This window comes from Methylobacterium mesophilicum, assembly GCF_036441335.1.
In the GTDB taxonomy this organism is placed as follows: domain Bacteria; phylum Pseudomonadota; class Alphaproteobacteria; order Rhizobiales; family Beijerinckiaceae; genus Methylobacterium; species Methylobacterium mesophilicum_B.
Genome location: NZ_MLBW01000003.1, coordinates 1 through 55,859 on the forward strand (window position 1 = coordinate 1; position 55,859 = coordinate 55,859).

Annotated in this window: 52 protein-coding genes, 1 tRNA gene and 6 pseudogenes; 32 read left to right on the top strand and 27 right to left on the bottom strand. The window is 69.7% G+C overall.

Annotated features, from left to right (window positions below; genetic code table 11):
• A partial coding sequence (gene ribD / locus MMR14E_RS01870; protein WP_331312574.1) for a bifunctional diaminohydroxyphosphoribosylaminopyrimidine deaminase/5-amino-6-(5-phosphoribosylamino)uracil reductase RibD occupies positions 1-920 on the top strand: 920 nt, incomplete at its 5' end.
• Between the two features lie 3 nt (positions 921-923).
• The gene (locus tag MMR14E_RS01875; protein ID WP_331312575.1) at positions 924-1,547 is read left to right on the top strand and encodes a riboflavin synthase; all 624 of its coding nucleotides are present in this window, start codon (positions 924-926) and stop codon (positions 1,545-1,547) included.
• 28 nt (positions 1,548-1,575) lie between these two features.
• Here MMR14E_RS01875 and MMR14E_RS01880 read toward each other — a convergent pair whose 3' ends face one another.
• The 12 genes and pseudogenes from MMR14E_RS01880 to MMR14E_RS01935 form a co-directional block, all read right to left on the bottom strand.
• The gene (locus tag MMR14E_RS01880; protein WP_331312576.1) at positions 1,576-2,004 is read right to left on the bottom strand and encodes a PaaI family thioesterase; all 429 of its coding nucleotides are present in this window, start codon (positions 2,002-2,004) and stop codon (positions 1,576-1,578) included.
• Between the two features lie 222 nt (positions 2,005-2,226).
• Positions 2,227-3,804, bottom strand: a complete 1,578-nt coding sequence (locus MMR14E_RS01885) for a SpoVR family protein (protein ID WP_331312577.1) — start codon at positions 3,802-3,804, stop codon at positions 2,227-2,229.
• A 133-nt stretch (positions 3,805-3,937) separates the two neighbouring features.
• Positions 3,938-5,239 (bottom strand): YeaH/YhbH family protein, encoded by a 1,302-nt coding sequence (locus tag MMR14E_RS01890; protein ID WP_331312578.1) that lies wholly within the window; start codon positions 5,237-5,239, stop codon positions 3,938-3,940.
• A 193-nt stretch (positions 5,240-5,432) separates the two neighbouring features.
• A complete protein-coding gene (locus tag MMR14E_RS01895; protein WP_010681919.1) occupies positions 5,433-7,385 on the bottom strand; it encodes a PrkA family serine protein kinase in 1,953 nt (650 codons plus the stop codon).
• Positions 7,386-7,603: 218 nt separating this feature from the next.
• Positions 7,604-8,047: an Ig-like domain-containing protein gene (locus MMR14E_RS01900; protein ID WP_331312579.1), complete on the bottom strand. Its 444-nt coding sequence runs from the start codon at positions 8,045-8,047 to the stop codon at positions 7,604-7,606.
• A gap of 120 nt (positions 8,048-8,167) precedes the next feature.
• On the bottom strand, positions 8,168-8,587 hold the full coding sequence (locus MMR14E_RS01905; RefSeq protein ID WP_273560351.1) for a hypothetical protein: 420 nt from the start codon (positions 8,585-8,587) through the stop codon (positions 8,168-8,170).
• 332 nt (positions 8,588-8,919) lie between these two features.
• Positions 8,920-9,256 (bottom strand): annotated as a pseudogene (locus tag MMR14E_RS01910) (MerR family transcriptional regulator); the annotation flags it as partial.
• A gap of 132 nt (positions 9,257-9,388) precedes the next feature.
• Positions 9,389-9,709, bottom strand: coding sequence for an integration host factor subunit alpha (locus MMR14E_RS01915; RefSeq protein WP_020093876.1), 321 nt, complete (start codon positions 9,707-9,709; stop codon positions 9,389-9,391).
• A gap of 166 nt (positions 9,710-9,875) precedes the next feature.
• A complete protein-coding gene (locus tag MMR14E_RS01920) occupies positions 9,876-10,883 on the bottom strand; it encodes a beta-ketoacyl-ACP synthase III (RefSeq protein ID WP_331312580.1) in 1,008 nt (335 codons plus the stop codon).
• 100 nt (positions 10,884-10,983) lie between these two features.
• Complete coding sequence (gene plsX / locus MMR14E_RS01925) at positions 10,984-12,018, bottom strand: phosphate acyltransferase PlsX (protein WP_043348438.1); 1,035 nt, start codon at positions 12,016-12,018, stop codon at positions 10,984-10,986.
• A 144-nt stretch (positions 12,019-12,162) separates the two neighbouring features.
• The gene (locus MMR14E_RS01930; RefSeq protein WP_331312581.1) at positions 12,163-12,693 is read right to left on the bottom strand and encodes a DUF177 domain-containing protein; all 531 of its coding nucleotides are present in this window, start codon (positions 12,691-12,693) and stop codon (positions 12,163-12,165) included.
• Positions 12,690-13,259 (bottom strand): ubiquinol-cytochrome C chaperone family protein, encoded by a 570-nt coding sequence (locus tag MMR14E_RS01935; protein WP_331312582.1) that lies wholly within the window; start codon positions 13,257-13,259, stop codon positions 12,690-12,692. The genes MMR14E_RS01930 and MMR14E_RS01935 overlap by 4 nt, the downstream gene beginning before the upstream one ends.
• A 155-nt stretch (positions 13,260-13,414) precedes the next feature.
• On the opposite strand from MMR14E_RS01935, the gene MMR14E_RS01940 reads away from it, so the two are divergent.
• Positions 13,415-13,912 (top strand): outer membrane protein assembly factor BamE, encoded by a 498-nt coding sequence (locus MMR14E_RS01940; protein ID WP_020093881.1) that lies wholly within the window; start codon positions 13,415-13,417, stop codon positions 13,910-13,912.
• On the opposite strand, the gene MMR14E_RS01945 is transcribed toward MMR14E_RS01940, so the two are convergent.
• The 4 genes from MMR14E_RS01945 to MMR14E_RS01960 all read right to left on the bottom strand — a co-directional run bounded on the left by MMR14E_RS01945 (position 13,849) and on the right by MMR14E_RS01960 (position 20,056).
• A complete protein-coding gene (locus MMR14E_RS01945; RefSeq protein WP_331312583.1) occupies positions 13,849-14,559 on the bottom strand; it encodes an HAD hydrolase-like protein in 711 nt (236 codons plus the stop codon). The genes MMR14E_RS01940 and MMR14E_RS01945 overlap by 64 nt on opposite strands.
• 22 nt (positions 14,560-14,581) lie before the next feature.
• Complete coding sequence (locus MMR14E_RS01950) at positions 14,582-16,495, bottom strand: PAS domain S-box protein (RefSeq protein WP_331312584.1); 1,914 nt, start codon at positions 16,493-16,495, stop codon at positions 14,582-14,584.
• 131 nt (positions 16,496-16,626) lie between these two features.
• Positions 16,627-17,718, bottom strand: coding sequence for an alkene reductase (locus tag MMR14E_RS01955; RefSeq protein ID WP_331312585.1), 1,092 nt, complete (start codon positions 17,716-17,718; stop codon positions 16,627-16,629).
• 193 nt (positions 17,719-17,911) lie between these two features.
• The gene (locus MMR14E_RS01960; protein WP_331312586.1) at positions 17,912-20,056 is read right to left on the bottom strand and encodes a sodium-translocating pyrophosphatase; all 2,145 of its coding nucleotides are present in this window, start codon (positions 20,054-20,056) and stop codon (positions 17,912-17,914) included.
• A 517-nt stretch (positions 20,057-20,573) separates the two neighbouring features.
• Between MMR14E_RS01960 and MMR14E_RS01965 the strand changes: the two genes are divergently transcribed.
• A complete protein-coding gene (locus MMR14E_RS01965; protein ID WP_331312587.1) occupies positions 20,574-20,945 on the top strand; it encodes a hypothetical protein in 372 nt (123 codons plus the stop codon).
• On the opposite strand, the pseudogene MMR14E_RS29135 reads toward MMR14E_RS01965, so the two are convergent.
• The 5 genes and pseudogenes from MMR14E_RS29135 to MMR14E_RS02000 all read right to left on the bottom strand — a co-directional run bounded on the left by MMR14E_RS29135 (position 20,865) and on the right by MMR14E_RS02000 (position 23,772).
• A pseudogene (locus MMR14E_RS29135) lies at positions 20,865-21,742 on the bottom strand (thiamine-phosphate kinase). The gene MMR14E_RS01965 and the pseudogene MMR14E_RS29135 overlap by 81 nt on opposite strands.
• A 3-nt stretch (positions 21,743-21,745) precedes the next feature.
• Positions 21,746-22,336, bottom strand: a complete 591-nt coding sequence (nusB, locus tag MMR14E_RS01985) for a transcription antitermination factor NusB (protein WP_331312589.1) — start codon at positions 22,334-22,336, stop codon at positions 21,746-21,748.
• 11 nt (positions 22,337-22,347) lie between these two features.
• The gene (gene ribH / locus MMR14E_RS01990; protein WP_273560364.1) at positions 22,348-22,842 is read right to left on the bottom strand and encodes a 6,7-dimethyl-8-ribityllumazine synthase; all 495 of its coding nucleotides are present in this window, start codon (positions 22,840-22,842) and stop codon (positions 22,348-22,350) included.
• Between the two features lie 143 nt (positions 22,843-22,985).
• Entirely contained in the window at positions 22,986-23,159 is a 174-nt protein-coding gene (locus MMR14E_RS01995; protein ID WP_331312590.1) for a hypothetical protein, read from the bottom strand.
• A gap of 25 nt (positions 23,160-23,184) precedes the next feature.
• The gene (locus MMR14E_RS02000) at positions 23,185-23,772 is read right to left on the bottom strand and encodes a carboxymuconolactone decarboxylase family protein (protein WP_331312591.1); all 588 of its coding nucleotides are present in this window, start codon (positions 23,770-23,772) and stop codon (positions 23,185-23,187) included.
• Between the two features lie 187 nt (positions 23,773-23,959).
• On the opposite strand from MMR14E_RS02000, the gene MMR14E_RS02005 reads away from it, so the two are divergent.
• From MMR14E_RS02005 to dxs, 12 genes and pseudogenes are all read left to right on the top strand, one after another.
• Positions 23,960-24,682 (top strand): SDR family NAD(P)-dependent oxidoreductase, encoded by a 723-nt coding sequence (locus MMR14E_RS02005; RefSeq protein WP_041372745.1) that lies wholly within the window; start codon positions 23,960-23,962, stop codon positions 24,680-24,682.
• Positions 24,683-24,699: 17 nt separating this feature from the next.
• Positions 24,700-25,050, top strand: a complete 351-nt coding sequence (locus MMR14E_RS02010) for a hypothetical protein (protein WP_331312592.1) — start codon at positions 24,700-24,702, stop codon at positions 25,048-25,050.
• Entirely contained in the window at positions 25,047-25,571 is a 525-nt protein-coding gene (locus MMR14E_RS02015; protein WP_331312593.1) for an NUDIX hydrolase, read from the top strand. Before MMR14E_RS02010 ends, MMR14E_RS02015 begins: the two co-directional genes overlap by 4 nt.
• Complete coding sequence (locus tag MMR14E_RS02020) at positions 25,568-26,038, top strand: TIGR02301 family protein (RefSeq protein ID WP_331312594.1); 471 nt, start codon at positions 25,568-25,570, stop codon at positions 26,036-26,038. The genes MMR14E_RS02015 and MMR14E_RS02020 overlap by 4 nt, the downstream gene beginning before the upstream one ends.
• 159 nt (positions 26,039-26,197) lie before the next feature.
• Positions 26,198-26,452 carry a hypothetical protein gene (locus tag MMR14E_RS02025; RefSeq protein WP_012320917.1) on the top strand — a complete coding sequence of 85 codons (255 nt, stop codon included), beginning with the start codon at positions 26,198-26,200 and terminating at the stop codon, positions 26,450-26,452.
• Between the two features lie 113 nt (positions 26,453-26,565).
• A pseudogene (locus MMR14E_RS02030) lies at positions 26,566-26,925 on the top strand (YgfZ/GcvT domain-containing protein); the annotation flags it as partial.
• 97 nt (positions 26,926-27,022) lie between these two features.
• A complete protein-coding gene (locus MMR14E_RS02035; protein ID WP_331312595.1) occupies positions 27,023-27,637 on the top strand; it encodes a DNA-3-methyladenine glycosylase I in 615 nt (204 codons plus the stop codon).
• Positions 27,634-28,224, top strand: coding sequence for an HD family hydrolase (locus tag MMR14E_RS02040; protein ID WP_331312596.1), 591 nt, complete (start codon positions 27,634-27,636; stop codon positions 28,222-28,224). Before MMR14E_RS02035 ends, MMR14E_RS02040 begins: the two co-directional genes overlap by 4 nt.
• 50 nt (positions 28,225-28,274) lie before the next feature.
• The gene (locus tag MMR14E_RS02045; protein WP_331312597.1) at positions 28,275-28,787 is read left to right on the top strand and encodes a tyrosine phosphatase family protein; all 513 of its coding nucleotides are present in this window, start codon (positions 28,275-28,277) and stop codon (positions 28,785-28,787) included.
• Between the two features lie 137 nt (positions 28,788-28,924).
• Positions 28,925-29,185: an exodeoxyribonuclease VII small subunit gene (locus MMR14E_RS02050; RefSeq protein ID WP_012320922.1), complete on the top strand. Its 261-nt coding sequence runs from the start codon at positions 28,925-28,927 to the stop codon at positions 29,183-29,185.
• 43 nt (positions 29,186-29,228) lie between these two features.
• A complete protein-coding gene (locus MMR14E_RS02055) occupies positions 29,229-29,816 on the top strand; it encodes a 1-deoxy-D-xylulose-5-phosphate synthase N-terminal domain-containing protein (RefSeq protein ID WP_331312598.1) in 588 nt (195 codons plus the stop codon).
• Entirely contained in the window at positions 29,789-31,693 is a 1,905-nt protein-coding gene (gene dxs, locus MMR14E_RS02060) for a 1-deoxy-D-xylulose-5-phosphate synthase (protein ID WP_331312599.1), read from the top strand. The genes MMR14E_RS02055 and dxs overlap by 28 nt, the downstream gene beginning before the upstream one ends.
• A gap of 296 nt (positions 31,694-31,989) precedes the next feature.
• Here the strand turns inward: dxs and MMR14E_RS02065 are convergent, their stop codons facing one another.
• The 3 genes and pseudogenes from MMR14E_RS02065 to MMR14E_RS02075 all read right to left on the bottom strand — a co-directional run.
• Positions 31,990-33,081 (bottom strand): tartrate dehydrogenase, encoded by a 1,092-nt coding sequence (locus tag MMR14E_RS02065; RefSeq protein ID WP_331312600.1) that lies wholly within the window; start codon positions 33,079-33,081, stop codon positions 31,990-31,992.
• A gap of 96 nt (positions 33,082-33,177) precedes the next feature.
• Positions 33,178-34,872 carry a chloride channel protein gene (locus tag MMR14E_RS02070; protein ID WP_331312601.1) on the bottom strand — a complete coding sequence of 565 codons (1,695 nt, stop codon included), beginning with the start codon at positions 34,870-34,872 and terminating at the stop codon, positions 33,178-33,180.
• A gap of 80 nt (positions 34,873-34,952) precedes the next feature.
• Positions 34,953-35,102: pseudogene (locus MMR14E_RS02075) on the bottom strand (polyhydroxyalkanoate depolymerase); the annotation flags it as partial.
• A 231-nt stretch (positions 35,103-35,333) separates the two neighbouring features.
• Between MMR14E_RS02075 and MMR14E_RS02080 the strand changes: the two are divergent.
• From MMR14E_RS02080 to MMR14E_RS02130, 11 genes are all read left to right on the top strand, one after another.
• Positions 35,334-35,410: transfer RNA gene (locus tag MMR14E_RS02080), tRNA-His, on the top strand.
• Between the two features lie 257 nt (positions 35,411-35,667).
• A complete protein-coding gene (locus MMR14E_RS02085) occupies positions 35,668-36,000 on the top strand; it encodes a hypothetical protein (RefSeq protein ID WP_331312602.1) in 333 nt (110 codons plus the stop codon).
• A gap of 151 nt (positions 36,001-36,151) precedes the next feature.
• Positions 36,152-36,718, top strand: a complete 567-nt coding sequence (gene hpt, locus MMR14E_RS02090) for a hypoxanthine phosphoribosyltransferase (RefSeq protein ID WP_331312603.1) — start codon at positions 36,152-36,154, stop codon at positions 36,716-36,718.
• 163 nt (positions 36,719-36,881) lie between these two features.
• Positions 36,882-37,247 carry a response regulator gene (locus tag MMR14E_RS02095; protein WP_007567202.1) on the top strand — a complete coding sequence of 122 codons (366 nt, stop codon included), beginning with the start codon at positions 36,882-36,884 and terminating at the stop codon, positions 37,245-37,247.
• A 104-nt stretch (positions 37,248-37,351) separates the two neighbouring features.
• Positions 37,352-37,681, top strand: a complete 330-nt coding sequence (locus tag MMR14E_RS02100) for a hypothetical protein (protein ID WP_331312604.1) — start codon at positions 37,352-37,354, stop codon at positions 37,679-37,681.
• A gap of 75 nt (positions 37,682-37,756) precedes the next feature.
• Positions 37,757-38,134: a hypothetical protein gene (locus tag MMR14E_RS02105; protein WP_331312605.1), complete on the top strand. Its 378-nt coding sequence runs from the start codon at positions 37,757-37,759 to the stop codon at positions 38,132-38,134.
• A gap of 374 nt (positions 38,135-38,508) precedes the next feature.
• Complete coding sequence (locus MMR14E_RS02110) at positions 38,509-40,731, top strand: Hint domain-containing protein (RefSeq protein ID WP_331312606.1); 2,223 nt, start codon at positions 38,509-38,511, stop codon at positions 40,729-40,731.
• Positions 40,670-40,984 (top strand): hypothetical protein, encoded by a 315-nt coding sequence (locus MMR14E_RS02115; protein ID WP_331312607.1) that lies wholly within the window; start codon positions 40,670-40,672, stop codon positions 40,982-40,984. Before MMR14E_RS02110 ends, MMR14E_RS02115 begins: the two co-directional genes overlap by 62 nt.
• A 30-nt stretch (positions 40,985-41,014) precedes the next feature.
• A complete protein-coding gene (locus tag MMR14E_RS02120) occupies positions 41,015-43,327 on the top strand; it encodes a baseplate megatron protein TIM-barrel domain-containing protein (protein ID WP_331312608.1) in 2,313 nt (770 codons plus the stop codon).
• Positions 43,324-43,935, top strand: a complete 612-nt coding sequence (locus tag MMR14E_RS02125) for a DUF2460 domain-containing protein (protein WP_331312609.1) — start codon at positions 43,324-43,326, stop codon at positions 43,933-43,935. The genes MMR14E_RS02120 and MMR14E_RS02125 overlap by 4 nt, the downstream gene beginning before the upstream one ends.
• Positions 43,932-44,798, top strand: a complete 867-nt coding sequence (locus MMR14E_RS02130; RefSeq protein WP_331312610.1) for a DUF2163 domain-containing protein — start codon at positions 43,932-43,934, stop codon at positions 44,796-44,798. The genes MMR14E_RS02125 and MMR14E_RS02130 overlap by 4 nt, the downstream gene beginning before the upstream one ends.
• 95 nt (positions 44,799-44,893) lie before the next feature.
• On the opposite strand, the gene MMR14E_RS02135 is transcribed toward MMR14E_RS02130, so the two are convergent.
• The 3 genes and pseudogenes from MMR14E_RS02135 to MMR14E_RS02145 all read right to left on the bottom strand — a co-directional run bounded on the left by MMR14E_RS02135 (position 44,894) and on the right by MMR14E_RS02145 (position 50,418).
• Entirely contained in the window at positions 44,894-47,056 is a 2,163-nt protein-coding gene (locus tag MMR14E_RS02135; protein WP_331312611.1) for an ABC transporter ATP-binding protein/permease, read from the bottom strand.
• Positions 47,057-47,731: 675 nt separating this feature from the next.
• Positions 47,732-48,396 (bottom strand): annotated as a pseudogene (locus MMR14E_RS02140) (transposase); the annotation flags it as partial.
• Between the two features lie 87 nt (positions 48,397-48,483).
• The gene (locus tag MMR14E_RS02145) at positions 48,484-50,418 is read right to left on the bottom strand and encodes an adenylate/guanylate cyclase domain-containing protein (RefSeq protein ID WP_331312612.1); all 1,935 of its coding nucleotides are present in this window, start codon (positions 50,416-50,418) and stop codon (positions 48,484-48,486) included.
• 1,131 nt (positions 50,419-51,549) lie between these two features.
• Between MMR14E_RS02145 and MMR14E_RS02150 the strand changes: the two genes are divergently transcribed.
• The 5 genes and pseudogenes from MMR14E_RS02150 to MMR14E_RS02170 form a co-directional block, all read left to right on the top strand.
• A complete protein-coding gene (locus tag MMR14E_RS02150) occupies positions 51,550-52,026 on the top strand; it encodes a hypothetical protein (protein ID WP_331312613.1) in 477 nt (158 codons plus the stop codon).
• Positions 52,027-52,033: 7 nt separating this feature from the next.
• A complete protein-coding gene (locus MMR14E_RS02155) occupies positions 52,034-54,154 on the top strand; it encodes a phage tail protein (RefSeq protein ID WP_331312614.1) in 2,121 nt (706 codons plus the stop codon).
• Positions 54,151-54,957 carry a hypothetical protein gene (locus MMR14E_RS02160; RefSeq protein ID WP_331312615.1) on the top strand — a complete coding sequence of 269 codons (807 nt, stop codon included), beginning with the start codon at positions 54,151-54,153 and terminating at the stop codon, positions 54,955-54,957. Before MMR14E_RS02155 ends, MMR14E_RS02160 begins: the two co-directional genes overlap by 4 nt.
• Positions 54,933-55,514, top strand: coding sequence for a hypothetical protein (locus MMR14E_RS02165; RefSeq protein WP_331312616.1), 582 nt, complete (start codon positions 54,933-54,935; stop codon positions 55,512-55,514). Before MMR14E_RS02160 ends, MMR14E_RS02165 begins: the two co-directional genes overlap by 25 nt.
• Positions 55,515-55,573: 59 nt before the next feature.
• Positions 55,574-55,681, top strand: a pseudogene (locus MMR14E_RS02170) (glycoside hydrolase family protein); the annotation flags it as partial.
• Positions 55,682-55,859: the final 178 nt, after the last annotated feature.

A 55,859-nucleotide genomic window follows, 5' to 3' on the forward strand; every position in this document is an offset into this window, starting at 1 on the left:
AGGCCGCCCGCGGCGCGACCCTCTACGTCACTCTGGAGCCCTGCTCCCATCACGGCCGCACGCCGCCCTGCACCGACGCGATCCTGGCCGCCGGGATCGCCCGGGTGGTCAGCGCCCTGGAGGATCCCGACCCGCGTGTGGCGGGGCGCGGCCACGACCTCCTGCGGCGGGGCGGCGTCGCGGTCGAGACCGGCCTGATGCGGGACGAGGCGGCGCGCGACCATGTCGGCCACGTCACCCGGGTGACGCGCGGACGCCCGGCCCTGCACCTCAAGCTCGCCCGCACCCGCGACGGCTTCTGCGCCGCCGCCGGGCCGGAGCGCCTGCGGATCACCGGGCCGGTGGCGGACGGGGCGGTCCACCTCTGGCGGGCGCACGCCGACGCGATCCTGATCGGCATCGGCACCGCCCGGGCCGACGACCCGTCGCTGACCGTGCGGCTGCCGGGCCTGGGCGCGCGCTCGCCCCTGCGGGTCGTGCTCGACACGCATCTGCGGCTCTCCCCGGCGAGCGTGCTCGCCCGGACCGCCCGCGACACGCCGACCCTGGTGCTCACGTCCCGCTCGGCCCCGGCTCACGCGCGGCGGGCCCTGGAGGCCCTCGGCGTCGAGGTCGCGACCGTGCCGGCGGACGCGGCCGGCGGGATCGATCTCCCGGCGGCCCTGGCGCATCTCGGCGAGCGCGGCCTGACGCGCCTGTGCAGCGAGGGCGGCCCCCGCCTTGCGGAGGCGCTCGCCCGGGCCGATCTGATCGATGCCTGCACGCTGGTCACCGGACCGGCGGAGCTGGGGCCGGCGGGCGGCCTGCCGGCCGTGGGGCCGGCCCTGGCGGAGGCCCTGGCGGGCGATCGGTTCCGGGAGGCCGAGCGGCTGCGGCTCGGGCCGGACGCGGCCGTGACCTACGAACGCAACAGGACGTAAGCGATGTTCACGGGCTTGGTCAGCGCCATCGGCACGGTCGTCTCGGTCTCGGGCGCGGGCGACCTGCGCCGGATCGCGATCCGCGCCGCCTACGACCCGGCCACGATCGCGATCGGCGCCTCGATCGCCTGCGCGGGCCCGTGCCTCACGGCCGTGTCGGTGGAGCCGGCGGAGAACGGCTGCGTCTTCGCGGTGGACGCCGCCGCCGAGACGCTGGCGCGCACCACGGTGGGCGCCTGGGTCGCGGGCACGCGGATCAACCTCGAGCGCTCCCTGAAGATCGGCGACGAGCTGGGCGGCCACCTGGTCACCGGCCACGTCGACGGCCTCGCCGAGATCGTGGAGCGCGCGCGTGTCACGGCCGATGCCTGGGGCGCCAGCGAGCGCTTCACCCTCCGGGCGCCGTCGAACTTGGCCAAGTTCATCGCCGAGAAGGGCTCGGTCTGCCTCGACGGCACCTCGCTCACCGTGAATGCGGTCGAGGACGACCTGTTCTCGGTGCTGCTGATCCCGCACACGCTCCAGGTCACCACCTGGGGGGAGCGGCGGCAGGGGGACCGGCTCAACCTGGAGGTCGACCTGATCGCCCGCTACGCCGCACGGCTCGCCGAGGCGCGGGCCGGCTGAGGCCGGCCCCCGTCCTTGCTGCGGCGCGTCAGCGCGGCGGGATCGAGTAGGTGCCGGTGGCGTGGCAGACGAGGTCGGGGTTGCCCGCGGCGGTGATCGACACCTCGCCGACAGCGAGGCGCCGGCCGAGCTTGAGCAGCCGGCATTCGGCCACGAGATCCCCGGTGGCGGGCCTCCGCAGGAAGTTGAAGGTGAGGCTCGTCGTCACCGCGAGCGCCACCGGACCGATATTGGCCAGGATCGCCGCGTAGAGGGCGTAGTCGGCGAGCGCCATCATGGCCGGCCCCGAGACGGTGGCGCCGGGCCGGAGGAAGCGCTCGTGGGCCTCCAGCCGCATCCGCGCCGCGAGCGGTCCCACGGCCTCGAGGTGGTAGGCCCGCCCGCCCGCCTGCATCTGCGGGAACTCGCGGTCGAGGAAGTCGCTGGTCTCGGCGAGGGTGAGGATCGTGGCGGTCATCGCCCCATGCAGCACGGGAGTACCGCCGAGGCAATCACGAGGCTCTCCGAAGCGCCGCCCTCATCGAGAGAGACCGCTCGAGCCGCCGGTGTCGTCTTCGCGAGCGGAGCGACGCCATCCAGTCGGCGCTACACACACGGATGTCGCGCAACCCTGGGTCACATCGCTGCGCTCGTGACGAGGGAGGGCTGCCTCCATCGGAATGCTCGACCGGACGCCCCGTCAGAAGAAGATCGGCCGCGCGCTGGCGGTGATCTCGCCCAGCACCGTGCCGGTGGCGGGCTCGATCTCCTTGAGCACCACGTCGTAGCCCCAGAGGTCGGCGAGGTGCTGCAGCACGCGCTTGGCGTCGTCCTTCTGCAGGGTGATCTTGTTGATCGCCTTGTGGTGCAGGATCAGGCGCCGGTCGCCCTCCAGGTCCACGTCCACCACCTCGATGTCGGGATCGAGCCACGCCACGTCGTACTGACGCGCGAAGGAGCGGCGCAGCTTGCGGTAGCCGCGCTCGTCGTGGATCGCCTCCACCCGCAGTTCCGGCTCCTCCGGATCGTCGACCACGTGGAACAGGCGCAGGTCGCGCATCAGCTTGGGCGACAGGAACTGCTGGATGAAGCTCTCGTCCCGGTAATTCTCCCAGCAGTCGCGCAGGACCGCCATGGCGTCGCCGACCCCGGCGATGTCGGGGAACCATACCCGGTCCTCCTCGGTCGGCTGCTCGGCGATGCGGGCGATGTCCTGCATCATGGCGAAGCCGATCGCGTAGGGATTGTGGCCGCCGTAGGAGCGGTCGTCGTAGTTCGGCTGTCGGATGACGTTGGTGTGGGACTGCAGGAACTCGAGATAGGCCGCCTCGGTGATCTGCCCGGATTCCGACAGGGCGTTCATGATCCGGTAGTGGCAGTAGGTGGCGCAGCCCTCGTTCATCACCTTGGTCTGGCGCTGCGGGTAGAAATACTGCGCCACGAGGCGCACGATCCGCAGGATCTCGCGCTGCCAGGGGCGCAGCCGCGGCGCGACCTTCTCCAGGAAATAAAGGATATTCTCCTGGGGCAGCTCCAGCAGCGCCTTGCGCCGCTCCGCCGCCACGTCCGGACGCGCCGTGCCGATCTTCTGCGGCAGGGTGCGCCAGAGGTCGTTGTAGATCTGCTCGCCGTGCTCGATCCGCTCGCGTTCGCGCCGCTGCTCGGAGGCGAGGTCGGGCCGCTTCTTGCGCGGGTAGCGGTGGACGCCCTGGCTCATCAGCGCGTGGGCGGCGTCGAGCACCTGCTCCACCGCCTGATGGCCGTAGCGCTCCTCGCAGCGGGCGATGAAACCCTTGGCGAAGTCCAGGTAGTCGAGGATGCCCTCGGCGTCGGTCCACTGCCGGAACAGGTAGTTGTTCTTGAAGAAGTGGTTGTGGCCGAAGGCGGCGTGCGCGATGACCAGCGTCTGCATGGTCGCCGTGTTCTCCTCCATCACGTAGGAGATGCACGGGTCGGAGTTGATGACGATCTCGTAGGCGAGACCCATCAGCCCACGGCGGTAGCCGGCCTCGTGCTGGGCGAAGTGCTTGCCGAACGACCAGTGCTTGTAGAACAGCGGCATGCCGATCGACGCGTAGGCGTCGAGCATCTGCTCGGCCGTGATGATCTCGATCTGGTTCGGGTACCACGACAGGCCGAGCTGTGGCCCCGCCACGGCCTCGCAGGCGTCGTGGATCCGCCGGATCGTGTCGAAATCCCAGTCGTTGCCGGTGAACAGCGGCTTATCGACCTTCACGGCCGGCGCACTCACCTTGGATCGGCTCAGGCTGGTCACCATGAAACCCTCATCGCATTCTCCCCTCCCCCTGGTGGGGAGGGGCCGGGGGTGGGGGTGGTGCAGGAGGCACCGCGGCGATCCTTTCTGAACCACCCCCACCCCTACCCCTCCCCACAGGGGGGAGGGGACAAACCTACGCCTCCGCCTCGGCGCGGCCTTCCTTGCGCCCGAACAGCTCGCGGAAGACCGGGTAGATCTCCCGGCGGTGGTTGACCTTGCGCATGGCGATCGGGCCGCCGGCCTTGGCGATGGCCTCGTAGGTCCGCCACAGGGTGGTGCGGTGCTCGACGAAGCCGGCGCGGGGGCCGTTCTCGTCCCCGACCTCCAGATAGGCGAAGTGCTGGCAGGCCGGCAGGATGTGCGACCGCAGCAGCTCCGTGGAGGTCGGCCCGTCGGAGGAGACGTTGTCGCCGTCCGAGGCCTGGGCGGCGTAGATGTTCCAGTCGTTCGGGTCGTAGCGCTCGGCGATGACGCGCTTCATCTCCACGAGCGCCGACGAGACCAGGGTGCCGCCGGTCTCGCGGGAGCCGAAGAACGTCTCCTCGTCCACCTCGGTGGCCCGGTCGGTGTGGCGGATGAACACGATCTCGACGTGCCGGTAGCGGCGCGTCAGGAAGATGTGCAGCAGGATGTAGAACCGTTTGGCGAGGTCCTTCATGTGCTCGGTCATCGAGCCGGACACATCCATCAGGCAGAACATCACGGCTTGCGCGATCGGCCGCGGATAGGGCTCGAACCGGCGGAAGCGCAGGTCGATCGGGTCGACGTAGGGGATGCGCTTCGAGCGCTCGCGCAGCCGGAACAGCGCCTGCTCCAGGTCCGGCCGCTCCGGGTGTCCCTCGGCGAGGGCGGCGAGCCGGGCCTCCAGGGCCGCGACCTCGTCGGGCTTCGGGCGCTTGAGGGCGATCCGCCGCGACATCGAGTTGCGCAGGGTGCGGGTCAGCGCGAGATTCGCCGGCGAGCCGGTGACCGTGTAGCCGGCCCGGCGCAGGCCCTCGGTCTCGACCACGGCCAGCCGCCGCTTGGCGAGATCCGGCAGTTCGAGATCCTCGAGGAACAGCTCCAGGAACTCCTCTCGGGTCAGGACGAAGCGGAACGCGTCCTCGCTGTTCTCGCCGCCCTCCCCACCCTCGCCGGCCCCGCGACCGCCGCCGCTGCCCGGGGGGCGCTCGATCGTGTCGCCCTCCACGTAGGTCTTGTTGCCGGGCAGGATGTGGTCCTGCAGGCCCGTGCCGGGCTGGCGCGAGAAGCGCGGCTCCCGGACGCCGTCCGCCGGCACGGTGACGCGGCCGTCCTTGCCGAGATCCTTGATGTCCTTCTCGCGGGCGGATTCGCGCACCGCGCGCTGGGCCACGTCCTTCACGCGCCTCAGGAAGCGCTGGCGGTTCGGGAGGCTCTTGCCGCCCGGGTTCAAACGTCGGTCGACGATGTGCATCCGCTGCGAAAACCCTCGTCCGCGTGCTCCGGCCGGGTCCGGACCCCTGTCGTACCATGCTGTCACCGGAGGGAAGGATCCCTCTTCGGCAGCAGGGCCGCGATCTTCGCCGGCCGGTCGTCCGAAACTGTGGCGGCGGAGGGTCGGAACGGGGCCCGGCCGATCGATCGGACCGGCCGGGCCCCGTCGCCCCTCAGCCGGCCTGCTTCACCCGCATGTACCATTCCACCAGGCGGCGGACCTGCCGCTCGGTGTAGCCGCGCGCGACCATGCGCTCGACGAACTCGCCGTGCTTCTTCTCGGTCTCGCCGTCCTTCTTCGAGCCGAAGGAGATCACCGGCAGCAGCTCCTCCACCTGGGAGAACATCCGCCGCTCGATCACCTCGCGCAGCTTCTCGTAGCTGGTCCAGCTCGGGTTGCGGCCGCCGTGCTGCGCCCGGGAGCGCAGGGCGAACTTCACCACCTCGTTGCGGAAGTCCTTCGGGTTCGCGATGCCGGCGGGCTTCTCGATCTTGGTCAGCTCCTGATTCAGGAGTTCCCGGTTCATGAGCTGGCCGGTCTCGGCGTCCTTGAAGTCCTGGTCCTCGATCCAGGCGTCGGCGTAGTCGATGTACCGATCGAACAGGTTCTGCCCGTAATCGTGGTACGATTCGAGGTAGGCCTTCTGGATCTCGTGGCCGATGAACTCCGCGTAGCGCGGGGCCAGCTCGGTCTTGATGAATTCCAGGTACTTCTTCTCGGTCTCGGGCGGCAGTTGCTCGCGGCGCAGCGACTGCTCCAGCACGTACATCAGGTGCACCGGGTCGGCCGAGACCTCGGTGGTGTCGTGGTTGAAGGTCGCGGCCAGCACCTTGAAGGCGAAGCGGGTCGAGATCCCGTCCATGCCCTCGTCGACACCGGCCGTATCCTTGTACTCCTGCATCGAGCGGGCGCGGGGATCGACCTCGCGGAGCGACTCGCCGTCGTAGACCCGCATCTTCGAGAAGACGTTGGAATTGGCGTGCTCGCGCAGCCGCGACAGCACCGAGAACCGCGCCAGCATCTCCAGCGTGCCGGGCGCGCAGGCCGCGTCCGACAGTTCCGAGCCGGAGATCAGCTTCTCGTAGATCCGCTGCTCCTCGGTGACGCGCAGGCAGTACGGGACCTTGATCACGTAGATCCGGTCGATGAAGGCCTCGTTGTTCTTGTTGGTCTTGAAGGACTGCCACTCGGCCTCGTTCGAGTGGGCCAGGATCACGCCGGTGAACGGGATAGCGCCGATATTCTCGGTGCCGACGTAGTTGCCCTCCTGCGTCGCCGTGAGCAGCGGGTGCAGCATCTTGATCGGCGCCTTGAACATCTCGACGAACTCGAGGATGCCCTGGTTCGCCCGGTTCAGGCCGCCCGAGTACGAGTAGGCGTCGGGATCGGCCTGGGACAGGGTCTCCAGGCGGCGGATGTCGACCTTGCCGACGAGCGAGGAGATGTCCTGGTTGTTCTCGTCGCCCGGCTCGGTCTTGGCGATGGCGATCTGGCGCAGGCGCGAGGGCCGGACCTTGATCACCTTGAAGCGCGAGATGTCGCCGTTGAACTCGTCGAGGCGCTTCAGCGCCCAGGGGCTCATCAGGCCGGTCAGCCGCCGGCGCGGGATGCCGTAGCGGCGCTGGATCTCCTCGCCCATCGTCTCAGGGTCGAACAGGCCCAGCGGGCTCTCGAAGACCGGCGACACCTCGTCCCCAGCCTTGAGTACGTAGACGGGGTGAACCTCCATCAGGAGCTTCAGCCGCTCGGCCAGCGACGACTTACCGCCGCCCACCGGCCCGAGCAGGTAGAGGATCTGCTTGCGTTCCTCCAGCCCCTGCGCGGCGTGGCGGAAGAACGAGACGATCCGCTCGATCGTCTCCTCCATGCCGTAGAATTCGCGGAAGGCCGGGTAGGTCCGGATCGTCCGGTTCATGAAGATCCGGCCGAGGCGCGAATCCCTGGCGGTGTCCACGAATTCCGGCTCGCCGATCGCCGCGAGGATGCGCTCGGCGGCCGAGGCGTACATCAGGGGCTCGTCGCGACAGGCCTCCAGGTACTCGGAGAGCGTCATCTCCGTGTCGCGGCGGGCCTCGTACCCTCGGGCGAAGCTCTGGAAAAGGTCGTTCGTCGCATGCATCGGCATTCGATAACCCTCTCAGACCGTGACAGCTTCATCCTGTCTCGGCTCGGATGCAACCGACAGGCCCGCTTTTGTCGCAGTGCGGCGAGCATGGCGCCCGGCATGTCGATTGCATGCAACACTCCGGAGCGCTGAAGGCGGCACAGACGAGACTCCGTGCCGCCCCCGGACGGCTGCCCCGGCGGCAGAACTGCTCAGAGACCGGGTCGGCCAGAGCCTGCTCACAAATCCGTGCCCTCTTTCTTGCCGTCGTCTCCCGATTTGGTACCCGCGCCCCCGACCGTGATCTTCACGGTCTGCGTCTGGACTTGGCCGTCGGAGCTCTTGACCTCGAACGTCACCTCGTCGGTGCCGGTGAATCCGTTGTTGGGCTGGTAGAACAGCGCCTGGACGGCCGCCTCCTTGTTGGGGCAGCGGTAGCTCGCCGGCGTCTTCAGCTTGCCGACCTTGGTGATCACCGACCCGTTCTTCGGCGGGCCCGAGACCTTGAACTCGGGCATCGGCCCAGGAGAACAATCCTTCTTGAGGTTCGGCGCGATCTCGATGCGGACCGTCTTGCCGGGCGCCACCGTCTTGGTTCGACTGGACGGCGCCTGGGCCAGGGCGGGCCCGGCCAGTGCCATGCTCCCTGCGAGCAGCGCGGCGAGCGGACGTAGGGCGATCATGGCAGCGTCTCTCCAAAGCCGACCCGGGACCTCTCCCCGGACACGCGTCCGGATGCCCCGTTCATCGGTCCAGACCATGTGGGGACGCCCTGCACGGGCGTCGAGGGCCCGGGCGACGGCTTAATTCTGGAGGGCCGCCGCGACGATCCCGGTGATGCGGGCGATCTGCGCGGCGTCGAACTCGCCGGCCAGCGCGGCGGCGAGCCGCCCCTCGACCCGCGCCCGCTCCCCGGCATCGGCCACCGGCACGGGGGGAATCTCGTCCTCGGCCAGCCGGCAGACCCGGCGGATCGTCTCGGCCGCGGCCAGGAGTTTCTCCCGGTCGGTGGGACCCATCTCCCAGAGCGGATTGCGCAGGCGGCTGATCACCCGCTTGGCGTCGCGGTACTCCCGGTCGACGCCGGTGGCCGCCTCGATCTGGCTGACGAGGAACATCAGTTCGAGGACTTCGGAGGCCGCCTCCGGGCAGGAGCGGACGATCCGCATGATGCGGGCCATCAGTTCCTGGCTGGGCGTCAACTTGGGTTTGGGCGCGGCCATGCGGGCGACAACGCGAGTTGTCGCCGGAAAGTTCGCCCGCAGGGCGCGATGCCGGGGCGGTCGCGTCCCGCGAGGCCGCTCAGGCCTCCGCGTCGGGCAGGTCGCGCAGCCCGTCGAGCAGGGCGCGGCAGGCCCGCAGCTCGTCCAGGGCCGCGGCCAGGGCCGCCAGGTCCGGGCCGTCGAGCGCGTCGCCGCGGCCCCCGGCACGGCTTCCGGCCNCCGCAGCTCGTCCAGGGCCGCGGCCAGGGCCGCCCGGTCCGGGCCGTCGAGCGCGTCGCCCCGGCTCCCGGCCCGGCTTCCGGCCTCCGTCTCGACCTCCTGAAGCAGGGGCTCGGCCGCCACGGCCTCGCCGCGGCCGACCGCCTGGACGAAGCGGACGCCGTTCTCCTTGAGGACCCGCTGCGCCCCCGCGATGGTGTAGCGCTGCACGTGCAGGAGGTGGCGGATGCCGGCGACGAGTTCGATGTCCTGGGGCCGGTAATAGCGCCGCCCGCCCGCCCGCTTCACGGGGCGGATCTGCCCGAAGCGGGTCTCCCAGAACCGCAGCACGTGCTGGGGCACGTCGAGTTCCTCGGCCACCTCGCTGATCGTCCGGAACGCGTGGGCGCTCTTCTCGCCGATTCCGGTCGGCGGTTCGTCGGTCGGTGCGGCGGCGAGGGCTGGCGGCATGGGCGTCTTACGGAGCGGGGCGAAGCGGCCCGATCTTGCCGGCTCGCGAAGCCGCACTCAAGCCTGAAGAGACCGCCGACGCGGCCGCGTTTCAGGCCCGCGCCCGGACTGTGCCCGGACAGCGACGCGCGCTCACTCGTCGTCGTGATCGCCGGCGCCGTTCAGGCCGTTGATCTTGGCCTTGAGCACGTTGGAGGGCTTGAACACCATCACCTGCCGCGGCTCGATCGCGACCTCGACCCCGGTCTTGGGATTGCGGCCGACGCGCTTGCCCTTGCTGCGCACCACGAAGGAGCCGAACGAGGACAGCTTCACCGTCTCGCCGCTCGCGAGGCAGCTGCAGATCTCGGACAGCACGGTCTCGACGAGGGCGGCCGACTCGGTCCGCGACAGGCCCACCTGGTGGTAGACGGCCTCGCTCAAGTCGGCGCGCGTCACCGTCTTGCCTGCCATGCCGTGTCCCCTCGCCCGCATCGCTCGCCCCATGACGCGCGGCGCGGCACCCGTGGCCGCGCCGAACGCTGAAGGCGTATCCCTATGATCCGGCACGCTAATCGGCGCTCCGCCCCCGGTCAACCGCACCGGGGCAGCGAATCGTTTCGGGCGCGCCGCCCGAACCTCACCAGCGGATCAGCGCCGCGCCCCAGCTGAACCCGCCGCCGATCGCCTCGATCATCACGAGGTCGCCCGCCCGGATGCGGCCGTCCCGCCGCGCCACGTCGAGGGCCAGGGGAATCGAGGCCGCCGAGGTGTTGCCGTGGCGGTCCACCGTCAGGACGATCTTGTCCCGGGCGATCCCGAGCTTGTCGGCCGAGGCCTCGATGATCCGGCGGTTGGCCTGATGCGGCACGAACCAGTCGAGCTCCTCCGCGGTGATGCCCGCCTGCGCGAAGGCCTCGACGATCACGTCGGTGACCTGCCCGACGGCGAACCGGAACACGTCGCGGCCCTCCATGCGCAGGTGGCCGGTGGTGCCGGTGGAGCCGGGGCCGCCGTCGACGTAGAGCTTCTCCCGGTGGCGGCCGTCCGACCGCAGGCTCGCGCTGAGGACGCCGCGGTCCCCGGCCCCCTCCTGCGCTTCCAGCACGATGGCACCGGCGCCGTCGCCGAACAGCACGCAGGTGGTGCGGTCCTCCCAGTCGACGATCCGCGAGAAGGTCTCGGCGCCGATCACGAGGGCCCGGCGGGCGGCCCCCGTGGTCAGGAACTTGTCGGCGGTCGAGACCGCGAAGACGAAGCCGGCGCAGACCGCCTGCAGGTCGAAGGCCGCGCCCTGATGGATGCCCAGGGCCGCCTGGATCTGGGTCGCGGTCGCCGGGAAGGTGTGGTCCGGCGTCGAGGTGGCGCAGATCACGAGGTCGATGTCGTCCGCGCTCAGCCCGGCATCGTCCAGGGCGGCCCTGGCGGCGCGCGTGCCGAGGACCGAGGTGGTCTCGTCGGGGCCCGCGAGGTGGCGCTGGCGGATCCCGGTCCGCTGGACGATCCACGCGTCGGAGGTGTCCACCCGCTCGGCCAGATCGGCGTTCGTCACCACCCGCGCCGGCAGGCTCGATCCGGTCCCGACCACCACCGAGCGCAGGGGGGGCGCGCGCCGGTGCTGCTCGGGGTCAGTGCGGAGGGTTGCCATCATTGTCCTTCCCGGACGACACCGGATTCACAATCTTCGGTTGTGAGGCCGCGGGCGTCCGATTTCCATCCCGTCCGTCGACGGAGGCCGGGGGCCGGCGTCAGGCCGGCGCCAGCGCCGCCGTCTGGTCGAGCATCTCGCGGATCGTGCGGATCATGTCGTGGCGCGCCATGTCGTGCGCCAGATCGATCGCCGCGGCGAAGCCCTGCGCGTTCTCCGAGCCGTGGCTCTTGATCACGATGCCCTCGAGGCCGAGGAACACCCCGCCATTGGCCCGGCTCGGGTTCATCTTGTCCTTGAGGGCCTTGAAGGCCTGCCGGGCGAACAGGGCGCCGATCTTGGCGGCCAGCGTCCGGGTCATGGCGGCGCGGAGATAGGTGCCGATCTGCTTGGCGGTGCCCTCGGCGGTCTTGAGGGCGATGTTGCCGGTGAACCCCTCGGTCACGACCACGTCGACCGTGCCGCGCCCGAGATCGGTGCCCTCGACGAAGCCGTGATAGGTCAGGCCGGGGCTCTCCATCTCGCGCAGGATCCGGGCGGCCTCCTTGACCGCCTCGTTGCCCTTCATCTCCTCGGTGCCGACGTTGAGCAGGCCGACGGTGGGGCGGTCGAGGTCGAACACGATGCGCGCCATGGCCGAGCCCATCACGGCCATCTCGACGAGGTGCTCGGCATCCGTGCCGATGGTGGCGCCGACGTCGAGCACGACGCTCTCGCCGCGCACGGTCGGCCACAGGCAGGCGATGGCCGGCCGCTCGATGCCCGACATGGTCTTCAGGCAGATCTTCGACATCGCCATCAGCGCGCCGGTGTTGCCGGCCGACACGCAGGCATCGGCCTGCCCGTCGCGGACCGCCTGGATCGCCTGCCACATCGACGACTTGCCCCGGCCCTGGCGCACCGCCTGGCTCGGCTTGTCGTCCATGGCCACGGCCACGCTGGTGTGGCGGATCTCGACGCAGTCCTTGAGCCGGGGCTCCTTGGCGACCAGGGGCGCGATCACCGCCTCGTCGCCGAACATCAGGAAGGTGGTGCCGGGATGGCGCTCCCGGGCCAGCGCCGCGCCGGGCACGACCGTGGTGGGCCCGTGGTCGCCACCCATGGCGTCGAGCGAGATGCACACGCGTTGGGACATGTCGGTAGCGGGTCGCGGGTCTCGGCGGGAAAGGGGTCGGACGGCGGCGGGACGGGGCCCGCCGGGCGCGGCGGACCATAGCGATACCGGCCCGGCGGGCAAATGAAATCGGACGGCCGGCGGTTCCGGCCGGACGCGGCGGCCTCAGCCGTCGCGGTCGCGGAGCGTGCGCAGGCCGTCGAGGGGCCCCGCGTCGTCGCCCGCCACGACCGGCTCGAAGGCGATGCCGGGCTTGCGCGGGTACGGGTCGAGGCCCAGCGCCAGGAACTCGGCGGTGAGCGCGCCGAAATCGATGCGGCCGCCGACCAGGGGGTCGGGGATGTCGGCGTCCTCGGCATCGGTGCCGGCGAGCCGGTCGGTGTCGGTGAACACCACCTCGACCGGCTCCCGGACCGGCGCCTCGAAGGGCTCGAGGCTGACGGTGCAGACCTGGGTCACCAGGGCCTCCACGGTGCCGGTCACGGTGAGGCGGCTGGTCGCCCCCGCGATGGCGAAGCGCCCGACGAGGTCGCGGATCCCCGGGATGCCGAAATCGGCGGCCAGCGCCGCGCACTCGGCCGGGGTCGCCTCCACGGTGACGGCGCCGCGCCCCTGGGGCAGGCGCTCGACATTGACCCAGCGCGCGAGCGGGAAAGCGTCCTGTCCGGCATCGCGGCTGCTGGCATCGCGGCTCATGGGCGTCCTCCGTGGTCAGGGCCGGCCGGTGCCGGCGCGAAGCCGTCGGGCTCCGGGAAGGGCGGCCCGGCCCCGAGCAGCCCGTCGAGATCGGCCCCGGCGAGGGCGGCGTCGGCCGCCCGCACGTAGGCGGCGAGACCGCGCCCGTCCCCCTCGCCGCCGAGCACGTTGCGGACGAGGGCGGCCGCCAGGGCGGCGGCGTCGCCGGCCTCCAGGGCCGCGTCGTAGCCCTCGGCGCGGCCGTAGAAGGCGGCGCCGAGCTTCTTCATCCGCTTGGACACGCCCATGTCGCCGACACCCAGCTCGCGCAGGGAGGCGTCGAGCTGGGTGAAGACGGAATTCACCAGATCCTGCGCCACCTCGGCGGCCGGCGGCGGCAGCCGGTTCAGCCGGCGCAGGACCAGGATCGCGTGCAGGCACAGGGATTCGAACCGGCCCTCCACGGTGTCGGGCACGCCGAGATCCGTGTAGAGGCCCGGCCGGCGCGCGGCCTCGCTCAGGGCGACGTGCAGCCCCTCGACGGCGCGGCGGCGCGCGCCGGCGCGGCGGAACAACCCGGCGATCATCGATGCGGAACCCCGGCCCACTGTGGCCAAGCTTGCCTTGTCAAAGCCATAACCCCGCGGTACGGCAACCCACGCCCAGGGCGCAAGCGCCGTCGGAGCCCCGTGCCGGCGGCGACGGTCGCGCCCCGTCCGTCAACACGCTCTCTGGGGGCCCGATGCGGCGCCGTTTCGTCCAGTCCTTCGCGCGCCTCGCCCTGCTCGGCCTCGCGGCAACCGGTCTGTCGGGCTGCATCGGCGAGGAGCTGCGCCACGGCTACCAGGTCGATCAGGCGGCGCTCGCCACGATCAAGCCCGGCATGGGCCCCGAGCAGGTGCTGCAGATCCTGGGCACGCCCTCGACCGTGTCCACGGTGGGCAACAAGTCCTGGTACTACATCTCGCAGAACACCCGCCGGACGATCATGTTCCTGGGCGAGCAGGTCGAGGACCAGAAGGTCACGGCCGTGTACTTCACCCCCGCCTTCAAGGTCGAGCGCGTGGCCCTCTACGGCCTGCAGGACGGGCGGATCTTCGACTTCATCGAGCGCACGACGCCGACGAGCGGCGCCGACCGCGCCTTCCTCAGCCAGCTGTTCCGCGGCCTGACCCGCTACGAGCCGTTCGGCAGCGGCAGCGGCACCAGCGTCGTGCCGGGCGCCAACCGCGGCATGTGACCGGCCGCGCCCGCCACCAGGCGGGCGATCGCCCCGGGCTCCGGGAACAGGTGCTCGGGGCCGCGGGACGCCAGGGCCCGCGGGTCGGTGTAGCCCCAGGCCACGGCCCCGAACGGGCAGCCCAGCACCCGCGCCGCCTCGAGGTCGCGGATCTCGTCGCCGACGCAGAGGGCCCGGTGCGGCGGCACCCCGGTCCGCGCGAGCAGCGCCCGCAGCCGGCGCGCCTTCCCGAAGATCGACGCCCCGCAGGCGTAGGCGCCGATGCGGGCGGCATTGTCCGGCCCGAACACCCGCCGCACCGTGTCGGCGCGATTCGACGACAGGATCGCCAGCGGCACGCCCGCCTCCGCGATCGCGGCCAGCATCGCCGGGACGCCGGGAAACAGCGCGATCTGCGCGGCGTCGCGGGCGGCCAGCGCGTGCATGTGGCGGGCGATGAGCGGCAGCTTCCAGCGCGGGATGCCGAGATGGGCGACGATCGCCCGGGCGCCCTGCAGCCGCAGCTCCTCGACCTCGTGGGCCTCGACCCGGCGGAACCGGTAGCGGTCGGCGACGCCGTTCAGGACCGAGCAGAACCACGCGAAGCTGTCGGCCAGCGTGCCGTCGAAGTCGAGGACGACGAGATCCGGCCCGGGCGCGGCCGGCATCCGGGCCGGCATCCGGGCCACGTCAGGTCCGCAGGTTCTCGAGCGGGACGCTGAGCCGCATCAGGAGACCGCCCGGCGCCCAGTCGTGCTCCAGCTCCCCGTCGAGCTGGCCGGCGACGCTGCGCTCGGCCAGCACCGTCCCGAACCCCTTCCGGGACGGTGCGCCGGCAACCTGCGGGCCGCCCTCCTCGCGCCAGGTCAGCGTGTAGCGGCCCGCCTCGCGGATCCCGCTCAGCGAGACGCCGCCCGCCTGCGTCGAGAGCCCGCCGTACTTGACCGCGTTGGTGGCCTGCTCGTGCATGATCAGCGCGAGGGCCGTGGCGGTGCGCTCGCCGATCTCGGCATCGTCCCCCGAGATCACCACGCGGGCCCGCCCGTTCTCCTCGTAGGCGGCCATGATCAGGCGCATCAGCCCGAGCACCGTCTGCCCGGCGACCGGCGGGGCGCTGTCGGGGGAGTGCGGGCGGACGTACTCGTGGGCTCGGGCCAGGGCGCCGAGCCGCTCGCGGAAGGCCGCCACGAAGGGCTTGGCCGCGGGGTCGCTCCGGGCGGTCAGGGCGGCGAGGCCGCCGACCACCGCGAAGATGTTCTTGATCCGGTGGGACAGCTCGCGGATCAGCAGGTCGCGGGCTTCCTCGGCGCGCTTGGCCTCGCGCAGGTCGCGGGTGACGGTGGCGTAGCCGAGTTCCGTCCCGGTCGGGTCGCGCACCGGGAAGATGTTGTAGAGCACGGCCAGGGGCTCGCCGGTGACGAAGTGCCGGAAGGCGAGTTCGCCCTCCCAGAACCCGTCCCGGCGCACCGCCGGCATCACGGTCTCGGCCAGGATCCGGCGGCTGTCGTCGGTGAAGAAGTCGGGCACCGTCTTCGCGCGGGCGGCCGCGAGATCGGGCAGGCCGACCAGGGCCAGCGCCGCCTCGTTGAGGTGGGTGATCGCGCCCTCGAGGGTGCAGAGCCCGATGAAATCCTTGGAGGTCTCGACGATCGCCGCGAGCTTGCGGGCCTCGGCCTCGGCGCGCTTCAGGTCGTCGATGTCGGTGCAGGTCCCGAACCAGCGCTCGATCCGCCCCTCGGCGTCCCGGATCGGCATGGCCCGCCCGAGGGTCCAGCGGTACTCGCCGCTGCGGTGGCGCAAGCGGTACTCGATCTCGTAGGGATCGCCGGTCGCGAGGCAGTGGCGCCAGCGCGCCCAGGCCCGCTCCTGGTCCTCGGGATGGAACACCCCGTTCCAGCCCTCGCCGTCCGTGGAGCCGTACGGGACGCCGGTGAACTCGTACCAGCGGTCGTTGTAGTAGTCGTGGAACCCGTCCGGCCGCGTGGTCCAGACCATCTGGGGCATCGCCGAGGTCATCACGCGGAAGCGGCGCTCGCTCGCGGCGATCTCCGCCTCGCGGGCGGCGACCTGCGCCAGCGTCCTGCGGTGCTCCAGCAGGCTCGAGATCTGGCGCGCCAGCGCCAGCAGGGTCGCGGTCTGCTCCGAATCGAGCCCCGCCGGCCGCGGGACGCGGTCCAGCACGCAGAGCGCACCGAGGGGGATGCCGTGGCTGCCGCGGATCACCGCGCCCGCGTAGAACCGGAAGGCCGGCGCCCCGGTGACCAGGGGATTCTCGGTGGTCCGCGCGTCGGCGGTCAGGTCGGGGATGATGAGGAGGTCGCCGGCCTCGATCGTGTGGGCGCAGACCGAGCAGGTGATCGGCAGCTCGCGCTTGCCGAGGCCCACCTCCGACTTGAACCATTGCCGCTCGGCGTCGACCAGGCTGACCAGCGCGACCGGGGCCCGGCAGACGTAGGCGGCGACGCGCACGAGGTCGTCGTAGAGCGGCTCCGGCTCGGAATCGAGGATCGCGAGGTCGCGCAGTTCGGCGATCCGGGCCGTTGCGCTCCAGCGCCCGTCGGTCGGTCCGGCTTCCGCAAGCGGGTGAGGTGCAGGCACATCCATGGTCCCGTCCTCACATAGGTGCGCGACGGGCCGCTGCCAAGGAACCGCCGCGCTTTCCTGCCGCACCCGCCCTGCCGCACCCGCCCTGCCGCGCCCGCGCGAGGCGCGGCAGAGGTGCCGACGGCTGGGCGTCAGGCGGCGCGGGATTCGGCCAGGGTCGGGTAGTCGACGTAGCCCTCGGGGCCCTGGCTGTACCACGTCGCGGCGTCGTCCTTGTTGAGCGGCGCGCCCTTGGCGATGCGCTCGACGAGGTCCGGGTTCGCGATGAACGTCCGGCCGAACGCGATGGCGTCCGCCTCTCCGGCATCCAGGGCCTTCTGGCCGCTGATCCCGTCGTAATCGGCGTTCAGGATCATCGGGTTGCGGAACACGCGCCGCATCGCCGGGGCGATCGGCGGGTGGTCGGCCTTGCCGAAGGTGCCGTTCGGCCCCGGCTCGCGCATCTCCAGGAAGGCGATCCCGGCATCGGCGAGCACCTGGGCGGCGGCGACGAAGAGCGGCTCCGGGTTCGAGTCGTTGCAGCCCTGGATCGCGCCGTTCGGCGAGAGGCGGACGCCCGTCCGCTCCGGCCCGGCGACCTTCGCCACCGCCCCGGTCACCTCGCGCAGGAGCCGCACGCGGTTCTCGACGGAGCCGCCGTACTGGTCGGTGCGGTGGTTGGTGCCGTCGCGGAGGAACTCGTCGATCAAGTAGCCGTTCGCGGCGTGGATCTGCACCCCGTCGAACCCGGCCGCCAGGGCGTTGGCGGTGGCCCTCTCGTAATCGGCGAGCAGGCGCGGGATCTCGGACACCTCGAGGGCGCGGGCCTCGCTGTAGGGCTTCTTGCCGGAATAGGTGTGGGCCTGGTCGGGAGCCGTCGTCGGCGAGGACGAGACCGGCTTGGCGCCGCCGAGGAAGTCCGCGTGGACCATCCGGCCCATGTGCCAGATCTGGCAGACGATCTTGCCGCCCCTGTCGTGGACGGCCTTCACGACCGGCCGCCACGCGTCGACCTGGGCGTCGGACCAGATGCCCGGCGCGTAGGGCCAGCCCAGCCCCTCCTGGCTGATGCCGGTGGCCTCGGTGAGGATCAGGCCCGCGCCGGCGCGCTGGGCGTAGTACTCGGCCATGATCGGGGTCGGAACGTGCTCGCGGGTGCCGCGACCGCGGGTCAGCGGCGCCATGAAGATCCGGTTCTTCGCCTCGATGGCGCCGACGCGGATCGGGTCGAGCAGGGACGGCATGGGTTACCTCGTGCTGATGCGGCGGGGGCCGCGTCCGGGTTTAATCCGGCGCCGAGGTGGCGCTGCGGCGCCGCGATGCCAAGGTGCTGCGCCGCGGGGCTGACCGTCGCGTGCGGGAGCGCACACGGCGAGACGGGCGGGGCCGGGCTCGCGCGGAGCCCGGCCCCGTCGGCCGTTCCGGGCCTCGCGGACCTCAGCTGTGCGCCAGCACGGCGAGCAGCAGCAGGGCGATGATGTTGGTGATCTTGATCGCCGGGTTCACCGCCGGGCCGGCGGTGTCCTTGTAGGGGTCGCCCACCGTGTCGCCGGTCACCGCGGCCTTGTGGGCGTCCGAGCCTTTGCCGCCGTGGTGGCCGTCCTCGATGTACTTCTTGGCGTTGTCCCAGGCGCCGCCGCCCGAGGTCATCGAGATCGCCACGTAGAGCCCGGTGAGGATCACGCCGAGCAGGCTCGCGCCCACGGTGGCGAAGGCCTGGCTCTTCCCGGCGATGAACTGGATCACGAAGAACAGCACCACCGGCGAGAGGACCGGCAGCAGCGACGGGATGATCATCTCCTTGATCGCCGCGCGGGTCAGCATGTCCACCGCCCGCCCGTAATCCGGCCTGTCGGTGCCCTGCATGATCCCGGGCTTGGCCCGGAACTGGCGCCGGACCTCCTCGACCACCGCGCCCGCCGCGCGCCCGACCGCCGTCATGGCGATGCCGGCGAACAGGAACGGGATCAGGCCGCCGAGCAGCAGCCCGACCACGACGTACGGGTTGGAGAGCGAGAAATCGACGCTGACGCCCTGGAAGAAGCGGTACTGCGTCGGGCTCGCATGGGCGATGAAGTAGTTCAGGTCCGACGTGTAGGCGGCGAACAGTACCAGCGCCCCGAGCCCGGCCGAGCCGATCGCGTAGCCCTTGGTCACCGCCTTGGTGGTGTTGCCGACCGCGTCGAGGGCGTCGGTCGACTTGCGCACCTCGGAGGGCAGGCCCGCCATCTCGGCGATGCCGCCGGCATTGTCGGTGACGGGCCCGAAGGCGTCCAGCGCCACGATGAAGCCGGCGAGCGCCAGCATGGCGGTGACCGCGATGGCGATGCCGAACAGGCCGGCGAGCGCGTAGGTGCTGATGATGCCCGCCACGATCACGATGGCCGGCAGCGCGGTCGATTCGAGCGAGATCGCCAGCCCCTGGATCACGTTGGTGCCGTGACCGGTCACCGACGCGTCGGCGATCGACTTCACCGGGCGGAAGTTGGTGCCCGTATAGTACTCGGTGATCACCACGATCAGCGCCGTGATGGCGAGCCCGATCACCGCGCAGCCGAACAGCGCGGCCGACGTGAAGGTCAGGCCGGTGGAGGTGGTGAAGCTCGTCGAGAAGCCGCCGAGCAGGGTCATGTTGACCGCCGCGATCGCCGCGATGGACAGCACGCCCGCGGCGATCAGCCCCTTGTAGAGGGCGCCCATGATCGACTGGTTCGCGCCGAGCCGCACCGCGTAGGTGCCGGCGATGGAGGTGAGGATGCAGGCCGACCCGATGGCGAGCGGGTACAGCATCATCGGCTCGAGGACGTCGCGGTTGCTGCCGCCGGCGCCGGAGAAGAAGATCGCGGCCAGCACCATCGTGGCGACGACCGTGACCGCGTAGGTCTCGAACAGGTCGGCCGCCATGCCGGCACAGTCGCCGACATTGTCGCCGACGTTGTCGGCGATGGTGGCGGGGTTGCGCGGATCATCCTCCGGGATGCCGGCCTCGACCTTGCCGACAAGGTCGCCGCCGACGTCGGCGCCCTTGGTGAAGATGCCGCCGCCGAGGCGGGCGAAGATCGAGATCAGCGAGGCGCCGAAGCCCAGCGCCACGAGGGCGTCGATCACCTCGCGGCTCGACGGCTCCAGATGGGCCGCGCGGGTGAGGAACAGGTAGTAGAAGGCGACGCCCAGTAGCGCGAGACCCGCCACCAGCATGCCGGTCACCGCCCCCGACTTGAAGGCGACGTCGAGGCCGCCGCCCAGCGAGGTCGAGGCGGCCTGGGCCGTGCGGACATTGGCGCGCACCGAGACGTTCATGCCGATGAAGCCGGCCGCGCCCGACAGCACGGCCCCGATCAGGAAGCCGACCGCGACCTTGATCCCGAGGAAGACCGCGAGGAGGACGAACAGGACGACGCCGACGAGGCCGATCGTCGTGTACTGCCGCCGGAGATAGGCCTGCGCGCCCTCGGCGATGGCGGCGGCGATCTCCTGCATGCGCTGCGTGCCGGCGTCGCGCCGCATCACGTCGAGAATCGTGACGATGCCGTAGGCGACGGCGCAGAGCCCGCCCGCGATGATCAGGACCAAGGGAATCATTCGACCGTCCTTGTTATTATCGTGCCTGGCGTGGGCTTGTGATTGTCGAGCTTGACCGCCGGACGACGGCCATGGGACGCGGTGCTCGGTTTCGGGGCTTTCCTTCCCAGAACAATGCCTTGATTGCCAAACTTCGCCGGGGAGCGCAAACGCCGCGTGGGCGGGCGGCGGCCGGGATCGCGTCTCCCGGCCGGGCGCGAATGGCGGTCCGCGGCCCGCAACATTGCATTATGGTGCAGATTTTCTCCCTCCGGCCGCTGCCCGCAGGGTTGCGGGCCCGGCACGACCGCTCGGAGCCGTCGCCGATCGAGTCGCGACGGCGGCGATCGCCGAGCCCGCGCCGCACGGAGCGCCCGTCCCCCCTCCCGGGCGGGAGAGAGGGCGTGGCGCGGCGCGCGCGCGAGGGTGCCCGTCGGACCGACCGGCGCACCGCGATCGGGCGCGGCCGTCGCGACCGTTAACCCCGCCTTAACCGACGGATATTCTATTTTTGGTTGTATTCTGACGGAGGCTCGCCATGGGCAGCGACCAGGCCGCCAAGATGGCGGCGACGATCGAGGTGTTGAGCGGCGCGGTCGGGTTCCTGCTCGCCGAGCGGGTCGCGGCGCAGCCTGTCACGATCCAGGACGATCTGCTCCGCGTGCTGCAGCGCGCCCTGTCCCGGGCGCCCGGCGCGGGCGGGGACCCGGTCGGCCGCTGGATCCCGGTGGTCGCCGCCGGGATGATCGGCGAGGTCCGGCGCCAGATCGGCCACCCGGCCGGGGACACCGCCGGCCCGATGACCGCGGGACCGGACGCGATCCGGGTGTCAGAAGTGGCTGAAGGCCCCGGCCGCGAACACGCGCTCGGCGCCATCGCGCATTTCGAAGCGCGGCGGGCCGTCGCCTGAGGTGACGGTGCCGATGGCGGCGACGGCGATCCCGGCCGCCGCGGCCTCGGCCCGGAGATCCGCCAGGCGCTCCGGCGCGACCGTACAGAGGATCTCGTAATCGTCGCCGCCGGTCAGGACCGTCTCGATCAGGGCGGGCTCCGCCGCGCAGGCGCACCGGGCGGCCTCCGAGAGCGGCACGTCGGCCGTCGCCACCCGGGCGGTGCGGCCCGCGCCCAGCATCTTGGCTTCGCCAATTCCGGCCTGCGCAACGTGCTCGCCCGCTCGACCCGCGACGCCATCGTGAAGACCGATCGCGGCCAGCTGATGCACCAGATTCAGGAGGACGTGAACCCCTGCTCGGCGAGGTGCCGCACGATGGCACCGGTCGGCACCTCGCCGAGCAGGGTGACGGAGATCAGCGCCGGCCCGCCGGAGCGCACGGTGTCGCCGCCCAGCAGCGGGCAGCCGGCCGCCGCGGCCGCCGCGCCAAGCCCCTGCGCGAATCCGGCGAGCCAGGCCTCCGTCCAGTCGTCGGGAAGCGCCAGGGTCAGCAGGAAGCCGCGCGGGACCGCGCCCTTGGCGGCGATGTCGGAGAGGTTCACGCCGAGGGCCTTGCGGGCGATCGAGGCCGGCGGATCCTCCGCGAAGTAGTGGATTCCCGCCACCACGGCGTCGGCGGTGAGGACGAGGTCGTGGCCCGGCGCGGGCGTCAGCGTGGCGGCGTCGTCCCGGAGCCCGTCGGCGCCCGGCCCCGCGAGCGGGGCGAAGTAGCGGGCGATCAGCCCCTCCTCGGAGGCGCGGGCCCGTCCGGTCAAGGCTCAGGCCTTCCCGGCCGACGGTTTCGCGGCCGCGGGCTTGCCGGCGGGCTTGCCGGGGAGCGGCTTGGACGAGCCCGGCTTGCCGGAGGCCTTCGGGGCCCCGACCTCGCCCGGCCGGACCTCCCGGGCGACCCGGTCGAGGACGGCGTTGACGAGGCCCGGCTCGTCGGCGGTGTAGAAGCTGTGGGCGACGTCGACGTATTCCGAGATCGCCGCGGCCGCCGGCACGTCGCGGCGGAACATCAGCTCGTAGGCGCCCGCCCGCAGGATCGCCCGGAGCACGATCTCGATGCGCCGCAGCGGCCAGCCCTGGGCGAGGGCCTGGTCGAGCTTCGGGTCGATGGCCCGCTGCTCCTCGACCGTGCCGCGCAGGAGGTCGCGGAAGAAGGCGGTCTCGGCCGGGGGATGGGCGATCCCGTCGACCTCCTGGCCGATCCAGAAGGCCTCGAACTCGGCGAGGGCGTCGAGCACGCCCTTGCCGGAGACGTCCATCTCGTAGAGCGCCTGCACCACCGCGAGGCGGGCGCCGCTGCGCAGGCTGATCTTGGCGGGCGCGCCGGTTTCCGGCTGCGTGTCGGGGGTCCCGGTCATGGGGGTATCCGTCATCGGGTGCGCGCGGACTCGGCCGCCCGCTTCAGGGCGAGCACGCCGAGCGCCGCCTCGGCGGCACCGCCGCCCTTGTTCATCTCGGCGACCCGCGCGCGGGCGAGCGCCTGCGCCTCGGTCTCGACCGTGAGGATGCCGTTGCCGAGCGGGACGCGGCGCTGCACCGACAGGTCCATGAGCGCCCGCGCGCTCTCGCCGGCGACGATGTCGTAGTGGCCGGTCTCGCCGCGGATCACGCAGCCGAGCGCCACCACGGCGTCGTAGGCGCCCGCGTCGAGCAGGATCGCCACGGCGGCGGGGATCTCCAGGGCCCCCGGCACGGTGACCACGGTGGCCTGCGCGTCGGCGGCCGCGATCGCCGCCAGGGCGCCGGCCAGGAGTTCGTCGGCGATCGCGTCGTAGTAGCGCGCCTCGACCACGAGGATCCGGGCGCCGGCGAGCGCCGGGTCGGTGGGCTTGGGCGCCGAATCGGCGCGGGTATGGGCGACCATGGCTCTCGTCCGGCCGGGTTTTCGGGAACGGGCGGGCGGCACGTCGGGCACCCGCACGGGGGAGGACGGTTAGACCGAAGCGGCCCGCGCCACAAGCCGCGCGGGATCGCCCCCGGCCCGCACCGCGGCCGCGGCGGCGCGCCCTACCCCACCAGCGACGGCAGCGGCGGGGCCGCGGGGCCGCCCTCCGGCAGCGCCGTGCGGGCGACGTTCATCGTCATGGCCAGCAGCGCGTAGTAGCCGGTGATGCCGGTGAGATCGATCGCGCCCTGCTCGCCGAAGCGCGCGACCAGGGCCGCGTAGGTCGCGTCGCTCACCNCACCGCGGCCGCGGCGGCGCGCCCTACCCCACCAGCGACGGCAGCGGCGGGGCCGCGGGGCCGCCCTCCGGCAGCGCCGTGCGGGCGACGTTCATCGTCATGGCCAGCAGCGCGTAGTAGCCGTTGATGCCGGTGAGATCGATCGCGCCCTGCTCGCCGAAGCGCGCGACCAGGGCCGCGTAGGTCGCGTCGCTCACCGCGCGGTTGCGCATCAGCTCGGTCGAGAACGCGTAGGCGAGCGCCTCGTCGGCGCTCATCGAGTCGGGGCGGCGCCCCTCGGCCAGCGCCCGCGCGGTCTCGGGGGCGACCCCGGCCTCGAGGGCGATCGGGTGGTGGATCGCCCACTCGACCGGCTGGCTCCATTCCCGGGCGACCACCAGGATCGCGAACTCGCTGACGCGCAGCGGCAGGACGCTGCCGTAGCGCAGGTACTGGCCCATCCGGCTCGCGCACAGCATCAGCTCGGGGCTGCGCAGGAGCGGCACGAACGGTCCGAAGACCGGGACGCCGCGCTCGGCCCGGAACGCGGCCGCGGCCGCGTCCTGCGCCGGGGACAGGCCGCCGTCCGGAATTTCCGGCATGCGCTCCGCGCTGGTCTGCCCGCTGGCCATGCGTGTCCCCTCCCCCTGCATCCGCCCGGCATCCGCGCCCACGCGCGGCCCGCTCTGGATTTCCGGTGCCCGTGCGCCTAGACCATTGAGGCTCACCGGCACGCACCGCGCCCGACCGGGCGGCGATCCCTGAACGCCAGCGAGGCTTACGGCTTTGGCCCTCCCCGTCAACGAACGCCGGCGCATCATGCTGCTCACGGGCGCGAGCCGGGGCATCGGCCACGCCACCGTCAAGCGCTTCTCGGCCGCGGGCTGGCGGGTGATCACCTGCTCGCGCCACGCCTTCCCGGAGAACTGCCCCTGGGAGATGGGCCCCGAGGACCACCTGCAGGTCGACCTCGCCGACGCGCAGGACACGGTCCGCGCCGTCGAGGAGGTGCGGGGCCGGCTCGCCGCCGAGGGCGGGGTGCTGCACGCGCTGGTCAACAATGCCGGCATCTCGCCGAAGGGGCCGGAGGGCGAGCGCCTCGGCGCGCTGGCCACCGAGTTCGACACGTGGCAGCGGGTCTTCCAGGTCAACCTCTTCGCCACGATCCTGCTGGCCCGGGGCCTGCGCGAGGAACTGGCCCGCGCCAAGGGCTCGGTCGTCAACGTGACGTCGATCGCCGGCTCGCGCGTCCACCCCTTCGCGGGGGCGGCCTACGGCACATCCAAGGCGGCGCTGGCGGGCCTGACCCGCGAGATGGCCGCCGATTTCGGGCCGCTCGGCGTGCGGGTGAACGCGATCTCGCCGGGCGAGATCGACACGTCGATCCTGTCGCCCGGCACCGAGAAGCTCGTCGAGCAGATCCCGCAGCGCCGGCTCGGCACGCCGGACGAGGTCGCCAAGGCGATCTACTTCCTGTGCACCGAGGCCTCCTCCTACGTGAACGGGGCCGAACTCCACATCAACGGCGGCCAGCACGTTTGACCAGATCGGGCGCTTCCTTGGGCGCTGCCGCGCGCCGGCCTCCGGCGCCGGGCCGCGGGCGCGCGCTCGTCCTCGGCGTGCTCGCCTGCGTCGCGCCGGTCGCGGTCGCGCGGGCGGAGCCCGGGATCCGGATCCTCGATCTGCCCTTCAAGGTGCGGGCGCTGCGCGGCTCGCGCAGCGAGGCCGCGGTCTCGGTGGCGACGTCCGGGCTCCTGCCGATCACCGGCGGCACGGCAGGCGCGGTGCCCCTGCCGGCCCCGGCCGAGACCGGCATCGTCGTCCTCGGCGAGGGCGCGACGGCGCGTCTGCTCGTCGGCCTCGCCGACGGCCGGGTGGCCGTCGTGGCACCCGACGGGGGCAGGCCGTGACCGCCAGCGCGCCGGATCCCGACAGCCGCCTGTTCCCGGCCCGGCCCTTCGTGGGCGCGTCGATCGCGGTGATCCGCGGCGAGCGGGTCCTGCTGGCGGCGCGGGCCAACGAGCCGATGCGCGGCGTCTGGACCCTGCCGGGCGGCCTCGTGGAGGCCGGCGAATCCCTGGCCGAGGCGGCCCTGCGCGAACTGTCCGAGGAGGTCGGCCTGCCCGCCGAGGTGGTCGGCGTGCTCTCGCCCACCGAGATCATCGTCCGGGACGAGGCCGGCCGGGCGCGCCATCACTACGTCGTCCACCCGCACGCCGCCCTGTGGTGCGGCGGCGAGCCCGTGGCCGGGCCCGAGGCCCTGGGCACCCGGTGGGCGACTCTCGCGGAGGTGTCGACCCTTCCGACAACCCCCGGCCTGGTCGACACCCTGCGCGAGGCCTTCGCGCGGGTGGCGGCCCGGGGTGCGGACGGGAGCGCGGATGGACGCGTGAACCGCGCGGGCATGCCGGGCGGGGAGTCGACAGCGTGAGGCGCCCCGCGACCCTCCTGTGCCTGCTGGTGCTCCTGGCCGGTCCGGTCGCCGCGCCGGCCCAGGCGCAGCAGCGCTCCGGCCGGAGCGGAGCCCCCGCCAAGGAAACCGCGAAGGAGGCGCCCAAGGACGCGTCCAAGGAGGCGAACGCCCCCGCGGACGTGCCCGCGCCCTACGACCGCGACCTGCTGCGCATGTCCGAGATCATCGGCGCCCTGGCGTTCCTGCGGAACCTCTGCGCGGCGCCGGACGCGGCCGACTGGCCGGCCCGCATGAAGGCGCTGATCGACTCCGAGGGCGTGACCCCGGCCCGCCGCGACCGGCTGGCGGGCGCCTACAACCGCGGCTATCGCGGCTTCGCGCTGACCTACCGGGTCTGCACGCCAGCGGCCCACGAGGCGGCCGCCCGGTACGTCGCCGAGGGCGACCGGCTGTCGCACGCCCTGGCCGGCCGTTTCGGGGGGTGATGCAGGCGCAACACACGAGGCGGCGATGCCGGCGAAACATCGGATTTGAGCGCCGGCGTTAACCGATCCGAAATTCTCGGCTGGCCGAGCCGCCGGGACCTGCTTATCATCCATTGTGTCCGCCGGGCCCCGTGTCCGGCGCAATGGAAGTATCCGGCCATGCAGCACAGCTCTCACACCGCCCCCATCGAGGTCGATGTCGAGGAGAAACGCGTCGCGCTGAGCTACGTCTCGGAAGCGTTCGCGGAAGGCTGCCTGGATGGACTCGACGGTGACTGCATGGCCCAGGCCGCCCTGTTCGCGGCCTTTCAGGAACTCGTGACGACGTACGGCGAGGAGGCCACGGCCCGCTACGCGGAGGGATTCCCGGAGCGCATCCGCGGGGGCGCCTTCACCACGACGCTCCAGCATTGAGCGGCCTATCGAGCGCGTGAGCGCGGACGGTTGAGGCGTGGGCGGTCAGCGACTACGTCCCGGGTTCGCGGTCCGGCCTGCCGGACCGCCCGCTCTCCGAGGAATCGCCGCCCATGCCCGTCGCCCTGCTGCCGGATCGCGCCCTGGTCACCGTCACCGGACCGGACGCCACGACGCTGCTCCAGGGCGTCCTGACCTGCAACGTCGAGACGCTCCCGCCCGGTGAGGCGCGCCTCGGCGCCCTGCTCACGCCGCAGGGCAAGATCCTGTTCGATTTCCTGGTCTCGCGGATCCCGGACGGCTTCCGGTTCGACGTGCTGGCCGACAGGGCCGCGGACCTCGCCAAGCGCCTGACGCTCTACCGCCTGCGCGCGCAGGCGACGATCGCGGTCGATCCGACCGTCGCGGTCGCGGCGGCCTGGGCCGGCGCCACGCCGCCCGGCGCGGAGGCGCTGGCCNGGCGCGGGGGCCGCGGCTCCTCCCGGAGCGCCGCAGCGGCCGCGCAAGCCGATCCGATCGGTCCCGGTTCCGGCGGTGGCGTTCCGCTCCTGTTCTCGTTACCATCGCGGTATGTCCGTGACCGGCCTCATCGACCATCCCGACGGCTGCCCGCGCTGCTGGTGGGCCGGCCTCGACCCGCTCTACGTCGCGTATCACGACACCGAGTGGGGCGTGCCCGAGCATGACGGCCGGGCCCTCTACGAGAAGCTGATCCTCGACGGCTTCCAGGCCGGCCTGTCGTGGATCACCATCCTGCGCCGCCGGGACGGGTTCCGCGACGCCTTCGCCGAGTTCGATCCCGAGCGGATCGCCCGCTTCACCGAGGCGGACGTCGCGCGGCTGATGGCCGACACCCGCATCATCCGCAACCGCGCCAAGATCCAGGGCACGATCGCGGGCGCCCGGGCGTGGCTGCGGATCGAGGAGCGCGGCCCCGGCTTCGCGCGCTTCCTCTGGGACTTCGTCGACGGCCGGCCGGTCCAGGGCACGGCCCGGACCCGCGCGGAGATCGCCACCGAGACGCCGGTCTCCCGGGCGATCGGCAAGGCCCTGAAGGCGGAAGGGTTCTCCTTCTGCGGGCCGACCATCGTGCACGCCTTCATGCAGGCGGTGGGCATGGTCAACGATCACCTCGTCGGCTGCCACCGGCACGGACCCTGCGCCGCGCTGGGCCGGCCCCGATGAGCGCGCCGCCGCGCGCGTGGCAGCGCATGCTCTCCGGCCGGCGCCTCGACCTCCTCGACCCGGCGCCCGGGGATATCGAGATCGCCGACATCGCCCACGGCCTCGCCCGGGTCGCGCGCTGGAACGGCCAGACCCGCGGGCCGCACGTCTTCTCGGTGGCCCAGCACAGCCTGCTGGTCGAGGCGGTGGGCCGCCACCTCGCCCCCGGCGGCACCGACCGGGACGGGCTCGAGCTGCTCCTGCACGACGCGCCGGAATACGTGGTCGGCGACATCATCTCGCCGCTCAAGGCCGCCATCGGCGACGCCTATCGCGGCGTCGAGCTGCGCCTGCTCGCGGCGGTGCGCCGCCGCTTCGGGCTGACCGCGCCGTCGCCCGCGCTCGCGCGGCTCGTCAAGCGGGCCGACCGGATCGCGGCCCATGTCGAGGCGGTGCGCCTCGCCGGCTTCGCGCCGGAGGAGGCCGCGCGCTATTTCGGCCCCCCGGTCGACCTGCCCGCTCCGGTGCCCGCCCTGGCCGAGCCGTGGCCGACCGCCGAGGCGGAGGCGCGATTCCTCGCGCGCTTCGACGCCCTGTCTCCGCCCTGACGGATCTCCGCCCTCGATCCGTCACGATCGCAGGTCACTGGCGCCCCACCATGCCGTCCCTCCACGTCTGTCCGCTCTCGCGCCTCCCCGAGACCGTCGCCGCCACCGGCGCGAGCCACGTGCTCACGCTGATCAATGTCGGCACGCCGCTGGAGCGGCCGGCCGTGATCGACGCCAAGCACCACGCCGTCATCGGGGTCAGCGACATCGCGGCGGCCCGCGACGGACACGTTTTGCCGGCTGATGAACACGTGGCCCAGATCCTCGACTTCGTCCGGGCCTGGCCGCGGGAGAAGCCGCTGGTGATCCACTGCTACGCCGGGATCAGCCGCTCGACGGCCGCCGCCTACATCGCGGCCTGCGCGCTGGCGCCGGAGCGCGACGAGGCGGCGATCGCCGACGCCCTGCGCGCCGCCTCGCCCTCCGCCACGCCCAACCCCCTGTTCGTGGCGATCGCCGACCGGATGCTCGACCGCGACGGCCGCATGGTCGCGGCGATCGCCCGCATCGGCCGCGGCGCCGACGCCTTCGAGGGCACGCCGTTCACCCTCGCCCTGGCATGAATCCCTCCGACGCCAAGTGTGGCGCAAACGCCGCCGCGGCCGTCCAAAACGGTCCGGACCCGTCCGGCGAGCTGGTCCCCAGGGTTGTGGCCACCGGGGATCGCGCCGTACAAACACCCCCAAAGGAAGTATCTGGGATGAGTGCGAGCAGACCCGAGGTGGCCCCCGCCGCCGGCGACCTGCCCTTCGAGAAGGCGCTGGAACAGCTCGAGGAAATCGTCCGCCGGCTCGAGCGCGGCGACGTGCCGCTCGACGAATCGGTGGCGATCTACGAGCGCGGCGAGGTGCTGAAGAAGCATTGCGAGGCGCTGCTGAAGCGGGCCGAGGCGCGGATCCAGCGGATCACGCTGGGCTCCGACGGGCGGCCCGAGGGCGTCGCCCCGCTCGACATGTCCTGAGGCTCGGCGGTCGAACCGATCCCATCCGTTAGAGGTTGATGCCGTGGCGATTACCCCCGAGCAGAGTGCACTTCTCGACCGCGTTCCGTCCCCGTCGGCGCTGCGGCGTCTTCCGGAGTCGGAGCTTCAGGCGGTGGCGGACGCGGTGCGCGCCGAGATGATCGACGCGGTCTCGATCACCGGCGGCCATCTCGGCTCGGGGCTGGGCGTGGTCGAGCTGACGGTGGCGCTCCACCACGTGTTCGACACGCCCGACGACCGCATTGTCTGGGACGTCGGCCACCAGTGCTACCCGCACAAGATCCTGACCGAGCGCCGCGACCGCATCCGCACGCTGCGCCAGGGCGGCGGCCTGTCGGGCTTCACCAAGCGCTCCGAGAGCGTCTACGACCCCTTCGGCGCGGCCCACTCCTCGACCTCGATCTCGGCCGCGCTGGGCATGGCGGTCGCCCGCGACCTCGACAACGCCGCCGCCAAGGCGAAGAACCGCCCGCTCAAGCGCCGCAACGCCATCGCGGTGATCGGCGACGGCTCGATGTCGGCCGGCATGGCCTACGAGGCCCTTCGGCGCTGCGGCGTCTTCCGGAGTCGGAGCTTCAGGCGGTGGCGGACGCGGTGCGCGCCGAGATGATCGACGCGGTCTCGATCACCGGCGGCCATCTCGGCTCGGGGCTGGGCGTGGTCGAGCTGACGGTGGCGCTCCAACACGTGTTCGACACGCCCGACGACCGCATCGTCTGGGACGTCGGCCACCAGTGCTACCCGCACAAGATCCTGACCGAGCGCCGCGACCGCATCCGCACGCTGCGCCAGGGCGGCGGCCTGTCGGGCTTCACCAAGCGCTCCGAGAGCGTCTACGACCCCTTCGGCGCGGCCCACTCCTCGACCTCGATCTCGGCCGCGCTGGGCATGGCGGTCGCCCGCGACCTCGACAACGCCGCCGCCAAGGCGAAGAACCGCCCGCTCAAGCGCCGCAACGCCATCGCGGTGATCGGCGACGGCTCGATGTCGGCCGGCATGGCCTACGAGGCCCTCAACAACGCCGGCGCCCTGCACTCGCGCCTGATCGTCATCCTCAACGACAACGACATGTCGATCGCGCCGCCCGTCGGCGCCATGTCGGCCTACCTCGCCCGTCTGGCCTCGGGCGGCGCCTACCAGTCCCTGCGCGAGACCGCCAAGCAGCTCGGCAAGCTCCTGCCCAAGGCGCTCTACCAGCGCGCGGCCGCGGCCGAGGAGTACGCCCGCTCGCTGGTGGTCGGCGGCGGCACGATGTTCGAGGAGATGGGCTTCCACTACGTCGGCCCCGTGGACGGGCACAACCTCGACCACCTGCTGCCGGTCCTGAAGAACGTCCGCGACGCCGAGCACGGCCCGATCCTGCTCCACGTCGTCACCCGGAAGGGCAAGGGCTACGCGCCGGCGGAAGCCTCGGCCGACCGCTACCACGGCGTGGTCAAGTTCGACGTGGTCTCGGGCGTGCAGGCCAAGGCCAAGCCGAACGCGCCGGCCTACACGCGGGTGTTCGGCGAGAGCCTGATCAAGGCGGCGGACGCCGACGACAAGGTCGTGGCGATCACCGCGGCGATGCCGGGGGGCACCGGCATCGACCTGTTCGGCAAGGCGCACCCGGACAAGACCTTCGACGTCGGCATCGCCGAGCAGCACGCGGTGACGTTCGCGGGCGGGCTGGCGACCGAGGGCTACCGGCCGTTCGTGGCGATCTACTCGACCTTCCTGCAGCGGGCCTACGACCAGGTGGTGCACGACGTGGCGCTGCAGAACCTGCCCGTGCGGTTCTGCCTGGACCGGGCCGGTCTGGTCGGGGCCGACGGGGCGACGCACGCGGGCGCGTTCGACCTCGCCTACCTGTGCTGCCTGCCGAACATGACCGTGATGGCGGCCGCCGACGAGGCCGAGCTGGTGCACATGGTGGCGACCGCGCACGCGCACGACGCGGGCCCGATCGCGCTGCGCTACCCGCGGGGCGAGGGGGTGGGCGTCGAGCTTCCGGAGCGGGGCGAGGCGCTGGCGATCGGCAAGGGCCGGGTGGTGCGGCGGGACGCGGAGGCGCGGGTGGCCCTGCTGTCGCTCGGCACGCGCCTGGCGGAGGCGCTGAAGGCGGCGGACGCGCTGGCCGAGCAGGGCGTGGCGGTGACGGTGGCGGACGCGCGGTTCGCCAAGCCGCTGGACGAGGCGCTGATCCTGGATCTGGCGCGCGACCACGAGGTGCTGATCACGGTCGAGGAGGGCTCGCGGGGCGGGTTCGGCGCGATGGTGCTGCACCTGCTGGCCGAGCGCGGCGCCCTGGACGCGGGCGGCGTGCGGGTGCGGACGATGACGCTGCCGGACGCCTACCAGGACCACGACAGCCCCGAGAAGATGTACGCCGAGGCCGGCCTCGACGCCAAGACCATCGTCAAGACAGCCCTCGACACGCTGCCGGCGGCCTCCGGCAAGGCCGAGCCGGCCAGCAACGTCGTGAGCGTGCGCCGCCGCCCGCGCTGACACCCCGGGGCACGCGGTCTGCCGCGCTCGTTCCGTGCGCTGTCAATGCGTTCGGACCGCCGTCCCTGCGAGCGGAGCGAAGCAACCCAGGGCAGCGCGGCGCTCACCGGCGTCGCGCCACCGCTGGGTCACTTCGCTTCGCTCGTGATGACGGAGCCGGCACGCTGACCGAAGCCTCGAGACGGAGGCGGCACCCCGTCTCATCCCGAGGTGCCGGAGCGTGGCCCGAGCCTCGAAGGAGCCTTCCCGAGGTCGCGCGGTCCCCGGAAATCCCTCTGGGTGCGGCGAAACCGCTCCTATCCCAGCGCCTGCTCGACGGCCTTGCCGCAGGCCTGCGTGTCGGCGTTGCCGCCGAGATCGCGGGTGCGCAGCGTCCGCTCGGACAACACCCGCTCGATCCCGCCGACGATCTCGGCCGCCGCCGCGTGCTCGCCGAGATGCTCCAGCATCATCGCCCCCGACCAGATCTGGCCGATCGGGTTGGCGATCCCCTGCCCGGCGATGTCCGGCGCCGAGCCGTGGACCGGCTCGAATACGGACGGATGCACCCGCTCCGGGTTGATGTTGCCGGACGGCGCGATGCCGATCGTGCCGGTGCAGGCCGGGCCCAGATCCGACAGGATGTCGCCGAACAGGTTGGAGGCGACCACCACGTCGAACCGGTCCGGGTTCAGGACGAAATGCGCGGTCAGGATATCGATGTGGTACTGGTCCCACCGGACGTCGGGATAGGCCTCGGCCACCGCCTTCACCCGCTCATCCCAGTACGGCATGGTGATCGAGATGCCGTTCGACTTCGTGGCCGAGGTCAGGTGCTTCTTCGGGCGCTTCTGGGCCAGCTCGAAGGCGAACTTGAGGATCCGGTCCGTCCCGTGGCGGGTCATGATCGTCTCCTGCAGGGCGAATTCCCGCTCGGTGCCGGCGAACATCCGGCCGCCCGCGTTCGAGTACTCGCCCTCGGTGTTCTCCCGGACCACCCAGAAGTCGATATCGCCGGGCTTGCGGTCGGCGAGCGGGCACTTCACCCCCGGCATCAGCCGGACCGGGCGGAGGTTCGCGTACTGGTCGAATTCCCGCCGGAACAGGATCAGCGAGCCCCAGAGGGAGACGTGGTCGGGCACGCGCTCGGGCATCCCGACGGCGCCGAAGTAGATCGCGTCGTGGGTCTCGATCCGCGCCTTCCAGTCCTCCGGCATCATCCGGCCGTGCTGCTCGTAGTAGTCGCAGCTGGCGAAATCGAACCAGTCGAGCTGGAGGCTGAAGCCGTGCCGCTTGGCGGCCCGCTCCAGCACGCGCACGCCCTCCGGCACCACCTCCTTGCCGATGCCGTCGCCGGGGATCACCGCGATGCGGTAGCGGCGCTGCTGGCTGGTCTCTGGGGCGGCCATGGATCCTCCACGCGTGTCGAGAGCGGGCCTCTGCGGTACCCTCGGCGCCAGGTGATTGGTCCGCGCCGGGATCGGGTCAACACCCCGGCCTGACAATCAGTCGGTTTCGCCCGCCATCGCCCGGCGCTGGCGGTCGAGTTCCTCGCTGTAGCGCTTGAGCGTGTGGCTCTCGGTGAGCAGGCCCAGCACCTTCCGGCTCTCGGCGCTCTCGACGACCGCGAGCGCCTCGCTCTCGGTCCGGTCGAAGGCGGCGGCGGCGTCCTTGGCGTTCATGCCCGGCGTGAGGAAATCGTCCGCGTGCAGGAGCAGGTCGGCGAGGACCGGCTGCGCGTCGGCGCCGGAATCCCGGGCGGCCGCGTGCGTCTCGGGCACGTTCAGGATGCCGGCGTAGCGCCCGGCCCCGTCCACGGCGATCACCCGGGAGGGCGAGCCGAGGGGATGGGCGCGCAGGAAGGTGGGCAGCGGCGTGTCCAGCGCCACGGTGCCGGGATTGCGGCGCATCAGGCGGCCGACGGTGAGCGAGCGGATCCAGCCGACGTCGTGGGGGCTGCGGATGCTCTCGCCGCGCAGGTGGAAGCGCCAGGTGGCGAAGGAGTAGCCGAAGGTCTTCCGCACGGTCAGGGAGGACGCGATCACCGCCGCCAGCACGACGCCGGTGATCGGCAGGCTGCCGGTGACCTCCAGCGCCAGGAACGTCATGGTGAGCGGGCCGCCGATGATCGCCACCGCCAGCGCGCTCATGCCGATCACCGCGTAGGCGAGCGGCGTCAGGCCGAAATCCGCCAGCGGCGGCACCAGCACGGGGGCGAGGGCGGCGAACAGCTTGCCGGCGATGGCCCCGAGGAACAGGGAGGCGAAGAACAGGCCGCCGCGGAAGCCCGAGCCGATCGAGATCGCCGAGGCCGTGGCCTTGGCGGCGAACAGCCCGGCCAGGACCGCGATGCCGTGCCCCTGCCCTTCGGCGGCGAAGTGCATGTGCAGGGCGCCGTGGCCGCCCGAGAGCACCTGCGGCGTCGCGAGCAGCGCCAGCGCGCCGACGCACAGCCCCCCGAAGGCGGGCGCCGCCACCCGCGGGACGCCGGAGGCCTGGACGAGGCGCTCGACCAGCGTGACCCCGCGCATGATCAGGATCCCCAGCGCGGCGCAGAACAGCCCGAGGGCGAGGCTCGGCAGGATCTCCAGGCTGGTGACGTGCGAGGTCGTGACCGCCTGCATGTCGCCGAGATCGACGAGCGGCTGGGCCTCGATCAGGGCGCGCGAGATCAGGTTGCCGCACAGCGCCGCGACGACCACGGGCGTCAGCGTGGCGATCGAGTAGGTGCCGATGATCAATTCGAAGGCGTAGAACGCGCCGGCGAGGGGCGCGCCGAAGCCGGCCGCGATCGCCCCGGCCGCGCCGCAGCCCACCAGGGTGCGCAGGTCGCTGCGCCGCACCTCGAAGGCGATGCCCAGCCGCGACGCCAGGCCGGAAGCGATCTGCGTGTAGCCGGCTTCGAGACCCACCGAGGCGCCGGACCCGTTCGAGATGACGTTCTGGAGGGCGAGGTAGAGGCTGTCGCGCAGGGACATGCGTCCGCCGTGCAGGGCGTTGGCCTCGATCGGGTCGATGGCCGGGCGCTTGCGCGGGCCGCGGACGTAGTTGGCGGCGACGATCAGCAGGCCGAGGACGGCGCCCCCCAGGCACGGGCCCACGAGCAGGAGCACCGGCGACACGGCGTCGACGGCGCTCAGGCGCGCGCCCGCGGGCAGCCGGTAGAGCAGCTCGCGCAGGGTCTGGGTGATCCAGGTCATGGCGGAGACCGCGACGCCGGCGACGCAGCCTACCAGGGTCGCGAGGGCGACGAGGCCGCCCTCGCTCCGGCGGACGAGGCGCCCCGATACGACACCGCGTTCCGGGCCAGGGCGTGGTCCTGGAACACGGTCTTGACCGTCTCCAAGTAGAAATCGGCCGCGAGGTCGAGCACGGCGAAGTACTCGTCGTAGAAGGTCTCGATCGCCTCGGCCTTGTCGTGATGGCTGTCGCGCGCTCACGGTCCGCCCCTTCGCTTCCGGTCCGCCCGATCGGCGCGGCCGACGCGTCGACCCCGCCGTCGCAGTTACAGCCGGGGCCGATCCCGTTGCAAACGCGCGGGGCCGCGGGGCCGCGGCCGGCTCGCGCGCGGGGGGCGCGGACGGTGCGATCCACGAAGTCCGAATCCCGTGCACACATCGCCTTGAAAACTGCCGCGGCCCACGATACACCCCGCGCCAGTGCCGCCGTAGCTCAGTTGGTTAGAGCACCAGATTGTGGATCTGGGGGTCCCCCGTTCGAGCCGGGGCGGTGGTACCATCCATTCAGCTCGACAGCGCGAGGGGTTGGCGGATCGCCAGCCCCTTTTGCTTGCGCGGGCACCGCGCCGGAACGGGACCGGATCCGGCACGCCCGAACCGGAACGCGCCTCGGAGCCGTCGAGACCGGTCCTCGTGCCGGCGCCGGCCTGTACACGGACGACTGCCCCCGTGCTGGCGCACGTTATAGAATTGCCAAATTTGCCCGCATACCGTCTTGGCCGGGAGAAGACTATTTTCGTTAGCGTGAAGACTGCCATGAAGAGCACAACACAGCAGGATCAGCTCGAGGTCGTGAGCACCCTCGCGGCCTCGCTCGCCGACCGGATGCTGATGGAGCGTCTGACGCAGGGGAAGCTGCCCCTTGCGAATGCGAGCCGCCTCTGGACCGCCTCACTGCTCCTGGAGGAGCACGCGCGCCCCATCCCGCGCATCGTGACGGACGTCCTGGAGCAGGTCCGACACGTCGATCCGGACGACGCGGACGGTGCCGGGGTGGACCTGACCGCCGCGCCGCGTCCAGGCCGGCCGTCGCGCCGGCGCGGGCTCACCCGCCTGCTCCGTCCGTTCCGGCAGGCGGCCGAAGCCTGAGCGGCGTCGACGGCTGCCCCCGGCCGCGCCCCGTGACGGCGCGGGACCATCGTGTCGGATCCGGAGTTCCCCGCGCGCGCCCGGGACGCTAAGACCGTCTCCGAGCGCGGCGGCGGACCCCGCCGCGCCAACGGTCTTCGGGACACGAGAGATGAGCATCCCTGAACGGCGCGTCCGGACCCTGTTCGACGAGGCGGCCATCGCCAAGCGCAACGACGAGCTCGCCCGGGAGATCCTCGCCGCGCGGCCCGAGAACCTCCTCGTCGTGGCGGTGCTCAAGGGCAGCTTCATGTTCGCGGCCGACCTGCTCCGGTCGCTGCACCGGGTCGGCCTCGCCCCGCAGGTCGAGTTCGTGCACCTGTCGAGCTATCGCACCGGGACCGTCTCCAGCGGGCAGGTCGAGATCCTGCGCGACGTGCAGAGCGAGGTGCGCGGGCGAGACGTGCTGCTCGTGGATGACATCCTGGAATCGGGCCGGACCGTCGTCTTCGCCAAGGACCTGCTGATGGCCCGCGGCGCCCGGCGCGTCCTCACCGCGGTGCTGCTGGAGAAGCCCGGCAAGCGCGCCGTGACGATCGACGCGGATTTCATCGGCTTCACCTGTCCCGACGTGTTCGTCGTCGGCTACGGGATGGACGCCGCCCACGCCTTCCGCCAATTGCCCTTCGTGGGCGTGGTCGATTACGGGGACGGCGCCCCGGACCTGTTCGACGCCTGACCGCTCCCGCGGCGCGGCATTTTCGCCGCGCGCCGCGGCGCGCGGGACAATTCAGCCTGCGACGACTTGACAGACGGGGAATTCGTCTGTGTCTGTCGGCGTTTGGGCGCGCGCGGCGTCGCGACGCCGCGCGCGCGGATTTCGGGGACGGTTACGGGACCACATGGCGCGCATCCTCCTGGTGGATGACGAAGAGACCGTCCGGGGCTTCCTCAAGCGGGGGCTCGAGATCGACGGGCACGCGGTCGTCACGGCCAACGACGGCAGCGACGGGCTCGACCGCCTCAACGAGGCCGACGGCGGCTTCGACCTGATGCTCACCGACATCCGCATGCCGCTCATGGACGGCATCGCCCTGGCCCTCGCCGCCAAGCGCGACTTCCCCGACCTGACCATCCTGCTGATGACCGGCTTCGCCGATCAGCGCGAGCGCGCGCGCGGGCTCGACGCCATCGTCACCGACGTGCTGACCAAGCCCTTCTCCCTGGCGGATCTGCGCGCCACCGTGAGGCGGGCGCTCGCCGCCTGAGCCGGGCGGGACCTGTTCGGAAGAACTTAAACATTGCTCTTAGGTTGAGCTTCACGAAAGCGTGGCACCTTCGGTCCGACTGATCAGACCGAGCACGGAACGCCATGCATCGCCGGGACCGGGACATCGACGCGGCGGCCTATCAGGCGGACCGCTACGGCTGGGAGCCGGACGACAGGGACTGGGACGACGACCGGGACGCGCGGCGCCCGCGCAGGGGCGCCTTCGGGCGGTTCTTCTCGCTGACGAAGCTCGCCCTGCTCGCGGTGCCGGCCGGGCTGTTCCTGTACGGCAGCTTCGCGGATTGCAGCGCGCGCCCGGCGGCGGGCTGGCTCGGGCTCGTCGGAGCCGGCGCCTGCGCCCGCACCGAGATGCTCGGCAACGTCCTGTCGATCCAGGACAACCTCGCGCTCCTGAAGCGGCTCATCAACTGAGCGCCCGCTCAACGTCCGCTCAACGCCCGCTCGCGCCCCTCCGCTCCGCTCCGAACCGACCTCCGCGAGGCCGCCATGTCCACCCGTCCGCTTCTGCCGGCCTCGACCGCCCGCGCCTCCGACGCCCTCGAGGAGGCCCAGTTCCGCGCCCGCATGGCGCGGGTCGGGCCGGACGGCGCGCACCACACCCCGCGCCGGAGCCGGGCGCCCGAGCGGCGGCGCGGCCTCCGCCTCGGCTGGAAGGGCTGGCTCGTCGTCGACTGCCTGGTCGTGCTGCTGGTCGTGGCAGCGGTGGTGGCGTGGCCGCCGGTCCAGTCCTGCCGCAACCAGGACCAGACGGTCGGGTTCTACGCCGGGGATTCCGTCGGCAAGTGCATCCGGCGCGGGATCGCCGACCGCCTCGACACCGCCGACCAGCGCCTCAAGAGCCTGATCCGCCGCTCGGGCCATTGAGGCCCCCGGCGCGCGGATCCCGGCGCGGCGCGGCCCGAGAGGCAGGACGGACAGCAAGCGGCCATGCCCAGGCGGCTGTGCGGGACGGGTTCGGGCGAGCACGCCCGCTCCGACGCGCCGGCCTGTTGACTACTCTCACGACCAGCACACCCGCATGGACGTCGATCAAACCAGTCTCCATGCCGGACTCGTCCGATGTGCCTGCCGCGAACAGAGCACGTCTCAGGAAAAAGCGGTATCGCGAACACCGCGATGGCCCATTTGGCGACGATGCTCTCTCGACTCCGGGAGCGTACAGGCGTCACGCTGACGGCAAGCACCCGCCCGCGCGCGAGCGCGGATGACGGGTCGACTCGGAAGGTGGGAACGCGGCGATGTCGGGCGGTCAGGGCGGGAGCGGCGCGGATCCGGTCAACGGCGCAGGGGGTCAGCCCGGCGCGGACGATGTGGCGAACGGCACCGGCGCGGCCGGTGGAAACGGCGGCTCCTCGGCTCAGGGGAGCGGGGGCGGCGCGGGCGGTGCCGCGGGCTCGGTCGGAGGCGCCGGGGGCAACGGTGGCGCGGCGGCCGGCGGAACGATCGCCAACACGTCGGGGACCGGCGGCCCTTACTCGACGAACCCCGGATCCAGCTTTGTCGGCGCGAATGGCGGGGCCGGCCTCGCGGGCCCGAATGTCGGCGATGGCGGCGGCGGCGGCGGCGGCGGCAGCCACGGCCAGTACTTCTCCAACACCGGGAACGGCGTCGGTTTCACGTTCTCCCGGACCGGCGGCGACGGGGGAACGGGCGGCGCCGGCAACGGGACGGGCGGCGGCGGCGGGGGCGGCAGCGGCGGTTACGGGTTCGTCGAGCCCGGCCCCGGATCCTTCATCGCGAGCGCTCAGATCACCGGCGGGAACGGCGGCGACGGCGGTGCCGCCGGCGGTCCCGGCGCGTCCGGCGGCGCTGGCGGGAACGGCGGCATCGGTCTTCTCCTCTACGGGAGCACGGGCACCAACACCGGCCAGATCACGGGCGGGAACGGTGGACTGGGAGGTGCCGCGAATGGCGGGACGGCGGGAGCCGCGGGCCAGGGCGGAGCCGGCATATCCGGCGCGAACCTCGCCATCACCAACACCGGCACCATCTCGGGCGGCTTCAATGGCGGGAGCACGACCGTCCGGGCCGCCGCGATCAACGTCACCGGAGGCACCAACGACCTGACCCCCGGCACGGGCACGCTGAACGGCGGCCTCGGGATCGTCGGCGGCGCCACGACGCTGCGCATCCTCGGCAACGCGCCCAACAATCTCGGACCCGTGGCCAACGCCGGCACCCTCGACATCGCGGGCACGACCGCGGGCGCTTCGGTCACCACCCTGTCGGGCACCGGCGGCACGACGCTGGGCGCGCGAAGCCTGACGATCACCGACGGATCGACCGCGTACGGCGGTGCGATTGCCGGCACCGGCGGTGTGGCCGTCACCGCCGGCACGCAGACGCTGACGGGGGCCAGCACCTATTCCGGCGGCACGACCATCGGCGTGGCCGGGGGCACGGCATCCAGCACGTTGCAGCTCGGCGCGCCGACCTCTGCCGGCACGGGGACGATCACCTTCGGCTCCATGTCGGGCACGGCGACCGCGCGCCTCGGGCTCGACCTGACCGCCCAGCCAACCAGCGGCGGAACCTTCGCCAACACGATCTCCAATTTCGGCTCGGGCAACGAGATCGCGCTCGCCGGCCTGACCAACGCCAGCGTCAGCTACAACAGCGCGAACAGCTCGATCACCGTGACCGGCACCCGCTCCGGTGGCGGGCAGGTGAGCGAGAACTTCGTCCTGTCGGCCCCGCGCGCGACCAGCTTCGCGGCGGCGTCGGACGGCCAGGGCGGCACGATCGTGCGCGCCGCGACGGCCACGAACCCGATCAACCCGGCCCAGCCCACGAATCCCGCGAGCCCCGCGAACCCGTCCCAGCCGTCGAACCCTGCGCCCTGCTACGTGACGGGCACGCGCATACGAATCCTGCGCGATCGGGTCATCTCGGACGTGCCGGTGGAGCATCTCGTGCCGGGCGATCTCGCCATCACGGCCGCCGGCACACCGCGCCCGATCCGCTGGATCGGCGCCCGCACATACCCGGGATCGACCGCGCCGCGGGCCGAGCGCCCCGTCCGCATCCGGGCCGGCGCGCTGGCCGATGGCGTCCCCGCCCGCGACCTGCGGGTCTCTCCAGATCACTGCCTGTGGCTGGACGGGCTGTTCGTGGCCGCGGGACATCTGGTCAACGGCTCGAGCATCACCCGTGGCGAGCCCGTGGCGGATCTCACCTACTGGCACGTCGAGTTGGACGCGCACGATCTCCTGCGCGCGGAGAACACGCCGGCGGAGAGCTTTCTGGCCGCGCCCGGCGTGCGCCGGGGCTTCGACGGCGCGCAGGCCTCCGACCTCGGCACGCGGCCCGTGCCCTATGCTCCGCGCGCCGAACTCGGCCCCGACTTGGCCGCGCTGCGCGGGCGGTTGGCCCTCCGCGCCGTCGCGTCGGNAGGCGACGGTGGCGGCCGCCGCCGCGGCGATCCCGTCCTTCGCGGTCGGCGCGTGGTCGCTGCCGAATGACATGGTCGCGCAGGTGCACAAGGGCGAGATGATCGTGCCGGCCGGGCCGGCCGGCGCCCTGCGCGCGGCCATGGGCGGCAGCCCGGCGCCGAGCCTCGCGCTCAACCACACCACCCAGATCAACGTCTCGGCCGTGGACGGCGCCTCGGTGGCGGACTTCTTCCAGAACCACTCGCGCCCGCTCATGCGCGCCATCAACCAGGCGGTCCGACAGGGCGCGCATCTCGGCCTGTCGCGGCTGGGACCGGGCTGAAGCGGCCGCGCTGAGGGGCCAATCTGAGCTGTGATCGACTTCATTACCGGCTTCAACCTGCTACCCGCGACCGGGGAGTTCGGCTACGACCCTCTGCCCTACCGGGCCTCGCGCTGGCCGCCCTCGGCTGCCGAGCGCCCGTTCAAGCCGATCAACACCTACGCCGCGCCGGGCTCGGGACGCACCGATTGCAGCCTCGCCCTCGACGCCCTGGCCGAGCAGGTGCCCGGCTGCACCACCGTCAACCTGCTCGTGGCGTGGTTCGGCTCCTCGGTCGACGCGCGCGTCTGCAGGATCTACCCGTCGACGATCTACATCGACGGCTCGTTCCAGCGCGTGGACGGGCCCGAGCCGGTCGAGGAGAATTGGCAGGTCTCCGGCCTGACGCAGCTCTCGCGGGGCCCGGGCGGCGCCCCGATCCTGATCCCGATCACCACCGTCGACGGCCACGCGGTCTACGGCGGCACGCCGTCCGACCAGAGCGTGGTGCGCTGCCTGCGCGACCTGAAGGCGCGCAGCTACCGCGTCGTGTTCTACCCGTTCCTGCTGATGGACTGCCCCGGCTTCCCGTGGCGCGGGCGCATCGGGCTCGACGCGGACGGGACCGCGGCCGCGGCCGCGACGGTGGCCCGGATCCTCGGGCCGGCAAAGCCGTCGCAGTTCACCCGCGATACCGGTCGCCTCACCGTCGACTATGCCGGCTCGGCCGACGACTACAGCTTGCGCCGGATGATCCTGCACTGCGCCAACCTGTGCGTGCTGGCCGGCGGCGTCGACCTGTTCCTGCTCGGCTCGGAGCTGCGCGGACTGGAGGCGATCCGCGGGCCGGGCTGGACCCGGGCCGGCACGACCGGCGCCGACGGCACCGCCACCTGGGACTACCCCTTCGTCGACGGGCTGGGGCGGCTCGCCGACGACGTGCGCGCGATCTTCGACGCGGCCGGGCTGACCCGGGACGCGGCGGGCCTGCACAACCTGATCACCTACTCGCCGGACTGGTCGGTGTGGATGGGCGTGCAGCACCCCGGCGAGGCCGGCCAGTGGCCGCATCTCGACCAGCTCTACGCCCGGGACAGCATCGACCTCGTGGCGTTCGACAACTACCTGCCGCTGTCGGACTGGACCACGGCGGGCGGGCTCGACGCGGCGAACTGGACGGCGCCCGCGCCCGACCGGAGCCGCTGGCCGCCCGGGCCCGACACGATGAGCGGCCTCGGGCTCTCGGGCGAGCCGACGCTCTATGCGATGGCCTACCTGAAGCGGAACATCGAGGGCGGCGAGAAGTACGACTGGTTCTACGCCGACTCGGACAATCTCGGGATCGGTCTCGACCCGCTCGGCTCCGATCAGCAGGTCTCCCGGCCGACCGGCGACCGCGTCACGCAGACCCGCAGCCGGTACTATCCGGGCCAGGAGATCCTGGCGAACAAGCAGCTGCGCTGGTGGTGGAAGAACCCGCACCGCGCCGTCTACGACACCGGCGACGGCCAGGGCTGGGTGCCGCGCGGACCCGTCACCCGATGGGTGCCGCAATCGAAGTCGATCACCACCGTCGAGTACGGCTTCGGCTCGATCGACCGCGCGACCAACCAGCCGAACGTGTTCTACGATCCGAAGAGCACGGAGAGCTTCACCGCGTTCTGGTCGGTGTGGGACAGCGCCGACGGCGCGACCTACACGCCCCGGCGCGACGATACACTCTGCGCGATGGCGCTGCGGGCGGTCTACGAATACTGGTACCGCGACGGCCAGAACGAGGTCTCGGCCGCCGGGTTGCCGATGCTGCAGACCGCCTTCTTCGCGGTCTGGAACTGGGACGCGCGGCCGTTCCCGACCTTCCCGCTGCGCTCCGAAGTCTGGGGCGACACCCTCAACTGGCCGGCGGGCCTGTGGGTCAGCGGCAAGGGGCCGGCGCTGCCGCCGCCGCCGCCCGACCCGTCACCGGTTCCGGGGCCGTACCCGACCTTCCCGGCGCTCTCCGGCCGGGCGTGGTCGGTGCGCTACGCGCCCGTGTTCCGCACCGGCGCGGCCGCGCACGTCTCGGGCCGCGAGGCGCGGGCGGCGCGGGTGCGGGCGCCCATGTGGGAGATCGAGCTGGCCTACGACGTGCTGGCGGCCGGCGACTTCGCGATGAGCGGCCTAGCGGGCGACTTCGAGCGCCTCGCGGGCTTCTACGGCCAGGTCGCCGGACGCGCCCTGCCGTTCCGCGTCGCCGTGCCGCCCGAGCTCGGGGCCGGATCGAGCCTGCTCTGCCGCTTCGCCGACGACGACCTCGACCTGGAGCAGTTCATGGCGCTGCTGTTCGCCACCCAAGCCTTCCGGCTCGTGAGCGTGCGCGGGTGAGCGAGGTCCCGCCCGCCTTCCCCGCGCTGCCGGGCCAGGGTTGGTCGGTCCATAAGCGCCCGACCTTCGCGACGCGGCTCGCCCCGCACGTCTCGGGCCGAGAGGTGCGCGCGAGCCTGTACACGGCACCACTGTGGGAGTTCGAAGTGACCTTCGAGGGGCTGGCCTCGGGCGCGGCCTTCCCCGGCCTCGGTGCGAACTCGCTGCAGGCGCTGCTCGGCCTGTTCCTGCGCTGCCAGGGCCGCTTCGGCACCTTCCTCTACACGGATCCGACCGACGACACGGTCACGGCCGGCGCGATCGGCGTCGGCGACGGCCGGTCGCTGGCCTTCCCGGCGCTGCGCACGCTCGGCGGCTTCTCCGAGCCGGTCGGCTGGGTCACCGCCCTGCGCGCCGTCACCGTCGACGGCGCGCCCGCCGAGGGCTGGAGCCTCGCCGCGCCGAACCGGATCGTGCTGCCGACCCCGCCGGCCGCGGGCGCGGTGATCGGCGCCGCGTTCAGCTTCGCCTACCTGTGCCGCTTCCTCGACGACGTGCAGGACTTCGAGAACGTCATGGCCGGCCTGTGGAAGGCGGAAGGCGTCAAGTTCCGGAGCGTGCGGACGTGAGGCCCGCCGAGCCCGCGCTCCTGGCCTACCTCGCCGAGATGCGCGCGCGGGCCGACAAGCGGCTGCTGATGGCGGACTGCTTCACCTTCACGCTGCTGTCGGGCCTGATCCTCGCCTACACCGACGCCGACGTGCCGATCGCGCTGAACGGCACCACCTACCGCGCCGATTCCGTGCTGGTGGACGGGCTGCGCTACCGCTGCACCACCGGCCTCGACGTCGACCAGCAGCGGATCACGGTGTCGGCTCGCCCGACCGACACGGTGGGCGGCGTGCCATTCCTCGTGGCGCTGCGCGAGGGCGTGTTCGACGGCTGCACGATCCGGCGCGATCGGGCCGTCCTCACCGCCTGGGACGCGCCGCCGATCGGTGGGGTCACGCTGTTCACGGGGCGCCTGGCGAGCGTCGATCAGGTCGGGCGCACCTCCGCGACCCTGACGGTGGCAAGCGAGCTGACGCTGCTCGACATCGATCTGCCGCGCAACGTCTGGCAGCCAACCTGCAACCACACGCTCTATGACACCGGCTGCCGGCTCGTGCGGCAGGCCTACGCCTCGGCCGGGGCCGTCGGCGACAGGGCGAGCACGACGTTCATCCCCTGGGCCGGCGCGAGCGAGGCGCTGACGCAGGGGACGGTGACGTTCACCTCGGGCGGCAACGCCGGAGCCTCGGCCACGATCAAGCTGGCGGACGCGACCGGTCTGATCCTCACCTACCCGCTGCCGGCGCTGCCGGCTCGGGGTGACAGCTTCACGGCCTACCAGGGCTGCGACCACACCCTGGCGACCTGTCGGTCCAAATTCGCCAACGAGGCGAACTTCCGCGGCTTTCCATTCGTACCAACGCCGGAGGCAGCGTTCTGAGAAGGATCGGCTTTGCAGAAAAGATGCAGGACGCCAGATCGATGGTGAAATTTTCTCCTCGATCAATGCGACACTAAGAGTGTAGGGCTCGGATCCTATCGCAAAAGCCGACCAGCAATACCGAACCCGAGACCTCTCATGCCTGCCGACGGAGTGAGCGTACGGTCGCGATGGTTTCTCGATACTTGGCGCAGACTCATTGACGACAGCTCCAAGAAGCGATCATGAAACTGGTTGAGTGTGGAGCGATGTCCGATCGAAACAATCGTAGTATTAGTCAATTTTTCGTGCAAAATTCCATAAATCCTCGCTTCGCATGCCTCATCGAGAGCTGCTGTAGATTCGTCGAGAAACAACCAGTCGGGCTTAATCAGAAGCGCGCGAACAATCGATAATCTTTGCTGCTCGCCACCGGATAGCCGGTTATCCCAACAATCCGCAACGTCGAGCTTATCTGCAAGATGAGAAAGTTCGGCATCTTCCAGCGCCTCTCGAACTACCTTTTCCGGGAAACGCTGCACGCATCGAGGATAAGTCAAAGCATTTCGCAACGTTCCGAGCGGGATGTAGGGCTTCTGAGGGAGGAGCAAAACGGATTGGCCTGCCGGGACTCTGATACGTCCATTGCTGAACGGCCAGATACCCGCAATAGCGCGGAACAAGGTGGACTTGCCTGAGCCGGACGAGCCAACGATCAAAGTCGCCCGATCTTTCGAAAGAGCAAAATCTCCGCCGTCAACGATCTTTCGACCGTCGGGCAACATCAGTGTGAAGTTAGCGGCCTCAACGCCCGCCAAATTCTCGACAACGTCAACCGATCCTACGCCCGAAGCCAAGTGGGCTTCGACCTTCGTCATCGCACACCCAAATGAATGCAGTCGATCAGCATTTGCTCTATAGCTAGCGATTGCTGTATAAGATTCCACAAAGAAAGATAATGAACTTTGTACGCTCCCAAAAGCTTCGGCAGTCTGAGTAAATTGTCCCAGTGTTATTTGTTTTGAAAAGAACGCCGGCGCCGCCAAAACGAAAGGGAAAACACTGCTGATTTGCTGGAACAGCTTGACGAACACAGAAAGCTTTGTCTTTCTTATAATGATTTGGATATAGTTGCGTATGATATGACCAAAGAGATCGTCAAGCCGCAATTTTTCTTGTCTCTCTCCTTTCAAGAGGGCAATTTGTTCGGAAAAAATCCGAGTGCGCGCGAGAGAGAAGCGAAAATCGGCCTCGGCTTGCTCTTGTAGGAAGGACAACTTGATGAGTGGGTGTCCGATGACATGTGTGAGCCAAGTCCCGATCACCGCGTAGCCGATGGCAAGCCATACCAGAAATCCCGGAACGACAATATCGGTAAAGGGGAAGACGAAATCCCGCGAAATATTCCAGAGAATGACGATGAATGATATCAGAGTTGTGGCTTGTGATAGCAATTTTATAGACAAAGACGTCGTCTGGACTATGAAAAGATTGACGTCGTTCTGTATGCGTTGATCCGGATTATCCGCATGAGCGGCGTCGAACGGCAATCTGTAGTGGGTACCGCTGTCGAGCCAACGCTCGTAAAGGCTGCGGGTAAGCCACGTCCGCCAACGCAGATGCAAAGACTCATCGATGACGGTATCGAGCATCGAAGTGAAAACGGCCAATGCGGACAGCGGAATGAAGACCCAAGTCAACTGATACCAGAACGCGGCAATATTATACTCCTGCAGCCCATTAAATAGGTCGCGGGCCAGGAAACTTGCTCGAAGCTGTATGGCCACTTGAGCTAGTGTTATAATAAGCGACAAGCCAACGAGTCGCTGTCCGATCACGCCCTCCGTCGCGCCTAGTAGACGGAAGAGGCCAATGTTGCGTTCCGGGGCATCACAATTTGTGAAGTAGGGATCTGCGATAAGCGTAAACGTTTGGATTGCCTGAGAATACGAGATCAAGAGGATAATGAACGCAAATACGACCGAACCCGTTGCAGCAAAATCTGGCGGCAGGAGCGAAGTGATCGACGATGGAAGCGCGCCCATTGCTCCCAGCAGACCCGCGACGGCCAGTAGGACGTATCCTAGGCCGTAGACGGAAATGAATATTCTCAGGTAGGCCGAGACCTTGTTGGAAGCCACAAGGATGCCGGCCATCGCGATGCCAGACAACGAAACGTACAGCGGAGTTTCGGGTAAGCCTGGGTGAACAAGGAGGGTGAGAGCCACCACGGCTGTTACCAGCCCTTGAATGCTCACCCGGCTCAAAGTCGAACCCACGATGTGACTTCCTCTCGATATGTTCTGGCGGAGGCTAATCAAGCCAGAGAGCAGGGGACATCATAATTTCTATCTATTTCCAATCACAAAACTGCTCAGAGCCAAAGCAGCAACAAGACATCCCAAAATGAGATAATCTCGAGCGCTCTCCACCCCAACTTCCTCTGCAAATATAGGTAAAATAAAACGAAGATAAGAAGAGACGCCGCCATGGATATTATGAAAATAGTGAAACTTGCTGTGATAAGTCCAATCACCCCAGCGACGAGAGTGCTTAGGAAGAAGATAGTCGCCCGCGGATGACTGGGCCCGGATGCAATCAGCGAATGCACAGATCTGTTCCTTTGCTCTGCAGCCAACCGCATACCCTGGAAGAATCCCTCGGATGCTTAGGCCGTTATCCTTCCGTGAAGCGGGATGGCTTGACAAACATCCATTACATACGGACATGCAACTCATGCGCAGAGTGAGACGCCGCCGTCGGTGATGCGTCGCACATCAAATTTTAATTCGCAGGCAGTGCGGTCGCCATTTTCCAGAATTATACCTGAAATGCAGAGTTCATTCTTTACAAACGCCTAACCAACGTTGCATCACGACTGTCCGGTCGTGTTCCCTGGCATAGTGTAGCTGGCTTAGAGCCGCCACCATTATCGGCATTGGCCGGGAGGATGAGGCTGCCAGGGTGGGCAGGCTGACGAGAGGATCATCGCGAGGTGGCGATGCTGTCCTGGGTGATGTAGCGTGAGCGCTCGTCGTTCTGTTGAAGGAGGATCTCGCCCAGGCGGCTGATGGCCGCCGTGTTGGCGAAGATGCCCACGACATCGGTCCGGCGCTTGATCTCGCCGGTCAGGCGCTACAGCGGGTCCGGGCTGCGGAACTCGACCCGGTGTGCAGCCAGGAAGCTCATGTAGGCCAGCACGTATGGATCGGCCTCGTCCATCAGCGCGGCGGTCTCAGGAACGTACGGCCGGAGTCGTCGACGACGTGCCGGCACAGGAGTCTGGCCGCCTCAGCGTCTCCATGGGCGAACACCGTGACTGTGAACGCGGAGTCGACACGCTGCCCTATCGCCCGGCATGGGCGAGGACATTGCGCATGAAGTGGACGCGGCAGCGCTGCTAGGTCGCGTTCATGACCCTCGCCAGTGACGCGCTGATGCCCTCGTGCCCGTCCGACATGGCCAGCTTCACCCCGTGCAGGCCGCGGCGAGCGTTCTCGCGGAGAAAGTCCGTCTAGAACGTCTCGGCTTTGGAAACACCGCCATCTATGCCGAGCATATCGCGACGGCCGTCGCCGTTGACGCCCATCGCTACGATCACGACGACGCTGGTTTTTCTTCGGCTGTCAGCGACATCAAGGCAATTTTTGATACGCTAGCGAATCAAGATGTTCTCGATAGAACAAAGATCTAGCTGCGGAAATTTTTATGTGACAAGTTCAAAAACGGTGGTCGAATGGCTGGCGCCCCTAACAGTCACATCGCCGATGTATCTCGTCCGAAATTTGTCTCCAGCGGCGCCTTTTACTGGACTACTGATTAGTATAGTGGTGCCAAAAATCTTATTGAGACCTTCTATTCGGGACGCAACGTTGACCGTATGGCCCAATACGGTGTAATTCATACGTTCCAGCGCGCCCACAGTCCCGACCATAGCTTCGCCTTTGTGAAGCCCAAACCGCGTCGTAAATACCGGCACGCCCTCGGACTTGAACTCCTTGTTCAAAGTCGAAATCTGGTTGGCTGCTTCCAAAGCAGCTGCGCACGCAGCTTCGGCAACGTCGACTCCCTCAGTATCAATCCAGAACGCCATAACACTGTCACCAATATATTTATCGACAATGCCGCCGTGCCGCTCAATCGTCGCGGAGATGGTGCTAAAATATCTCGACAATTGTCCTATTATTCGATCAGGCGGCATCGTCTCTGAAATTGTTGTAAATTCAGATATATCAGTAAACATAACCACGACATTACGCTTTTCTCCTCCAAGCGTCAGGGACACGTCCCGATCTACTATCGATTTCACGAATGACGATGGCACAAATGACGAAAAGGCTTTGAGTGTCAGCTCGAGAGTCTGAACAGCTTTAGATAATCGTCTAATCTCAAATATTCGACTCTCGACTTTTAATGATTGAGAAAAATCGAATGCCACTACCTTTTCAACTTTCTCGGCCAGAGAATGAACTGGACTGGAGACGCGACTAGCTATGAATAATGCGAGTATAAATGCTAAAATCCCGATAGCAGCTTGAGCGATCAGCGACATTCGAATGATTTGTTCGATCGGAAGACGGACTACGCTTTCGGGTAGGGTATTTATAAGTACAAATTTCTTATCGTGCGAATGTAGTGGATAGAAGCCCGTCAAATAATCGCGATCACCTATCCTCATTACATCGGTCAAGCGCGATGAATGTTCTTTAAATCTCTCAAAAACCCGTTGCTTATTTTGAATATCTATCGAGCCCAATGGCAGTAAATCATTGGTCTCTCCCTGGCGCGCTGAGCTTGCCTCAGCAAGCAGTTGACCGTCAGTGTCAAAGAGCATTATCCGCTCGCCGGATATGAATATACAGTCTTTGAGGCTATCTGTTAACGAAGCCAGCGTTATATCGACGCCAAAGACGATACTTTTATTTGATGCCGATCGACGACTTAGAGTCAGCCCGACAAAATCGACATCATCATAGCTATACGGCCCGACGAGCTGCGCTCTCGAGTTTGATTTCCCGGCAATGTACCACGGTCGGGTTTGTGGCGCGTGATATTCTTTGTTGGGTTCCGAGCTAACGACGCGTTGATAATCGGCATTGAGATATATGAAACGAACTTTGTGGCCTGCTGCTGAGCGTTCGGTAAATTGGAGCTCAAATTTTGGCCCGTGCTCGTCAACTATCGCTTCGCCCGTTGTATCGAGCTGTTTCTTGATGCGCCTAGCGAGGCTGTAACTGCCGTCCGGAAAGGCGACAAACACTGCATATGCGGCGGGTGAAACTTCGCGCAAATTGCCAAGGACGCGCGCCAAGGATAGGGATGTCTCTTCGGCCGCGAATCCATATGCGTCAGTCATTGCTAGTGTATCAAGTGCGACATCGGACTTTCCCAATTCGGCTGTAATCTTGGCGAGACCCAAGCTGGAGAGAGCTTCGAATTCCTGCCGTATCTGCTTCTGCCTTAAATCTTTAAGCGTATAATTCTCGGTGAATATGACGAATGCTGTGGTCGCCGATACTATGATAGCAAAAGATATGTAAATAATGGTAGCAAATCCTACGGTGCCTTTTGCGGCGTTTCGAGCACGCGCAATGACCGATCGATGCAGTGAAATGACGTGATCTCGCAGACGAATTGTCATCTTGATACCAATTATATTTCGGTTTTATAGCTGCACGCGTGGTAAGGTCTTTTCCGATTTTGTCGGATGCGCTCCACGACCTCCGGCTTTCATGTTGCTATCCGCTGCCGACGTTCGCCTGGAAGGTCGGGCGCGGCGGATCTCTTGCAAGACCCCGCCCAGTGCGAGCTGTGCGCCAGGTGTGATGTGCCACTTTCACAGTCTCAAATTCCATTTAGCCATGCGGCAACCCAATCGAAGGTATCTACACATCCAAAACCTTAAAAGATGTTAACTTTTCATGTCAGCGATCGGTCAATGTTTGATTCTTACACCTCTCGACTGAATTTTCCTTAAATATGTGAGGTTTAACATTATGCGTATCTTGTTCGCTTCCATTCTCCTTCTAGGTGGTATGGGGTCCGTGACAGCCAGGGACTCTCTGTGCGATCAGTCCAAATATTTTGATTGGACGCCGAGTCAGTCGCGGTCTTCAAGCGGTAAATTCTCGAAAGAAATGTTGGATCAGAAGCTCGATAATAATAGATCTGGGGACTGCGTGGAGCGCAGAGCCCCAGAGTACTTGGCAAGGTTTTCTAATTCTGGCGGCAGCAGCTACTCCGTACCAAGTTATTCAACCAATCCAGCAGGACCGGCGATGTTCGGGCCACCATCATCCGATAGATCGAGGTTTAATTCGTTTCGCGGTACGATTGGCACTCGGTAACGAGCTGACGAGCTGACGATTGATGTTCGCAGGCCGCGATAGCCATACACCAATCTTTCATAAGATTGGCTGTCGACCGTTCGGTGCAGGTCTATAAACTGATCTTCAGATCGTATATGCAGATTTGACGTTCGGCGACATGTTCTTCTGAGTTCACCGGACGTGAAACCCGCAATTGAGCCGGTTGGCGCCGCCGAACGCATGCTAAGCTGGTTCGAGGATCCGGGCTCGCCGGCTGTGGCTGTGCGAGCCGAAATCTCACGATGCGCCATCGGCGAAGTGACCGGCAGAGCTCGGTCAGCATTTCGGGCTTTCTCGTATAGAGACTCCCAAATCGTAAAGGCTTCCGGATCTGGGTAATCGTGACCGGTAGGGCTCGGCGTATGGCAGCATTCGCGGAGAACGAAGCGCATTGAGGGCTCTGCGTGCTCGCTGAAGATGAGGCGCGTCGCATTCTCGTGCGCGAGGCCCGGCGCTGGCTCGGCACGCCCTACCACCCTTGCGCCGACCTGCGCGGCGTCGGTGTCGATTGCGGCATGCTCCTCGTCCGCGTGTTCGTCGATGCCGGCCTCGTGCCGGCCTTCGATCCGCGCCCCTATCCGCAGGACTGGCACCTCCACCGCGACGACGAGCGCTACCTCGGCTTCGTCTTCGATCGTGCCGCCGAGGTCACGTGCCCGCAGCCCGGGGATGTCGTGGTCTTCCGCTACGGTCGCGCCTACGCCCACGGCGGCATCGTCACAGCGACCGCGCCGCTGACGCTGGTGCACGCCTTCTCGCCAGCTCAGGCCGTGATCGAGGAGCCGATCGCCCGCAACCCCGTCCTTGCCGAGCCGGGCCGGCACCCCCGCTTCTTCAGTCTCTGGGCCGCCCGCGCGACCGCCGAGGCCGATCCGGTCTGAGGCTGCCATGAGCCTGTTCGGCGGCAAGAAGCGCACCGTCCGGCCGGACTACACCGGCCTGCAGGTCCAGACCGCCTCGAGCGCGTTGCCGATCCCGATTGTCTACGGTACCAACCGCATCGCCCCGAACATCATCTGGTCCGACGGCTTCCAGACGCACGCCCAGCGCGGCAAGACGGCGGGCGGCAAGGGCGGCGGCCGTCACGGCGTCACCGGCTACACCTACTCGACCTGGATCATGTTCGGCCTGGCCGAGGGACCGGTCCAGGGCATTGGCGAGGTGTTCAGCGGCCAGTCGGTCACGCCGTTCCCGACCAACTTCCTCAGCCTCATCCCCGGCGACACGCCGCAGCAGCCCTGGGGGCCGGCGCTGGCGCGCTACCCGGCCGCCGCGCTGCCCTACAACGGCACCGCCTACCTCGCCTCGCCCGACTTCGACCTGGGCTCCAGCGCGACGATCTCGTCCATCGCCTTCGAGGTCGTCGGGCGGCTCGCCGGCACCGCGGGGCCGCTGGGGCAGGATGCCGATCCGGCCGCGTTGATCTCGGACTTCCTGACCAACGCGCAGTACGGCGTCGGCCTGCCGGCCTCGGCGCTGAGCGGCGCGGCCCTGTTCGGCGCCTCGGGCGACGCGTCCTACCAGACCTACTGCGCGGCCCTCGGCCTCGGGCTGAGCCCGGCGCTCACCGACGCCGAGACCGCCAATTCGATCCTGGCGCGGTGGCTGCGGCTGACCAACAGCGCGGCGGTGTGGTCGGGCGCGCGGCTCAGGATCGTCCCCTACGGCGACCAGGTCGTGACCGGGGTGACGCACTCGGGCGCCAGCGTCACCTACGTGCCCGACGTCGCGCCGGTCTACGACCTCACCGACGACGACGTCCTGGCCGCCGAGGGCGACGATCCGGTGCGGGTCGCGCGCAGCGATCCCTACGGCCTGCCCAACGTCCAGCGGGTCGAGTGCTCGGATCGCAGCCACGGCTACACCGCGACGACGGTCGAGGCGCGCGACCAGGGCGCGATCGAGCGCTACGGCCTGAAGGTCGCGGGCACCATCACCGCCCGCGAGATCTGCGCGCTCTCGATCGGCCGGCTCGTGGCGCAACTCGCCCTGCAGCGGGCCCTCTACATCCGCAACACCTACACGTTCCGCCTGTCCTGGGAGTTCTGCCTCCTGGAGCCGATGGACGTCGTGACCCTGACCGACCCGGGGCTCGGGCTCGCCCGAACGCCGGTGCGCATCACGGCGATCGAGGAGGACGAGGACGGGCTGCTCACCGTCACGGCCGAGGAGTTCCCGCGCGGGACCGCGACCGCGGCGGCCTACCCGACGGTCGGTGCGACCGGATCGGCGGTCGACCGCGACCGGGCGCCCGCGCCGGTCAACGATCCGCTCATCTTCGAGCCGCCCGCCGCGCTGACGGCCGGCGTGGCGCAGGTCTGGATCGCGGCCTCCGGCGCCAATGCCGACCCGTACTGGGGCGGAGCGAATGTCTGGGTCTCGCGCGACGGCGCCAGCTTCGTCGAGATCGGCACGATCACGGGCCCGGCGCGCCAGGGCGTGCTCGCCGCCGACCTGCCCGCGCCGGCCGGCCCCAACCCCGACCGCATCAGCACGCTCGCGGTCGATCTCGGCCGGTCCGGCGGCACGCTCGCCTCGGTGAGCGAGGCCGACGCGCGGGACGGCATCACCCTCGCGCTGGTCGGCCAGGAGCTGGTGTCCTTCGCCACCGCGACGCTGACCGCGCCGCACGTCTACGCCCTGACCTATCTGGAGCGCGGGCTCTCCGGCTCGCCGGCCGGCGCGCACCCGGCCGGGACGGCCTTCACCCGGCTCGACGAGGCGGTGTTCCGCTACAGCGTGCCGGCGGCCTACATCGGCACGCCGCTCACCGTGAAGCTGCAGGCGTTCAACATCTTCGGCGGCGCGGCCCAGGACCTCGCGACCTGCACGCCCTACACGGTGACGCCGATCGGCTCGGGCCGGTTCGGACCGGTCGCCGAGACGCTCGCCGTCGGCAGCGGTCCGGATCTGGGGCTTGCCTCGCAGGCCGCCACGCGGAGCGACGATTTCGGTCTCGCCTCCGACCCGTATCCCAACTTCCTCGATCTGGGGCTCGCCTCGTCATGAGCGTGCGCACGCAGTGGCTGCGGGACGCGTGGTCGTTCCTCGCGACCTTCGTCGGCCGGCCGGGCGAGTTCGTCGTCGACACCACGAACTGGCGCCTCGTCGTCCACGACGGCGTGACACCCGGCGGTCACCCGGCCGTCTCCACGGGCGACCTGAAGGGCGGCGTGCCGGCCCTGGGCGTCAACACCGCCGCCGACACCACCAACCGCCTGGCGGTGAAGTCCGAGGCCGCGCTGCTCTCCTGGGACGAGGTCACTCCCGGGGCCGGCAACATGCGCCTGACCCTCAACAAGAAGGCCGCGGCCAACGACGCCGGCCTCGTGCTCCAGACCGGCTACGCCAGCCGGGTCCTGTTCGGCACGCTCGGCAGCGACGACCTGACCGTGAAGACGAGCCCGGACGGCGCGGCCTTCCGGACGGCCATGACGGTCGCGGCGGCGACGGGCTATCTCGGCCTGTCCGGGGTGACCGAACCGGGCGCGCCGGTTCATGTCCAGGGTCTCGGCGCGAAGCCCGCCGTCCAACTCGACGCTTACGGGGGCGATGCGGCGGGTAAACGCGGGCCCGTCGCCAACTGCCGCGCCGGGCCGCGCGGGGCGCGCCGGGCGCGCCGCTGCCGATCAAGGCGACCGACGTACTCCTCGGCCTGTTCGGGGCCGGCTACCACACCGGAGGCGCCTACACGGCCGACGCCGTCGCGCTGCTCGGCGTCGCCGAGGAGGATCTCACGGCGACGGCGCAGGGCACCTGTCTCGACGTCCAGACCACGGCGCCGGGCATGGCCGCGCGCCGGTCGGTGGTGAAGGTCCGCGGCAACGGCGCACTGGAGTTGCAGCCGCTCCCCGCGGAGCCCGCGGGCGGCAGACAGGGCCAGATCTACGCGGACAGCACGGCGACGGCCCTGAAGTGGCACACCGGTGCGTCGTGGGCGCGGCTCAACAACTTCGCGAAATCCGTGGCCTACACCAACTTCGACAACTACATCGCCGCGAACGCCTGGACCAAGGTTCAGTTCAACGCTGCCGACAGCAACGACCAAGGCGCGTTCGACGCGGCGAAGAACCGGTTCGTGGCCCTCGAGGCCGGCCTGCACGGCTTCGACGTCGCGCCGACCTACAAGCGCAACGGGTCCAGCGCTCCGACCGCGCTGGAGGTGCAGCTCTACCGGAACGGAGCGGCGGCCGGGCGCGGGCGCGCCGCAGCGACCAGCGCGCTGGTCGACGGCGTCAGCGCGGTCAACCTCACGACGGTCCTGAAGCTGGCGGCGAAGGACAGTGTCGAGGTGTTCGTGCGGTTCACCGGCGCCGACGGCTACGTGGCGGCGGCCGATTCCTTCTTCGGCGCACGACAGTTGCCGTGATCGCCTCCGGTCGCCGGTAGGTCAGCGGTCCTCATCCGACGCCCGGACAGGAGTTTCCCATGGACCTCTCACCGCTCGGACGCGCGGCCCTGGCGGCGCGCGAAGGCTGCCGGCTGCGTGCCTACCGCGACAGCGTCGGTGTCTGGACCATCGGACGGGGTCACACGAAGATCGGGCTGGCGGGCCGGTGAGTCGGATCAACGCCCGAACCGCGCCGCCATCCCGCGTGTCGACCGGGCCTCGACACTCCCCCAGCGAGATCACCTCGAACTGCCCTGCTCCGGCCGGGGCGACTTTTCGTGACGCTCGAGCCTCAAATGAGGGGTTGCGGCTCGCGTTCTGCCG

Excerpts from the sequence above, each read along its gene's own strand:
- MMR14E_RS02145 (WP_331312612.1), bottom strand. The coding sequence starts at position 50,418 with ATGACAATTCGTCTGCGAGATCACGTCATTTCACTGCATCGATCGGTC.
- MMR14E_RS02065 (WP_331312600.1), bottom strand. The coding sequence starts at position 33,081 with ATGGCCGCCCCAGAGACCAGCCAGCAGCGCCGCTACCGCATCGCGGTG.
- MMR14E_RS02050 (WP_012320922.1), top strand. The coding sequence starts at position 28,925 with ATGAGTGCGAGCAGACCCGAGGTGGCCCCCGCCGCCGGCGACCTGCCC.
- MMR14E_RS01930 (WP_331312581.1), bottom strand. The coding sequence starts at position 12,693 with ATGAGCCGCGATGCCAGCAGCCGCGATGCCGGACAGGACGCTTTCCCG.
- plsX (WP_043348438.1), bottom strand. The coding sequence starts at position 12,018 with ATGTCCCAACGCGTGTGCATCTCGCTCGACGCCATGGGTGGCGACCAC.
- MMR14E_RS01955 (WP_331312585.1), bottom strand. The coding sequence starts at position 17,718 with ATGCCGTCCCTGCTCGACCCGATCCGCGTCGGCGCCATCGAGGCGAAG.
- MMR14E_RS01935 (WP_331312582.1), bottom strand. The coding sequence starts at position 13,259 with ATGATCGCCGGGTTGTTCCGCCGCGCCGGCGCGCGCCGCCGCGCCGTC.
- hpt (WP_331312603.1), top strand. The coding sequence starts at position 36,152 with ATGAGCATCCCTGAACGGCGCGTCCGGACCCTGTTCGACGAGGCGGCC.
- MMR14E_RS02100 (WP_331312604.1), top strand. The coding sequence starts at position 37,352 with ATGCATCGCCGGGACCGGGACATCGACGCGGCGGCCTATCAGGCGGAC.
- MMR14E_RS01965 (WP_331312587.1), top strand. The coding sequence starts at position 20,574 with ATGGGCAGCGACCAGGCCGCCAAGATGGCGGCGACGATCGAGGTGTTG.
- MMR14E_RS01895 (WP_010681919.1), bottom strand. The coding sequence starts at position 7,385 with ATGCCGATGCATGCGACGAACGACCTTTTCCAGAGCTTCGCCCGAGGG.
- MMR14E_RS02025 (WP_012320917.1), top strand. The coding sequence starts at position 26,198 with ATGCAGCACAGCTCTCACACCGCCCCCATCGAGGTCGATGTCGAGGAG.
- MMR14E_RS01880 (WP_331312576.1), bottom strand. The coding sequence starts at position 2,004 with ATGACCGCCACGATCCTCACCCTCGCCGAGACCAGCGACTTCCTCGAC.
- MMR14E_RS01945 (WP_331312583.1), bottom strand. The coding sequence starts at position 14,559 with ATGCCGGCCGCGCCCGGGCCGGATCTCGTCGTCCTCGACTTCGACGGC.
- MMR14E_RS02045 (WP_331312597.1), top strand. The coding sequence starts at position 28,275 with ATGCCGTCCCTCCACGTCTGTCCGCTCTCGCGCCTCCCCGAGACCGTC.
- MMR14E_RS01890 (WP_331312578.1), bottom strand. The coding sequence starts at position 5,239 with ATGCACATCGTCGACCGACGTTTGAACCCGGGCGGCAAGAGCCTCCCG.
- MMR14E_RS02005 (WP_041372745.1), top strand. The coding sequence starts at position 23,960 with ATGCTGCTCACGGGCGCGAGCCGGGGCATCGGCCACGCCACCGTCAAG.
- MMR14E_RS02105 (WP_331312605.1), top strand. The coding sequence starts at position 37,757 with ATGTCCACCCGTCCGCTTCTGCCGGCCTCGACCGCCCGCGCCTCCGAC.
- MMR14E_RS02165 (WP_331312616.1), top strand. The coding sequence starts at position 54,933 with ATGGCCGCGCGCCGGTCGGTGGTGAAGGTCCGCGGCAACGGCGCACTG.
- MMR14E_RS01900 (WP_331312579.1), bottom strand. The coding sequence starts at position 8,047 with ATGATCGCCCTACGTCCGCTCGCCGCGCTGCTCGCAGGGAGCATGGCA.
- MMR14E_RS02040 (WP_331312596.1), top strand. The coding sequence starts at position 27,634 with ATGAGCGCGCCGCCGCGCGCGTGGCAGCGCATGCTCTCCGGCCGGCGC.
- MMR14E_RS01905 (WP_273560351.1), bottom strand. The coding sequence starts at position 8,587 with ATGGCCGCGCCCAAACCCAAGTTGACGCCCAGCCAGGAACTGATGGCC.
- MMR14E_RS02095 (WP_007567202.1), top strand. The coding sequence starts at position 36,882 with ATGGCGCGCATCCTCCTGGTGGATGACGAAGAGACCGTCCGGGGCTTC.
- MMR14E_RS01885 (WP_331312577.1), bottom strand. The coding sequence starts at position 3,804 with ATGGTGACCAGCCTGAGCCGATCCAAGGTGAGTGCGCCGGCCGTGAAG.
- MMR14E_RS01940 (WP_020093881.1), top strand. The coding sequence starts at position 13,415 with ATGCGGCGCCGTTTCGTCCAGTCCTTCGCGCGCCTCGCCCTGCTCGGC.
- ribH (WP_273560364.1), bottom strand. The coding sequence starts at position 22,842 with ATGGTCGCCCATACCCGCGCCGATTCGGCGCCCAAGCCCACCGACCCG.
- MMR14E_RS02035 (WP_331312595.1), top strand. The coding sequence starts at position 27,023 with ATGTCCGTGACCGGCCTCATCGACCATCCCGACGGCTGCCCGCGCTGC.
- MMR14E_RS02000 (WP_331312591.1), bottom strand. The coding sequence starts at position 23,772 with ATGGCCAGCGGGCAGACCAGCGCGGAGCGCATGCCGGAAATTCCGGAC.
- MMR14E_RS01875 (WP_331312575.1), top strand. The coding sequence starts at position 924 with ATGTTCACGGGCTTGGTCAGCGCCATCGGCACGGTCGTCTCGGTCTCG.
- MMR14E_RS01950 (WP_331312584.1), bottom strand. The coding sequence starts at position 16,495 with ATGGATGTGCCTGCACCTCACCCGCTTGCGGAAGCCGGACCGACCGAC.
- MMR14E_RS02155 (WP_331312614.1), top strand. The coding sequence starts at position 52,034 with ATGAGCCTGTTCGGCGGCAAGAAGCGCACCGTCCGGCCGGACTACACC.
- MMR14E_RS02160 (WP_331312615.1), top strand. The coding sequence starts at position 54,151 with ATGAGCGTGCGCACGCAGTGGCTGCGGGACGCGTGGTCGTTCCTCGCG.
- nusB (WP_331312589.1), bottom strand. The coding sequence starts at position 22,336 with ATGACCGGGACCCCCGACACGCAGCCGGAAACCGGCGCGCCCGCCAAG.
- MMR14E_RS01960 (WP_331312586.1), bottom strand. The coding sequence starts at position 20,056 with ATGATTCCCTTGGTCCTGATCATCGCGGGCGGGCTCTGCGCCGTCGCC.
- MMR14E_RS02085 (WP_331312602.1), top strand. The coding sequence starts at position 35,668 with ATGAAGAGCACAACACAGCAGGATCAGCTCGAGGTCGTGAGCACCCTC.
- MMR14E_RS01920 (WP_331312580.1), bottom strand. The coding sequence starts at position 10,883 with ATGGCAACCCTCCGCACTGACCCCGAGCAGCACCGGCGCGCGCCCCCC.
- MMR14E_RS01915 (WP_020093876.1), bottom strand. The coding sequence starts at position 9,709 with ATGGCAGGCAAGACGGTGACGCGCGCCGACTTGAGCGAGGCCGTCTAC.
- MMR14E_RS02070 (WP_331312601.1), bottom strand. The coding sequence starts at position 34,872 with ATGACCTGGATCACCCAGACCCTGCGCGAGCTGCTCTACCGGCTGCCC.